Source organism: Pseudomonas sp. 20P_3.2_Bac5 (genome assembly GCF_025466035.1).
In the GTDB taxonomy this organism is placed as follows: Bacteria; Pseudomonadota; Gammaproteobacteria; order Pseudomonadales; family Pseudomonadaceae; genus Aquipseudomonas.
On the sequence record NZ_JANLOA010000066.1, the window covers coordinates 113,584 to 168,350 of the forward strand.

General features: G+C 63.6%; 58 protein-coding genes and 2 pseudogenes (2 of these 60 only partly in view). 5 read left to right on the plus strand and 55 right to left on the minus strand.

The genetic code is table 11. The features are described from left to right. Window positions 1-1,711, plus strand: partial view of a mechanosensitive ion channel family protein gene (locus tag NTD88_RS11640; protein WP_256587798.1) — the 3' portion only. 305 nt of this gene lie to the left of the window's left edge; the window shows 1,711 of its 2,016 coding nt (coding positions 306-2,016); its start codon lies beyond the left edge, outside the window; its stop codon occupies window positions 1,709-1,711. Window positions 1,712-1,774: 63 nt separating this feature from the next. On the opposite strand, the gene NTD88_RS11645 is transcribed toward NTD88_RS11640, so the two are convergent. Both NTD88_RS11645 and NTD88_RS11650 read right to left on the minus strand, forming a co-directional pair. After that, window positions 1,775-2,695, minus strand: coding sequence for a class I SAM-dependent methyltransferase (locus NTD88_RS11645; protein WP_262156123.1), 921 nt, complete (start codon window positions 2,693-2,695; stop codon window positions 1,775-1,777). A gap of 39 nt (window positions 2,696-2,734) precedes the next feature. Next, a pseudogene (locus NTD88_RS11650) lies at window positions 2,735-3,630 on the minus strand (DMT family transporter); the annotation flags it as partial. A gap of 135 nt (window positions 3,631-3,765) precedes the next feature. On the opposite strand from NTD88_RS11650, the gene NTD88_RS11655 reads away from it, so the two are divergent. Continuing rightward, a complete protein-coding gene (locus tag NTD88_RS11655; RefSeq protein WP_262129490.1) occupies window positions 3,766-4,203 on the plus strand; it encodes an Lrp/AsnC family transcriptional regulator in 438 nt (145 codons plus the stop codon). A gap of 21 nt (window positions 4,204-4,224) precedes the next feature. Here the strand turns inward: NTD88_RS11655 and NTD88_RS11660 are convergent. The 3 genes and pseudogenes from NTD88_RS11660 to NTD88_RS11675 all read right to left on the minus strand — a co-directional run bounded on the left by NTD88_RS11660 (window position 4,225) and on the right by NTD88_RS11675 (window position 6,814). After that, a pseudogene (locus NTD88_RS11660) lies at window positions 4,225-5,369 on the minus strand (FAD-dependent oxidoreductase). Window positions 5,370-5,488: 119 nt separating this feature from the next. Beyond that, on the minus strand, window positions 5,489-6,184 hold the full coding sequence (locus NTD88_RS11670) for a histidine phosphatase family protein (RefSeq protein WP_262156126.1): 696 nt from the start codon (window positions 6,182-6,184) through the stop codon (window positions 5,489-5,491). Window positions 6,185-6,475: 291 nt separating this feature from the next. After that, complete coding sequence (locus NTD88_RS11675; protein WP_095157004.1) at window positions 6,476-6,814, minus strand: FKBP-type peptidyl-prolyl cis-trans isomerase; 339 nt, start codon at window positions 6,812-6,814, stop codon at window positions 6,476-6,478. Between the two features lie 145 nt (window positions 6,815-6,959). Here NTD88_RS11675 and NTD88_RS11680 point away from each other — a divergent pair, with 145 nt between their 5' ends. After that, the gene (locus NTD88_RS11680; RefSeq protein ID WP_262156127.1) at window positions 6,960-7,469 is read left to right on the plus strand and encodes a D-alanyl-D-alanine carboxypeptidase family protein; all 510 of its coding nucleotides are present in this window, start codon (window positions 6,960-6,962) and stop codon (window positions 7,467-7,469) included. On the opposite strand, the gene NTD88_RS11685 is transcribed toward NTD88_RS11680, so the two are convergent. The 12 genes from NTD88_RS11685 to ccmA form a co-directional block, all read right to left on the minus strand. Beyond that, a complete protein-coding gene (locus NTD88_RS11685; RefSeq protein WP_095157002.1) occupies window positions 7,462-7,866 on the minus strand; it encodes a GFA family protein in 405 nt (134 codons plus the stop codon). The genes NTD88_RS11680 and NTD88_RS11685 overlap by 8 nt on opposite strands. A 78-nt stretch (window positions 7,867-7,944) precedes the next feature. Beyond that, entirely contained in the window at window positions 7,945-8,883 is a 939-nt protein-coding gene (locus NTD88_RS11690; protein ID WP_095157001.1) for a 2-hydroxyacid dehydrogenase, read from the minus strand. Window positions 8,884-8,926: 43 nt separating this feature from the next. Further along, a complete protein-coding gene (locus tag NTD88_RS11695; protein ID WP_095157000.1) occupies window positions 8,927-9,337 on the minus strand; it encodes a hypothetical protein in 411 nt (136 codons plus the stop codon). Window positions 9,338-9,349: 12 nt separating this feature from the next. Next, a complete protein-coding gene (ccmI, locus tag NTD88_RS11700; RefSeq protein ID WP_262156130.1) occupies window positions 9,350-10,552 on the minus strand; it encodes a c-type cytochrome biogenesis protein CcmI in 1,203 nt (400 codons plus the stop codon). After that, window positions 10,545-11,021 (minus strand): cytochrome c-type biogenesis protein, encoded by a 477-nt coding sequence (locus tag NTD88_RS11705; protein WP_262156131.1) that lies wholly within the window; start codon window positions 11,019-11,021, stop codon window positions 10,545-10,547. Before NTD88_RS11705 ends, ccmI begins: the two co-directional genes overlap by 8 nt. Beyond that, window positions 11,018-11,554 (minus strand): DsbE family thiol:disulfide interchange protein, encoded by a 537-nt coding sequence (locus NTD88_RS11710; protein ID WP_095156997.1) that lies wholly within the window; start codon window positions 11,552-11,554, stop codon window positions 11,018-11,020. The genes NTD88_RS11705 and NTD88_RS11710 overlap by 4 nt, the downstream gene beginning before the upstream one ends. After that, window positions 11,551-13,524, minus strand: a complete 1,974-nt coding sequence (locus tag NTD88_RS11715) for a heme lyase CcmF/NrfE family subunit (RefSeq protein ID WP_177454445.1) — start codon at window positions 13,522-13,524, stop codon at window positions 11,551-11,553. The genes NTD88_RS11710 and NTD88_RS11715 overlap by 4 nt, the downstream gene beginning before the upstream one ends. Before the next feature lie 11 nt (window positions 13,525-13,535). Beyond that, window positions 13,536-13,988 (minus strand): cytochrome c maturation protein CcmE, encoded by a 453-nt coding sequence (gene ccmE, locus NTD88_RS11720; RefSeq protein ID WP_095156995.1) that lies wholly within the window; start codon window positions 13,986-13,988, stop codon window positions 13,536-13,538. Beyond that, entirely contained in the window at window positions 13,985-14,161 is a 177-nt protein-coding gene (ccmD, locus tag NTD88_RS11725; protein ID WP_095156994.1) for a heme exporter protein CcmD, read from the minus strand. Before ccmD ends, ccmE begins: the two co-directional genes overlap by 4 nt. Next, window positions 14,158-14,928 carry a heme ABC transporter permease gene (locus NTD88_RS11730; protein WP_262156132.1) on the minus strand — a complete coding sequence of 257 codons (771 nt, stop codon included), beginning with the start codon at window positions 14,926-14,928 and terminating at the stop codon, window positions 14,158-14,160. The genes ccmD and NTD88_RS11730 overlap by 4 nt, the downstream gene beginning before the upstream one ends. A gap of 43 nt (window positions 14,929-14,971) precedes the next feature. Further along, a complete protein-coding gene (gene ccmB / locus NTD88_RS11735) occupies window positions 14,972-15,640 on the minus strand; it encodes a heme exporter protein CcmB (protein ID WP_095156992.1) in 669 nt (222 codons plus the stop codon). After that, complete coding sequence (ccmA, locus tag NTD88_RS11740; protein ID WP_262156133.1) at window positions 15,637-16,269, minus strand: cytochrome c biogenesis heme-transporting ATPase CcmA; 633 nt, start codon at window positions 16,267-16,269, stop codon at window positions 15,637-15,639. Before ccmA ends, ccmB begins: the two co-directional genes overlap by 4 nt. A gap of 190 nt (window positions 16,270-16,459) precedes the next feature. Here ccmA and NTD88_RS11745 point away from each other — a divergent pair, with 190 nt between their 5' ends. Both NTD88_RS11745 and NTD88_RS11750 read left to right on the plus strand, forming a co-directional pair. Further along, a complete protein-coding gene (locus tag NTD88_RS11745) occupies window positions 16,460-18,028 on the plus strand; it encodes a flagellar hook-length control protein FliK (protein WP_095156990.1) in 1,569 nt (522 codons plus the stop codon). Further along, complete coding sequence (locus tag NTD88_RS11750; protein WP_095156989.1) at window positions 18,025-18,360, plus strand: EscU/YscU/HrcU family type III secretion system export apparatus switch protein; 336 nt, start codon at window positions 18,025-18,027, stop codon at window positions 18,358-18,360. Before NTD88_RS11745 ends, NTD88_RS11750 begins: the two co-directional genes overlap by 4 nt. Window positions 18,361-18,601: 241 nt before the next feature. On the opposite strand, the gene NTD88_RS11755 is transcribed toward NTD88_RS11750, so the two are convergent. The 38 genes from NTD88_RS11755 to fliD form a co-directional block, all read right to left on the minus strand. After that, entirely contained in the window at window positions 18,602-18,994 is a 393-nt protein-coding gene (locus NTD88_RS11755) for a DUF2802 domain-containing protein (RefSeq protein WP_095156988.1), read from the minus strand. A 1-nt stretch (window position 18,995) separates the two neighbouring features. Next, window positions 18,996-19,475 (minus strand): chemotaxis protein CheW, encoded by a 480-nt coding sequence (locus NTD88_RS11760; RefSeq protein WP_095156987.1) that lies wholly within the window; start codon window positions 19,473-19,475, stop codon window positions 18,996-18,998. 65 nt (window positions 19,476-19,540) lie between these two features. After that, complete coding sequence (locus tag NTD88_RS11765) at window positions 19,541-20,467, minus strand: CheW domain-containing protein (protein WP_262156134.1); 927 nt, start codon at window positions 20,465-20,467, stop codon at window positions 19,541-19,543. Continuing rightward, the gene (locus tag NTD88_RS11770) at window positions 20,467-21,255 is read right to left on the minus strand and encodes a ParA family protein (protein WP_095156985.1); all 789 of its coding nucleotides are present in this window, start codon (window positions 21,253-21,255) and stop codon (window positions 20,467-20,469) included. Before NTD88_RS11770 ends, NTD88_RS11765 begins: the two co-directional genes overlap by 1 nt. Before the next feature lie 42 nt (window positions 21,256-21,297). Beyond that, the gene (gene motD, locus NTD88_RS11775) at window positions 21,298-22,185 is read right to left on the minus strand and encodes a flagellar motor protein MotD (RefSeq protein ID WP_262156135.1); all 888 of its coding nucleotides are present in this window, start codon (window positions 22,183-22,185) and stop codon (window positions 21,298-21,300) included. Between the two features lie 2 nt (window positions 22,186-22,187). Beyond that, window positions 22,188-22,928: a flagellar motor protein gene (locus tag NTD88_RS11780; RefSeq protein ID WP_095156983.1), complete on the minus strand. Its 741-nt coding sequence runs from the start codon at window positions 22,926-22,928 to the stop codon at window positions 22,188-22,190. Beyond that, complete coding sequence (locus tag NTD88_RS11785; protein ID WP_175651541.1) at window positions 22,928-24,046, minus strand: chemotaxis response regulator protein-glutamate methylesterase; 1,119 nt, start codon at window positions 24,044-24,046, stop codon at window positions 22,928-22,930. The genes NTD88_RS11780 and NTD88_RS11785 overlap by 1 nt, the downstream gene beginning before the upstream one ends. Before the next feature lie 45 nt (window positions 24,047-24,091). Next, window positions 24,092-26,308 carry a chemotaxis protein CheA gene (locus tag NTD88_RS11790; RefSeq protein ID WP_262191728.1) on the minus strand — a complete coding sequence of 739 codons (2,217 nt, stop codon included), beginning with the start codon at window positions 26,306-26,308 and terminating at the stop codon, window positions 24,092-24,094. A 12-nt stretch (window positions 26,309-26,320) separates the two neighbouring features. Then, the gene (locus tag NTD88_RS11795) at window positions 26,321-27,109 is read right to left on the minus strand and encodes a protein phosphatase CheZ (RefSeq protein ID WP_095156980.1); all 789 of its coding nucleotides are present in this window, start codon (window positions 27,107-27,109) and stop codon (window positions 26,321-26,323) included. A gap of 18 nt (window positions 27,110-27,127) precedes the next feature. Beyond that, a complete protein-coding gene (locus tag NTD88_RS11800) occupies window positions 27,128-27,502 on the minus strand; it encodes a chemotaxis response regulator CheY (protein WP_177431531.1) in 375 nt (124 codons plus the stop codon). Between the two features lie 105 nt (window positions 27,503-27,607). After that, on the minus strand, window positions 27,608-28,348 hold the full coding sequence (gene fliA / locus NTD88_RS11805) for an RNA polymerase sigma factor FliA (protein WP_095156978.1): 741 nt from the start codon (window positions 28,346-28,348) through the stop codon (window positions 27,608-27,610). Then, complete coding sequence (fleN, locus tag NTD88_RS11810) at window positions 28,345-29,178, minus strand: flagellar synthesis regulator FleN (protein ID WP_095156977.1); 834 nt, start codon at window positions 29,176-29,178, stop codon at window positions 28,345-28,347. The genes fliA and fleN overlap by 4 nt, the downstream gene beginning before the upstream one ends. A gap of 120 nt (window positions 29,179-29,298) precedes the next feature. Continuing rightward, on the minus strand, window positions 29,299-30,612 hold the full coding sequence (flhF, locus tag NTD88_RS11815) for a flagellar biosynthesis protein FlhF (RefSeq protein WP_095156976.1): 1,314 nt from the start codon (window positions 30,610-30,612) through the stop codon (window positions 29,299-29,301). An 11-nt stretch (window positions 30,613-30,623) separates the two neighbouring features. Next, a complete protein-coding gene (gene flhA / locus NTD88_RS11820) occupies window positions 30,624-32,753 on the minus strand; it encodes a flagellar biosynthesis protein FlhA (RefSeq protein WP_095156975.1) in 2,130 nt (709 codons plus the stop codon). A gap of 139 nt (window positions 32,754-32,892) precedes the next feature. After that, entirely contained in the window at window positions 32,893-34,029 is a 1,137-nt protein-coding gene (gene flhB, locus NTD88_RS11825; RefSeq protein WP_175651536.1) for a flagellar biosynthesis protein FlhB, read from the minus strand. Between the two features lie 2 nt (window positions 34,030-34,031). Further along, window positions 34,032-34,760: a flagellar biosynthetic protein FliR gene (gene fliR / locus NTD88_RS11830; protein ID WP_256587797.1), complete on the minus strand. Its 729-nt coding sequence runs from the start codon at window positions 34,758-34,760 to the stop codon at window positions 34,032-34,034. Window positions 34,761-34,815: 55 nt separating this feature from the next. After that, the gene (gene fliQ, locus NTD88_RS11835; RefSeq protein WP_262129477.1) at window positions 34,816-35,085 is read right to left on the minus strand and encodes a flagellar biosynthesis protein FliQ; all 270 of its coding nucleotides are present in this window, start codon (window positions 35,083-35,085) and stop codon (window positions 34,816-34,818) included. 24 nt (window positions 35,086-35,109) lie between these two features. After that, window positions 35,110-35,862 carry a flagellar type III secretion system pore protein FliP gene (fliP, locus tag NTD88_RS11840; RefSeq protein ID WP_175651535.1) on the minus strand — a complete coding sequence of 251 codons (753 nt, stop codon included), beginning with the start codon at window positions 35,860-35,862 and terminating at the stop codon, window positions 35,110-35,112. Continuing rightward, window positions 35,862-36,323: a flagellar biosynthetic protein FliO gene (gene fliO / locus NTD88_RS11845; protein ID WP_095156970.1), complete on the minus strand. Its 462-nt coding sequence runs from the start codon at window positions 36,321-36,323 to the stop codon at window positions 35,862-35,864. Before fliO ends, fliP begins: the two co-directional genes overlap by 1 nt. Then, window positions 36,324-36,785 (minus strand): flagellar motor switch protein FliN, encoded by a 462-nt coding sequence (gene fliN, locus NTD88_RS11850; RefSeq protein ID WP_095156969.1) that lies wholly within the window; start codon window positions 36,783-36,785, stop codon window positions 36,324-36,326. A 45-nt stretch (window positions 36,786-36,830) separates the two neighbouring features. Continuing rightward, the gene (gene fliM / locus NTD88_RS11855) at window positions 36,831-37,799 is read right to left on the minus strand and encodes a flagellar motor switch protein FliM (protein ID WP_095156968.1); all 969 of its coding nucleotides are present in this window, start codon (window positions 37,797-37,799) and stop codon (window positions 36,831-36,833) included. A 9-nt stretch (window positions 37,800-37,808) separates the two neighbouring features. Then, window positions 37,809-38,315, minus strand: a complete 507-nt coding sequence (gene fliL / locus NTD88_RS11860) for a flagellar basal body-associated protein FliL (protein WP_110969432.1) — start codon at window positions 38,313-38,315, stop codon at window positions 37,809-37,811. Window positions 38,316-38,465: 150 nt separating this feature from the next. Continuing rightward, window positions 38,466-39,770 (minus strand): flagellar hook-length control protein FliK, encoded by a 1,305-nt coding sequence (locus tag NTD88_RS11865; RefSeq protein ID WP_262156308.1) that lies wholly within the window; start codon window positions 39,768-39,770, stop codon window positions 38,466-38,468. 95 nt (window positions 39,771-39,865) lie between these two features. Next, entirely contained in the window at window positions 39,866-40,213 is a 348-nt protein-coding gene (locus tag NTD88_RS11870) for an Hpt domain-containing protein (protein ID WP_095156965.1), read from the minus strand. Between the two features lie 25 nt (window positions 40,214-40,238). Beyond that, a complete protein-coding gene (locus NTD88_RS11875; RefSeq protein ID WP_262156307.1) occupies window positions 40,239-41,942 on the minus strand; it encodes a fused response regulator/phosphatase in 1,704 nt (567 codons plus the stop codon). An 8-nt stretch (window positions 41,943-41,950) separates the two neighbouring features. Then, complete coding sequence (locus NTD88_RS11880) at window positions 41,951-42,256, minus strand: STAS domain-containing protein (protein ID WP_095156963.1); 306 nt, start codon at window positions 42,254-42,256, stop codon at window positions 41,951-41,953. 95 nt (window positions 42,257-42,351) lie between these two features. Continuing rightward, window positions 42,352-42,804, minus strand: coding sequence for a flagellar export protein FliJ (gene fliJ / locus NTD88_RS11885; protein WP_095156962.1), 453 nt, complete (start codon window positions 42,802-42,804; stop codon window positions 42,352-42,354). Window positions 42,805-42,810: 6 nt separating this feature from the next. After that, entirely contained in the window at window positions 42,811-44,169 is a 1,359-nt protein-coding gene (gene fliI, locus NTD88_RS11890; protein ID WP_110969438.1) for a flagellar protein export ATPase FliI, read from the minus strand. Beyond that, complete coding sequence (gene fliH / locus NTD88_RS11895) at window positions 44,159-44,956, minus strand: flagellar assembly protein FliH (protein ID WP_262156306.1); 798 nt, start codon at window positions 44,954-44,956, stop codon at window positions 44,159-44,161. Before fliH ends, fliI begins: the two co-directional genes overlap by 11 nt. A gap of 124 nt (window positions 44,957-45,080) precedes the next feature. Next, window positions 45,081-46,100 carry a flagellar motor switch protein FliG gene (gene fliG, locus NTD88_RS11900; RefSeq protein ID WP_095156959.1) on the minus strand — a complete coding sequence of 340 codons (1,020 nt, stop codon included), beginning with the start codon at window positions 46,098-46,100 and terminating at the stop codon, window positions 45,081-45,083. Beyond that, complete coding sequence (gene fliF / locus NTD88_RS11905; protein WP_095156958.1) at window positions 46,093-47,874, minus strand: flagellar basal-body MS-ring/collar protein FliF; 1,782 nt, start codon at window positions 47,872-47,874, stop codon at window positions 46,093-46,095. The genes fliG and fliF overlap by 8 nt, the downstream gene beginning before the upstream one ends. A gap of 16 nt (window positions 47,875-47,890) precedes the next feature. Then, window positions 47,891-48,217 (minus strand): flagellar hook-basal body complex protein FliE, encoded by a 327-nt coding sequence (gene fliE / locus NTD88_RS11910; RefSeq protein WP_095156957.1) that lies wholly within the window; start codon window positions 48,215-48,217, stop codon window positions 47,891-47,893. Window positions 48,218-48,333: 116 nt separating this feature from the next. Then, a complete protein-coding gene (locus tag NTD88_RS11915) occupies window positions 48,334-49,725 on the minus strand; it encodes a sigma-54-dependent transcriptional regulator (RefSeq protein WP_262156305.1) in 1,392 nt (463 codons plus the stop codon). Further along, complete coding sequence (locus NTD88_RS11920; protein ID WP_095156955.1) at window positions 49,722-50,927, minus strand: sensor histidine kinase; 1,206 nt, start codon at window positions 50,925-50,927, stop codon at window positions 49,722-49,724. The genes NTD88_RS11915 and NTD88_RS11920 overlap by 4 nt, the downstream gene beginning before the upstream one ends. Before the next feature lie 202 nt (window positions 50,928-51,129). Then, entirely contained in the window at window positions 51,130-52,605 is a 1,476-nt protein-coding gene (fleQ, locus tag NTD88_RS11925; protein ID WP_095156954.1) for a transcriptional regulator FleQ, read from the minus strand. 168 nt (window positions 52,606-52,773) lie between these two features. After that, on the minus strand, window positions 52,774-53,070 hold the full coding sequence (gene fliT, locus NTD88_RS11930; protein ID WP_095156953.1) for a flagellar protein FliT: 297 nt from the start codon (window positions 53,068-53,070) through the stop codon (window positions 52,774-52,776). Between the two features lie 23 nt (window positions 53,071-53,093). Continuing rightward, window positions 53,094-53,477, minus strand: a complete 384-nt coding sequence (gene fliS / locus NTD88_RS11935) for a flagellar export chaperone FliS (RefSeq protein ID WP_095156952.1) — start codon at window positions 53,475-53,477, stop codon at window positions 53,094-53,096. A 126-nt stretch (window positions 53,478-53,603) separates the two neighbouring features. Next, window positions 53,604-54,767, minus strand: the 3' portion of a protein-coding gene (gene fliD, locus NTD88_RS11940) for a flagellar filament capping protein FliD (RefSeq protein WP_262156304.1). The gene runs 231 nt beyond the window's last position; only the last 1,164 of its 1,395 coding nucleotides appear in the window; its start codon lies off the right edge, out of view; the stop codon is at window positions 53,604-53,606.

Sequence of the window (54,767 nt, forward strand, 5' to 3'; positions counted from 1 at the left end):
ATTTGCCCTGCTCGGCTACCTCGGGCGGCTCGCCGCGCGGGCCAGCCAGGGCTCCCGACTGCTGCGCAATCGCCCCCGACCACAAAAGCTGCTGGGCTACCTGTTGCCCTACACGCTGCCCGCCATCATCAGCCTGCCCGCCGCGCTGTTCGTCGCCCGCCAGTTGGACCCCTCGGTGGGCCGCGCCCTGGGCATGAGCCTGGCCTACGCCACCAGCAGCGGTATTTTCTCGACCACCATCATCCTGTGCCTGATCACCCTCTTCGATGTCGGCCACAAACGCACGGCGGTGCGGATCATTCGTGAGGCGGCGCCGCGTCCGCTGTTTCTGATCGGTTTCCTCGCCGCCTGGAGCGACGCCCTGACGAGCCCGCAAATCGCCCGCCAACTGGGCGGCAACCTGACCAGCAGTATCGCCGTGGTAACGGGCCTGCTGGCCACCCTGGCCTTTGCGGTAGTGGTACTGCGCTCACGCCGCCCGGTGGCGCACCTGATCCGCAACCGCAGCCTCAAGGACCGCCTGCAACACCGCGCCGTGCAGGAAACCCTGCGGATTTTCTCGGCCATCTGGTACTTGCCGATCCTGATGATGATCATGGTCTCGGCCATCAACCTGATCGGCGCGGGCGAAGAAAGCCAGCGCGCCTTGCAGAAAGCCCTGCTGACCACCGTGCTGTTGATCGGCAGTGTGTTCCTGAGCATCACCCTGCAGCACTTCCTCAACCCGCCGCGCAACCCGGAACAACGCCTGCGGCCCTACAAGGAATTGCTCTTCAGCCTCGCCCACGCCTTGTTGCGCATCGCCATGGCGGTGATCTTCATCGAACTGCTGGGACGGATCTGGGGCTTCTCGGTGCTGGACTTCGCCCTGCGCAACAGCTTCGGCCGGGCCATCAGCGACTCGCTGAGCAGCATCGGCCTGATCCTGCTGGTGACCTGGCTGCTCTGGGTGGTGATCGACACCGCGATCCAGGAAGCGCTGAAACCTGCACCCGGCCGCCGCGCCACACGCCAGCCCAGCACCCGCACGCGGACCATCCTGCCGATGCTGCGCAACGCCATCAAAGTGGTGCTGGTGGTGATCTGCACCATCACCACCATGGCTAACCTGGGGATCAACGTCGCGCCGTTTCTCGCCGGTGCCGGGGTGGTCGGCCTGGCCATCGGTTTCGGTTCGCAGCAACTGGTGCAGGACGTGATCACCGGGCTGTTCATCCTGATTGAAGACACCATCGCCATCGGCGACTGGGTGGTGCTCGACTCGGGCCACGCCGGCACGGTGGAAAGCCTGACCATCCGCACCCTGCGCCTGCGCGACGGCAAAGGGTTCGTGCATTCGGTGCCGTTCGGCCAGATCAAGGCGGTCACCAACCAGTCACGGCAGTTCGCCTACGCGTTCTTCTCGGTGCAGTTCAGCTATGAGACGGATGTGGACACGGCGCTGAAGCTGATCCGCGAAGTGGGCCAGTCGATCAGCGAAGACCCGATCCTGCGGCACAGCCTGCAAGGGCCATTGCAGGTGTTCGGGGTCGACAGCATGAACCTCAACGGCATGACCCTGACCGCGCAATTCCGCACCACCTCGGGCGGGCAGTACGCGGTGAACCGGGCGTTCAATGAGCGGCTGAAGAAATTGGTGGACCAGACGGACGATGTGAGTTTCGCCCAGTACAACCCGGTGCCGGCCAGGGTTGGGGATCCGGCTCAGTAGGTTTTTGGAAGCCTCATCGCTGCGGTTCGGCACTCCGACAAGCCAGCGATGAGGCCCCGACAGTCACCGAAAAACCAAAGCCTTCAACCCACCCGCCACATCCGCATCCGGAAACTCCGGCGGATTCTCCAACCGCTCGACAAACGTCAACTGCGGCGCCTGCTCGGCCATCCCCTGGATCAAGAACTCCGGCCCGATTGCCGGATCATTGACACACGCCAGCACCGTGCCGCCCTCGGTCAACAGCTCCGGCAGGCGCCGCAGGATCTTCGCGTAGTCCTGGGTCAGGGCGAAGCTGCCCTTCTGGAAGGTCGGCGGGTCGATGATGATCAGGTCGTACGGGCCGCCTTTGCGCACCTTGCCCCAGGACTTGAACAGCTCGTGGCCGAGAAAACCGACCCGCGCCAGGTCATGGCCATTGAGCCGGTGATTGTCCCGCCCCCGCGACAACGCCGCCCGGGACATGTCCAGGTTGACCACCTGCTCAGCGCCGCCAGCGATCGCCGCCACCGAGAAACCGCAGGTGTAGGCGAACAGGTTCAGCACCCGCTTGCCCGCCGCCTGCTCGCGCACCCAGCGCCGGCCGTAACGCATATCGAGGAACAGGCCGCTGTTCTGCTTCAGGCCCAGGTCCAGTTGATAACGCAGGCCGTCTTCGTCGATCACCCGGGTTTCGCAGGCTTCGCCCAACAGCCACTGACCAGGGCTTTCCGGCAGATAGCGGTGCTGGATCAACACCGCCCCGCCCGGCCAATCCGTGCTGGCGGCGAGTGTTCGCAACAGGTTTTCCAGTTCGGCCAACTGACCTTCAGGCGGCTCGCGGAACAGCGATACCAGCAGCACGCCCTGCAGCCAGTCCACCGTGATCTGCTCCAACCCCGGCCAGCAGCGCCCGCGCCCGTGGAACAGCCGCCGGGTTTCGGTCGGCGGCGGGTTCAGGGCGGTGAGCAGGTGTTGATGCAGGGTGTCGATGGCAGCGGTCATGGCGGGCAGTCGTTGAGCTAAAGCGGCGTATTCTACGCCCTCGCGCCGCGCCCGCGGGTGGCGGATTTGAACCACCAGCCCCGCTGCATCCCCGCGGCCGCCAGCAGGATCGCCGCCACGCCCAGCCATTGCAGCGGTTGCAGGCGATGACCGAAGGCGACCCAGTCCACCAGGATCGCGGCGATCGGGTAGATGAACGACAAGGCGCCGGTCAGCGCGGTGGGCAATTTCTGGATCGCGCCGTACAGCAACACATACATCAGGCCGGTGTGGACGATCCCCAGGGTCACCAGGCTACCCAGCTCCGCGCGCCCATCGGGCAGCCCGCCCAGGTTGGCGAACGGCGCCAGCAACAGGATGCCGGTGGTTACTTGAATCAACGCGATCAGGTGCGGCGGCGTGCCGCTCAGGCGCTTGATGACCAGCGCCGCCACCGCATAGAGAAAGGCCGCGCCCAGAGCCAGGGCGATGCCCAGCAGGTACTCGCCGCCGCTCTCACCCTGGCTGCCGTGGGCGCTGACGATCGCCAGCATCCCGGCAAACGACACCCCTAGCCAGAACAGCTTGGGCACGGTGATTTTCTCGCCGAGGAACACCGCCGCCAGCCCCACCAGCATGAACGGCTGGACGTTGTACACCGCCGTGCCGATGGCGATGGACGCCCGCGAATAGGAGGCGAACAACAGCACCCAGTTACCGACGATGGCCACCCCGCTCAGCACCGCCAGGGCGAACGTGGCGCGGGTGAGAATGCCCGGGCGGAGAAAGCCCATGGCCGCGCAGATCAGCAACAAGGTGCCGGCGCCGAACACGCAGCGCCAGAACACCACATCCAGCACCGGTTGCCCGGACACCAGCACAAACCAGCCAATGGTCCCGGAAATCAACATGGCCCCAATCATTTCCAGCGAACCGCGACGTATCGAACTGTCCATCACTCACCTCCGGGAATATGTGACAAAGTATGCCGAGGGTGCGCGAGGCCATTCCATGGGATTAATCAGGCTGAAACCGGCACCGACCTTTTTTATCAAGGTGATTTCCCGTAATCGCCTAACGAGGGAATTTTCATGACCGATGCCATCGACCAACTGCTGCTCAACGCCCTGATGGAAGATTCGCGGCGCTCGCTCAAGGCGCTGGCGAGCCTGACCGGGCTGTCCGCGCCCAGCGTCAGCGAACGCCTGCGCCGCCTGGAAGAACGCGGCGTGCTCAAGGGCTACACCGTCGAAGTCGACCCACGCAGCTTCGGCTACCAGTTGCAGGCCATCGTGCGCATTCGTCCGCTGCCGGGGCAATTGCATGAAGTGGAACGGCAGATCGTCGCCATCCCGGAGTTCACCGAATGCGACAAGGTCACCGGTGACGACTGCTTTATCGCCCGCCTGCACGTGCGCTCGATGGAGCAGCTCGACACCCTGCTGGACAAGCTCAACAGCCACGCCGAAACCAGCACCGCGATCGTCAAGAAGACCCCGGTAAAACGGCGCCTGCCGCCGATGGATTGAGGGCTCCGCGTACGGCGGCGATCAGACAAGGCCAGGCAGTTCCAGCGCGGGCGGTCCTCCGGCAAGGATCCGCGCCAGCAGTTGTCCACTGCCGCAGGCGAGGGTGAACCCCAGAGCGCCATGGCCAAGGTTCAACCACAGATTGCGGTACGGGCTCGCCCCCAGCAGCGGCACCCCGGTCGGCGTGGCCGGGCGCATGCCGGCCCATTCCTGCCCGTGGGCGTAGTAACCGGCGTCGGGAAAACTCGCGGCGGCCTGGCGCCGCAGGCTGGCGATGCGCAGCGGGTCCGGTGTTTCATCGAAACCGACGATGTCCACCATGGCCGCCACCCGCAGTTGCTGGTCGATGCGGGCGTAGACGATCTTGCGGTCGTAGTCGGTGACACTCACCTGGGGCGCACGCGCGCCGACCGGCACGGTCAGGCTGTAGCCCTTGAGCGGATACACCGGCAGGCGCAGCCCGGGCAGACCCAACTGCGCGGCACGATAGCCGGCGCAGAGCACTAGGTTCTCCACCGCCAGCACTTCGTCACCCAACTCCAGCGCCTGGACCACACCCTTGCTGTGACGGATCTTGCTGACGCGCTGGCCCAAGCGGAAATGGCAACGCCCCGAGGCCCGCAAGCGCGCCGCCAAGGCGAGGCAGAAGCGGTGACAATCTCATCGGCACCGAGTGCTTGCTGGTGGTCCGCATCGAACCGCTGGCGGGCCTGGGCGAAGCTGGCGGGATCGCGGAACACCACCAGCTTGCCATTGCGCCGCCAGGCAAAACCGTCCAGGCCATCTTCTTCGCGCCAGCTCGCCAGGGTGTCCTGACTGTGCAGCGCCAGCCGCAGCAGCCGCGCGGCATTGACGCGGTTGACCGAGCCCCGGCACGCGGCCATGAACGCCAGCAGCCAGCGCCACTGCGCCGGGTCCATGCGCGGGCGCAGGCGCAACGGCGAATCGCCGCGCAACATCCAGCCGAGCGCGTGCCACGGCACACCGGCATCCGCCAGTGGCGCGACATAGCGATAAGAAAGTTGTCCGCCGTTGGCGAAGCTGGCGCCGCTGGCCAGCGCTTCACCGGCCTCGATCAGCTCCACCGCGAAACCTTCGCGCACCAACGCGTAGGCCGTGGCCAGGCCGATCACACCGCCGCCGATGACTGTTACCCGACTCGTCATGCCCGCAATCCATTTGCCGAAACGGGGCTCAGAGTAAGACGAGCAACAAGCAGGAACAAGAAAAGCCAAAACCCGTAGGAGCGAGCTTGCTCGCGAATGACCGCGCGCTCACCAAAAATCTACCGCACCGCCAACCCGGAAGACTCAACCGCCTGCCCCGGACACTGCACATCCCCACCATCCAGCCCCTGCTTCACATTGCGACTGAGCATCGTCGCCTTGCCATCGCGCCAGGTCAGGGTCAGCACGTACAGCGAATCGAAGTCGCTGTTTTCCCAGTCCTCGGTAATCACCCGCTTCTCACCCAGGGCCTTGCCGGCCACGGTGTTGATCAGTTCGGGCAGGTAGCCGTGGGACCAGGCGGTGTACACCGTGGCATTGCGGTACTTGTTGCTCAGCAGTTCGCTGGCCAGGGCGCTGGTGTCATTGGCGCCATACTCGATGTTCACCGGCAGGCCGAGCTTGATGGCGCTGGGGCTGATGGTCATCAGCGGGCGCAGGTAACTGTAGCTGTCGTCATTGGCGCCTTCTTCCACTTCGCGGGTGGGGTTGGCGGCGAAGACGTAATCGGCCTTGCCGAATTTTTCCGGTAACAGCGTGGCGAGGTCGAGGGCGCGATTCAGGCCCTGGCAGTTGAGTTGGCCGAGACCTTCACCGGGCTTTTCGGCGTGGCGCAGGAAGACCAGCGTCTGGGTGCCGTCCACCGGTTTGGCGAAGCTGTCGAAGGTGGTGAAACCGAGAAGGGCCGCGCCAGCGGCGAGCACGGTGCAGAACAGGACCTGGCGGCGGAAAGGAAGCGTCACGGGCAACTTCATGATGAACCCTTGGCGGAAAGAATCGGGATTGACCCGTCAGTGCTGCCCCGCGGCCGAAGCCGCGGGGCATCCCTGTCTGTCGTTCCTTCCGTGGAAACGGGCGTCCTTTGAGAGTGCAATAAGCCCGATTGGTTCTGTCCCTGGGTGCTTATCCGTAAGCAGGATTGAATGTAGGTCCTGGCTGTTACGGAATTAAGACGATGCCTCAACCGCGATAAACCATTTCGGCTTCACGCGTCCGAAATCTACCCGATGGTTGGTTTTGAGGGCTTTTTGAAGTATCTGACTTCTTCAGTCGTCGCGGGTCAGCACTTCCAGCAGTTCGATCTCGAACCGCAGGTCGGAACCCGGCGGGATCGACCCCATGCTGCGTTCGCCATAACCCAGGTGCGCCGGCACGAACAGCGTGCGCTTGCCGCCGACTTTCATCCCCATCAGGCCCTGGTCCCAGCCCTTGATCACACGGCCGGTGCCGATCACGCACTGGAACGGCTTGCCGCGCTGGTGGGACGAATCGAACACGCTGCCGTCGGCCAGCGTGCCGGTGTAATGGGTGGTGATCAGGGCGCCCTTGACCACTTCCTTGCCGTCGCCCAACTGGACGTCGGTGATTTGCAGTTCGCCGCTCATAGTGACCTCGTTCAAGCGCGGTAATCGTAGCCGCAGCCTTTTCGCAGGATTGCCGCGGATTTGCAAGGAGCAGGCGGCCATTGGCTATCGGTCTTACACAGGCTAGCCTGAGTCAGACATCCACCTACAGGCGGCAGGGCACGACATGAGCAAGGAGCTATGCAAGGAGCTGGGGATCAGTGAAGACCTGTTGCTGGCGCGGGGGTTTGTCGCCTATCCCGAAGCGCGGGTGCTGGCGATTGCCGAAATCAACGCCGACGAGCGCCGTTTCGAACTGGAGCCAGACGCGGCCGCGGCCTGGAAGCGGATGAAGGCTGACGCCGCGGCCGCCGGGGTCGAGTTGTGGCTGATGTCGGCCTACCGCAGCGTCACCTACCAGGCCAATCTCATCCGCGCCAAACTCAAGCGCGGCCAATCACTCGAGCAGATCCTCGCTGTCAACGCCCCGCCCGGCTACAGCGAACACCATACCGGCCGGGCGATCGACATCAATTCGCTGGACATCGACTTCGAACACAGCCGCGCCTACCAGTGGCTGACCCACCATGGGCACAGGTTCGACTTCCATTTGTCCTACCCGCGAAACAACCCGCTGGGCTATCAGTTCGAGCCGTGGCACTGGTGCTACGGCACGACCTTGCTGGCGATCAACTGAACTGCGCGATGACCTCGGCGCCGGTCATGTTGTGGGTCGGGTTGGAGAAGCAGTAGAAGGCCGGTTTTTCATCGACGTAGACCTGCAGGTCGAAGGTCCAGGCCGTGTCGCCATCGAGGACGCCGACCGGGACCGCGTCGAAGCCACCGGCCTTGAGGCGGTAGAACAGATGGGTGCCGCAGCTTGGGCAGAAACCGCGCTGGGCCCAGTCGGAAGAATCGTAGACCGCGGGTTGGGCGCCGCTGAACTGCAGGGGCTGCGTGCTGTGCGCCACCAGCAGCGGACCGCCGCTCCACTTGCGGCACATGCTGCAATGGCAGGCGCTGACGCGGGTTTCATCGAGGGTGACGGAGAGCTGGATGGCGCCGCAGAGGCAGGTGCCGTGGTGGGTTGGCATAACGGGGCTCCTTGCGTTTATGAGGTGGCGGGTGAGTCTAGCAGCGGGGATGGCGGCGCTGTGCTTGATCTGAACTCCCTAAGCAGTCACCGGCGTCAACACCGGCTCCCCGGCAAAAAACGCCTGCAGATTCTTCAGCACCAGCGCCACCGTATCCCGCGCCGCCTCAGGCGACTGCCCGGCCACATGGGGCGTCAGCACCACGTTGGGCAGCGCTTTGAGTGCATCCGGCACATTCGGCTCGTCATCGAACACATCCAGCGCCGCGCCGGCAATCCGCCGCTCACGCAACGCCGCAACCATATCCGCCGTGGACACCACACTGGCCCGGGCAATGTTCACCAGGAACCCCTCCGGCCCCAGCGCATCCAGCACCGCGCTGTCCACCAGTTGCCGGGTATTGGCACCACCAGGCGTGGCGACGATCAGAAAGTCCGACTCCCGCGCCAGCGCCAGCGGGCTGTCGCAGTACGAATAGGCCACGTCGTCCCGCCGGGAACGGTTGTGATAGCTCACCTGCATATCGAACCCGAGTGCGCCGCGCCGGGCGATTGCCAGCCCCACCGCGCCCAGCCCGAGAATGCCCAGGCGCTTGCCCGAGATCGACGGGCTGATCACCCGGTTCCAGTGCCCCTGACGGGTGCTGGCATCGGCCTGGGGAATATTGCGCACCGCGGCGAACAGCAAGGCCATGGCGTGATCGGCCACCGCCGCGGCATTGGCGCCGGCGCCATTGGTGACAGTGATGCCCCGCGCGGCAGCAGCGGCCAGGTCGACCTGCTCGTAGCCAGCACCGATCACGCAGATGATTTGCAAGGCCGGCAAGGCGGCGATTTCGTCAGCAGACAAGCCCAGCGGGCCGCGGGTCAGCACCGCGTCGATCTCGCCGCCGTGGCGCGCGATGGCCTCGGCGCGCAAGGCCGGGGTCTGCGCGCGAATCAGGTGATAACCGTGGTGTTCCAGCAGGGGCAGGTAGTCGTCGACCGTCTCGACCAGCACCAATACCGTCTTTGTCATTTCAGGCTCCCAGGCATTTCAGCGAGCCCGCATTATGCTCCGGTCACTGGCCAAAAGCCCGTCCCAGACCGCCAGGCACCCCGCTGCTGTCGGTGTCCTGCCACGGGCCATCAGCGCTGGTCGCCCAGGTCCAGCCGTTGTTCCAGCGGTAGTAGGTGCGCTGGCGGTAGAAGGTGTTGGTCTTGCCCTCCAGCACGTAGACGCCCAGGCGCGGGTCCCAATGGCTGGCGCCTCCCGGTGGCGGGGCGAAGCTGGCGGAGGTGCGCGGCATGGGTTTCTGCGATGGGGTGACCGGCTTGGTCGGGACTGGCTTGGTCGGGCCCGGTTTGATCACCGGGCCTGGCGGGGGTGTGGTCTGGATCGGCGGCAGCGGCTCGCGCTCGGGCTGATGCACCGTACATGCGCTGAGCCCCAGGGCCAGTGAAATCAGGGTCAGGCGTACGGTGCTGTTCATGAGGGCGCTCTCTTACGGGTCCGGGCTGTCGATGGTCAGGTGTTGCGGCGCCTCGGTGCTGGTAGCCAGCGGTGAACCGCTGCCGATCCACTCACCCTTGGTGGGCTGGCCGGAGCGTGAGATGCGCGCCACAAGTTGGACTTCGGCGAAGCTCGACAGTTTCATGTTCGGCATCATCGCGTCGCTGTCGCTCAGCTCCACCTCGATGGGCAACTGCGCGACGGTGACCCGCTTGGCCGCCAGCGGCATCGGCGGGCCGGAGGCGGCGCGGGCGAAGATGAACACGGTGTCGTCCGGCTTGACCTTGTCTTTCAGCGCCGCCGCCAGCTCGACCCGCACGGTCAGTTTGGCGCCGCTGGCCGTAGTGGCCGGTGCGGACGCCTTGCCTTCGCCGGCCGCCAGTTTTTCCTTGGCCTTGTCGATGCCGCCCAGCAGCGCGGTGCGCGAGGCGTCGCCTTCAGGCAGTTGCACCAGCAGGCGGTTCCAGTAATCGACCGCTTCCTGGTAGCGCTCGCCCTCGAAGGCGGCGATGCCCAGCAGGCCGAGGCTGGTGACTTCATTCGGGTCGGCTTTCAGGGCTTCATCGGTGATCGCCTGGAACTGCGGCGTCCACTGCTTGTTGTTGGCGAAATACAGCGCCTGCGCCCATTGGCCGAGCAGTTCCGGCTGACGGCCAGCCACGCCGACGGCGCGTTCGAAGGCCTTGGCCGCGTCCGCTGGACGCTCTTGGGCCATGTAGGCGCGGCCGAGGAAGTACAGGCCCTCGGCATTCTCGGGCTGGGCGGCGACGGCACGTTCCAGGCGCGAGGTCATGTCGTCCAGGGATTGCGGCGCCTGGGCGAATTCCTGGGCCAGTTCCACCTTGTCGCTGGAACCGAAATGCAGGTACAGCCCGACCGCCATCAGCGGCACCAGAAACGCCGCCACCAACGGCAACGCCTTGCCCAGCCGGGCACTGCGGGTCGGCTCGGCGTTGTCGGTGTCGGCCAGCAGTTCGCGGGCCGCTTCGTCACGGCCACGGGCCAGTTGGTCGGCGTTGAGCACGCCCTCCTCGCCCTGGGCCTGCAACTCGGCGACACGCTCCTGGTACAGGGCGACGTTCAGGGCGGTACGGTCTTCTTCCTGCTGCGCACGACGGCCACGCAACACCGGAATCAGCAAAAAGCTCAGGGCTACCAGCAACAGCAGGCCTGACGCGAGCCAGAAATCAGTCATGGGTCTGTTCTTTGTCCAGCAGTTTGGCGAGGCGCTCACGCTCCTCGGGAGAAAGGTCGGCCGAACCAGCGGCCGCCGGTACGCGGCGTTTGCGGACGATCACCACCAGCACGCCGAAGCCACCGGCGAGCAGCAGCGCCGGACCGAACCAGAGCAGCCAGGTGCGGGCGGTCAGGGCCGGCTTGTAGCGAACGAAGTCGCCGTAGCGATCGACCATGAAATCGACGATCTGCTGGTTGCTCTTGCCTTCGCCGAGCATGCGGAAGATTTCCCGGCGCAGGTCGGCGGCGATGGGGGCGTTGGAGTCGGCGATGTCCTGGTTCTGGCACTTGGGGCAGCGCAGTTCCTTGGTCAGCTCGCGGTAACGCTCGCGTTCGGCCTCGTCGGCGAACTGGTAGGTATCGATTGCCGCCTTGGCCACGCCGCACAGGCTCAAGCCGAGAACGGTGGCTGCCAGCCAGCGCTTCATGGCCGGGCCTCGTCGACCAGGCCCTGATACAGCGGCGCCAGTTGCTCGCGCCAGACGGTTTCATCGATCACGCCGACGAACTTATGGCGGATGATGCCTTCGGCGTCGATCAGGAAGGTTTCCGGCGCGCCGTACACACCCAGGTCCAGGCCCAGGGTGCCCTGCTCGTCACGGATATCCAGTTGATAGGGGTTGTGGAACTCGGCCAGCCATTTCAGCGCGGCGGCATTGTCGTCCTTGTAGTTGACGCCGTAGATCACCACGCCCTGCTCGGCCAGTTTGTTCAGCACCGGGTGCTCGACCCGGCAGGACACGCACCAGGTGCCCCAGACGTTGACCAGCGCCGGCTTGCCGTGCAGGTCGTTCTGGGTCAGGGTGCGGTCGCCCTGCACGTTGGGCAGCGAGAACGCCGGGAACGGCTTGTCGATCATCGCCGACGGCAGCTCGGCCGGGTCCAGGTACAGGCCACGGTAGAGGAACACCGCCACCAGCAGAAACACCGCCAGCGGCAGCACCATGATCCAACGCTTCATGCAGTTGCTCCTTCCAGGCCGAGTACGTCACGTACCTTGCTCTTGACCTTGATCCGATAACGCCGGTCCAGCGCCGCCAGCAAACCACCAAGGCCGGTCAGCAGACCACCCAGCCAGATCCAGCGCACGAACGGCTTGACGTGTACCCGCACCGCCCACGCACCGTTTTCCAGCGGTTCGCCGAGGGCGACGTACAGATCGCGGGTGAAACCGGCGTCGATGCCGGCCTCGGTCATCATCGACTGCTGCACGGTGTACAGGCGTTTTTCCGGGTGCAGCACGCTGATTTCGCGGCCGTCCTGGAGCACGCGCACGGTGCCTTTGTCGGAGGTGAAGTTCGGCCCTTCGAAGTGCTTGGCGCCTTCGAAGACGAACTGGTAACCAGCCAGTTCCACCGACTCGCCCGGCGCCAGGCGCAGGTCACGTTCGGCACTGTTGTTGCTCGACAGCACCACGCCCAGGGCGCAAACCGCCAGCCCCAGGTGCGCGACGTGCATGCCCCAATAGCTGCGGTTCAAGCCACGCACGCCTTTGAGCAGCCCTTTGTGACGGGTCTTGTCGAAGATGTCGCGCACGCCGCCGAGGACAATCCACGCCGCCAGGGCGAAGGTGGTCAGCACCGCCCAGTCGAAATCATCCACCAGCAGGCCGCAGATCGGCGCCAGCACGGCACTGCCGATCAGCACCGGAGTCAGCATGCCCGCCAGCCAGCGCACCGGGGTGTCTTTCCAGCGCACCAGCACGCCCACCGTCATGACCACCATCAGCAGCGCCATCAACGGGATGAACAGCGCGTCGAAGTACGGCGGGCCGACCGACAGCTTGGCGCCGGTCAGGGCGTCGAGCACCAGCGGATACAGGGTGCCGAGCAGGATCATCGACGCCGCCACCACCAGCACCAGATTGTTGGCCAGCAGCAATGTCTCGCGGGACCACAGGGCAAAGCCGACCTGGCTCTTGACCACCGGCGCGCGCAGGGCGAACAGGGTCAGCGAGCCGCCGACCACAAAGAGCAGGAAGAACAGGATGAACACACCGCGCTCGGGGTCCGAGGCGAAGGCGTGCACCGACGTCAGCACGCCGGAACGGACCAGGAAGGTGCCAAGCAGGCTCAGGGAGAACGCCGCGATGGCCAGCAACACGGTCCAGCTCTTGAACACGCCGCGCTTTTCCGTCACCGCCAGCGAGTGGATCAGCGCGGTGCCCACCAGCCAGGGCATGAACGAGGCGTTTTCCACCGGGTCCCAGAACCACCAGCCGCCCCAGCCGAGTTCGTAGTAGGCCCACCACGAACCGAGGGTGATGCCGATGCCGAGGAAGGCCCAGGCGACGATGGTCCACGGCCGCGACCAGCGCGCCCAGGCGGCGTCGAGACGACCGCCGAGCAACGCGGCGATGGCGAAGGCGAAGGCCACCGAGAAACCGACGTAGCCCATGTACAGCATCGGCGGGTGAACGATCAGGCCGATGTCCTGCAGCAGCGGGTTGAGGTCGCGGCCGTCGCCCGGCACCTGCGGCAGCAGGCGCATGAACGGGTTGGAGGTGACGATCAGGAACGACAGGAAGCCGACGCTGATCATGCCCATCACCGCCAGTACGCGGGCGAGCATCACTTGCGGCAATTGCCGGGAGAAGATCGACACGGCGAAGGTCCAGCCGCCGAGGATCAGCGCCCAGAGCAGCAGCGAACCTTCGTGGGCGCCCCACACCGCGCTGAACTTGTAGTACCAGGGCAAGGCGCTGTTGGAGTTGCTGGCGACATAGGCGACCGAGAAGTTGTCGGTCATGAAGGCATGGGTCAGGCAGGCGAAGGCGAAGGCGAGGAAGGCGAACTGGCCCCAGGCCGCCGGCCGCGCCAGGCTCATCCACAGGCTGTCGCCGCGCCAGGCGCCGAGCAGCGGGACGCTGGCCTGCACGCAGGCGAAGCAGATGGCCAGGATCATCGACAACTGGCCGAGTTCGGGAATGATCAGCGAAGCGTTCATTGCGCAGGTGCTCCAGAGGCCGTCTGCCCGCTTTCCTTGAGGGCCTTGGTAACTTCCGGCGGCATGTATTTCTCGTCGTGCTTGGCCAGCACTTCATCGGCCACCACCACGCCGTCGGCGTTCAGTTTGCCCAGGGCGACGATGCCCTGGCCTTCGCGGAACAGGTCGGGAAGGATGCCGCGGTAGGTAATCGGCACGGACTTGGCGAAGTCGGTGACCACGAAACGCACATCCAGCGAGTCGCTGGAACGCTGCACCGAGCCCTTCTCGACCATGCCGCCGGCGCGGATGCGGGTATCCAGCGGCGCTTCGCCGTTGGCGATCTGGGTCGGGGTGTAGAACAGGTTGATGTTTTCCTGCAGCGCGCTGAGGGCCAGGCCCACGGCGACACCGAGGCCGGCGAGCAGGCCGAGGATGATGAACAGGCGCTTCTTGCGTAGCGGATTCACTTGGCGTTCTCCCGGCGCAGACGGCGCGCCTCTGCTTGCAGGTAACGGCGCCGTGCCAGCAGCGGCGAAGCGACGTTGACGGCCAGTACCAGCAGGCAGATGCCATAGGCAGACCAGACATAAAGGCCGTGACGGCCCATGGCGAGAAACTCGCCGAAGGATGCAAAGCTCATCGTGCGTTCCCCAGGCTATTGAGCACTTCTTCCCGGACCCAGCTTGCGCGAGCTTCGCGCTTGAGCACTTCGAGGCGCATGCGCACCAGCAGCACGGCGCCGAAGAAACAGTAGAAACCGAGCACGGTCAGCAGCAGCGGCAGCCACATTTCCACCGGCATCGCCGGTTTCTCGGTGATGGTGAAGGTGGCGCCCTGGTGCAGGGTATTCCACCACTCCACCGAGTACTTGATGATCGGGATGTTGATCACCCCGACGATGGCCAGCACCGCGCAGGCCTTGGCCGAGCTCTCACGATTGCTGATCGCGTGGCCGAGGGCAATGAGACCGAAGTACAGGAAAAGGAGGATGAGCATGGACGTCAGGCGGGCATCCCAGACCCAGTAGCTGCCCCAGGTCGGCTTGCCCCAGATGGCGCCGGTGACCAGCGCCAGCGCGGTCATCCAGGCGCCGATGGGCGCGGCGCTCTGCAGGGCGACGTCGGCGATCTTCATCTTCCAGACCATGCCAACCACCCCGGCCACCGCCAGCATGACGTAGCAGGACTGCGCCAGCATCGCCGCCGGCACATGGATGTAGATGATCCGGAAACTATCGCCTTGCTGGTAATCCTGCGGCGCGAACGCCAGGCCCCAGATCACGCCGGTGCCGATCAGCAGCACCGCGGCGATGGCAAGCCAGGGCAGCATGCGGCCACTGATGCCGTAGAACCATTTGGGAGAACCGAGCTTGTGAAACCATGTCCAGCTTATTGCGCTGCTTTTCATCACGGTACATCCAGGGTCTTTGCTGGGCGTGGCCCAGACCTCATTATTCGCCGACGCTGATTTTCAGGCCGGCGGCTATTGCGAAAGGTGCAAGGGTGATTGCCAGGGCGGCCAGACTACCGAGCCAGAGCAGGTATCCGGTTGCAGGCATAGCTTGCACTGCTGCTTGTAAGGCGCCACTGCCCAGGATCAACACCGGGATATATAACGGCAGAATCAGTAGCGCCAGAAGCAGACCACCTCGTTTCAATCCGACGGTCAGGGCCGCACCCACGGCACCCAACAGGCTCAGCACCGGAGTGCCGAGCAAGAGTGATGCCAGCAGGACCGGGAGACATTCCACGGGCAATCCGAGCATCACCGCCAGAAGCGGCGACAACAATACCAGTGCCAGCCCGGAAAAAACCCAGTGTGCCAGCACCTTGGCCAGTACCAGTAGGGGCAACGGGTGCGGCGAAAGGACCCACTGTTCGAGCGATCCGTCCTCGAAATCACTGCGAAACAGCCCGTCCAGCGAGAGCAGGACGGCCAAAAGTGCAGCCACCCAGACTAACCCTGGAGACAAGTTTTGCAACAATTGTGTCTCAGGACCGACCGCAAGTGGAAACAATGCGATGACGATCGCGAAAAAAACCAGCGGATTGGCCAGCTCCGCCGGACGGCGGCAGAGCAGTCGGGCTTCGCGACGTAACAACAGGACAAATACACTCATGCGGCCCACCGCCCCAGGTTGATATCACGGTAACCGGACGGCGTGCGTTCCAGCGTGTGGTGGGTGGTCAACACGACCATGCCGCCCTCCTCGCAGTGCCGCGCCAGGTGCGCTTCGAGCTGGGCGACGCCTTGTTTGTCGAGGGCGGTGAAGGGTTCGTCGAGGATCCACAGCGGCGGGCTGTCCAGGTAGAGCCGGGCCAGCGCCACGCGGCGCTGCTGACCAGCGGACAGGGTGTGACAGGCAACGTCCTCGAAACCGCGCAGGCCCACCGCTTCCAGCGCCTGCCAGATGGCGTCGCGGCTGGCGGGGCGGTGCAGGGCGCAGAGCCAGGTGAGGTTTTCTTCCGGGGTGAGCAGGTCCTTGATCCCGGCCGCATGGCCGATCCACACCAGGGAGCGGGCCAGTTCCGTGCCCTGCCCGGCCAGCGGCTTGCCGTTGAGCAGCACCTCGCCATGGGTCGGTTGCATCAGGCCGGCCAGCAGGCGCAGCAGGCTGGTCTTGCCGCTGCCGTTGGGACCGCTGATCTGCAGCATGTCGCCGGCCGACACCTGCAATTCGAGGTGTTCGAAGAGCATCCGCCAGTCGCGCTCGCAGGCCAGGCCCACGGCTTGGAGTTGAGGAGTCACAGATTCGCCTTATGGTTTCGCAGACTGTCTCAAGTCGGTACAGGCCTGGCCGTTATAGTGGCAACGAAAACCTGGCCGACCGGTCTGGTCGCGAGCGCCGCCGGATCCTGCGCTCGCGGAAGAAATCGGCCGGCATTATACATGCCATGTCCTACTGTAAAGAGGGCTATTTGAACAGGTCGCAACGCGAATGACAGGCGAAATAAACAGCCTTGGCCCACAGGTTCCCGCCAATGCGCAGGTGCGTGCCGCGGCAATGACCGGCGAGCTGGTAAAGCTGGTGGAAGCCCAGCCCGATCTGGTGCCCGCCGGCGAAACGACCAAGGGCGAAGTGCTGTCGCTGCGTCAGGTAGGCCAGGAGTTTCAGTTGCTCCTGCGCCTGATGCAGGCCAACGGCCAACAAGTGACGGTGCAGACCACCGCCAACCAGCCGCTGGCCCAGGGCAGCCAGTTACTGGTCAGCCAGCCGACCTCGAACCAGTTGAGCCTGACGCTGCAACAGGCCATCGCCAGCAATGTCGCCACCCTCACCCGCCTCGACAGCCGTGAATTCCCGGAAGGCACGCTGGTGCAGGGCAAGGTGCTGACCACCCAGTTGCAGCCGCAGACCGGTAACCTGCCAGCGGTCTACCGCTCATTGGTCAGCCTGCTCAATACCGCCCAGGCGGGCTCGACCCTGGCCATCGACTCCCCTCGCCCGCTGCCGCTGGGCAGCCTGCTCAGCGCGCGGGTGCAGGGCGACCAGGCGCTGAGCTTCGTGCCCCTGAGCGGGCGACAGGATCAGATGGCCATTGCCCAGAACCTCAGCGCCCAGCAAAACCGCCAGGCCTCGCTGCAGGGCATGCTCGCGGCCATGCAGCGCATCGCCAGCGACGACGGCCAGCCGGAGCAGGTGCGCACAGCGGTGGACAAGCTGCTCGCCAGCCTGCCGGATGTCCGCCAGTTCAGCGACACCCGCCAGGTGGCCCAGGCCCTCAGCAACAGCGGCTCGTTCCTTGAAGCGCGGCTGTTCAACGGCGCCACCGGCCAATTGGCGCCCGACCTCAAGGCGCAGATGGTGCGGCTGGTGGCACAACTGCTGCCCAACGTGCCGGGCGGCACCCTGTTCAGCCCGAGCACGGCAGCGATCGTGGCCCAGGCCCTGCCGGGCATGGTGCGCAGCGCCCTCGGCGCCCTTGGCCAGGTAGCCCCGAAACCGCACCCTGGCAGCTTCCCGCTGCCCACCCGGCTGTTGCAGAACCTTGAAGAAGAAGGCGACCTGCAACACCTGTTGCGCCTCGCCGCCGCGGCCATTTCGCGGGTGCAGAGCCATCAACTGGCAAGCCTGGAACAAACCGGCACCACCGCCGACGGCAACCTGCAAACCACCTGGCAACTGGAAATCCCCCTGCGCACCGGCCCGGAATTCATGCCGATGCAGGTCAAGGTGCAGCGCGAAGAAACCAAGGAACAACAGGCCGATCCCGAACGCGAGCGGCGTGATCCGCTGGAAATGCTCTGGCGTGTCGAGCTGGCGTTCGACCTGCACCCGCTGGGGCCCTTGCAGGTCCAGGCGCAGATCACCCAGGGCAACCTGTCCAGCCAGCTCTGGGCAGAACTGCCGGCCACCGCGCAACTGATCGAAAGCCAATTGGGCGACCTGCGTGCGCGATTGGTGGCACGTGGCGTCAACGTCAGCGAATTGCACTGCCACCAGGGCGTACCGCCGCTGGGGCCGCGCACGCATCTGGAACAACGCTGGGTGGATGAAAACGCATGAGCAAGAAAACACCCCGCCAAGCGATTGCCCTGAACTACGACGGCGCCCGCGCCCCGACCCTGACGGCCAAGGGCGACGACGAACTGGCGGAAGCGATCCTGGCGATCGCCCGCGAGCACGAAGTGCCGATCTACGAGAATGCCGAGCTGGTGAGGTTGCTGGCGCGCATGGAACTGGGCGACAGCATTCCGGAAGCGCTGTACCTGACCATTGCCGAGATCATCGCGTTTGCCTGGCAATTGAAGGGCAAGATGCCGGTGGGGTTCAACGACGAGGGGCCGGTGGAACGGGATATCACACCGGATTTGAAGCGATTGCCCGGGCCTCGATGAGCGGGCATGGATTCATCGCAGCATCGGTATCCAAACTCTCGCAGGCAATCGCAAACCGTCAGCCGCTTGCGATCCGCTCCCACAGTTCGCGATGACCTGACGCCTTGGGCTCGCCCTCGAGAGATGTAGATGCCTATGCTCATCGCTGGCAAGCCAGCTCACACAGGATTTTCGGGGCTGACACAACACCTGTGGGAGCCGGCTTGCCGGCGATGAGTCCCCAAAACGCGACAAAAAACCTTCAGCCCTTGTGCAGTTTGCTCATCAACTCCGCCTCAGCCTGGGTCAAACCGCAGGTCTGGGTCAGTTCGTCGACGCTGGCGCCCATGCCCACCAGCCGCGCCGCCTGAGCAAACGACAGGCTGTTGGGATCACGCTGCTCCAGTTGCAACATCTTCTCCGGCAGGGGCGCGACCGCCGCACGCAGTTCGTGCAACGCCTCGCCCATCGCCACCGAGCTGTTCTGGTAGTCGTCCAGGCGCTTGCCCAGGTCCTTGATGCGCTGGTCACGCAACGCATCGCCCTGAGCCTGCTGCGAGGCCATTTCGCGCTGGCGCTTGCTATAGCCGATGAACAGCCACACGCTCAACGCCCAGAGCATCGCCAGGAATACAACCGCAACCTCCAGGATCAACTCAGATGTTCTCCAGCTCGGACCACTCTTCCTCGGTCATCATCTTGTCCAGCTCGACCAGGATCAGCAGTTCGCCGTTTTTGTTGCAAACGCCCTGGATGAACTTGGCCGACTCTTCGTTACCGACGTTCGGCGCGGTTTCCACTTCGGACTGACGCAGGTAGACCACTTCGGCCACGCTGTCGACGAGGATGCCGACCACTTGCTTGTCTGCCTCGATGATGACGATCCGGGTGTTGTCAGTGACGTCGCTTGGCGCCAGGCCGAAACGCTGACGGGTGTCGATCACGGTGACCACGTTGCCGCGCAGGTTGATGATGCCCAGCACGTAGCTCGGTGCACCCGGAACCGGCGCGATCTCGGTGTAGCGCAGCACTTCCTGGACCTGCATCACGTTGATGCCGTAGGACTCGTTGTCCAGGCGGAAGGTTACCCACTGCAGGATCGGATCTTCGGAACCCTGTCCAGACGTCTTTTTCATTCCCCTAACCCTCAAAAACCGCCGTCGGCGGAGTGCTCAGTGCGATCGCGCCGGTGCGCGACCGATCATTTATGGTTCAACTGCATCTTCTTGACCGCACCACTGGCGATCAACTCGGCCAGCTCGGCGACGTCCAGCAATGCACACATGTGTTCGATCACCGTGCCGGCCAGCCACGGCCGCTGGCCGCGCTGGGTACGCCACTTGATCTCGCTCGGGTCCAGGCGCAACGAGCGGCTGACCTGATGCACCGCCAGCCCCCACTCATAGCCCTGCACCGAAATCACGTACTGCAGACCGTCGCGGAAATCGTCGCGATAGCGCTCGGGCATGACCCAGCGCGCGGTGTCCAGCACCTTGAGGTTGCCCGCCTGGCTCGGCAGGATGCCGAGGAACCAGTCCGGCTGGCCGAACAGCGGCGTCAGTTCGTGACCGTGCAGCGAATAGATCGACCCAAGGCACACCAACGGCACCGCCAGGGTCAGCCCGGCAACATCGAACAGCAGGCATTCGAACGGCTCCGCGGCCCAGGACGGACGACCGTCCACCGTCTTCGGCGGCTGCGGCACATCCGGGGCCAGGTGGACCTCCACCAGCGGCTCGATCAGCCCAGGCGCCTCGACAACCGGTTCGATGACCGGCGCAACGACCTTCTCGACCACCGGCTCTACCACCGGTGCAACCTTCAGGACCGGCGGCGCGACCACGACCCTGGCCGGCGCAGGCTCGGCGAAGGTGGTCGGTGCGGCGGTGGTTTCGCGGCGCGCATCGCGGGCCTGCTCTTCCAGCACCGCGGCCTGGAACTCATCCAGCACCTGGGTGGAAACCGGTGGCGCGGGCGGCTCGGCCGCCACCGGGATTACCGGCGGCAGCGTTGGTACAACCACAGGTTCCGCGTAAGGCAGTTCTTCAGTGGCTTCATGCAGCAACCCGTCGAGGTACGACTGCAAGGCCATTTGTGGCCGGGTGGCGAGGTTTTGCGGACGGTTCATCAAGCCACCTGCGCCACGGATTTCTGCGTCAGCAGGTGCTTGAGCAAGGCGCGATAAGCCACCACGCCGCGGCTCTTGGCGTCGTATTGCGACGGTGTCACCCCCGCCCGGCTGGCATCGCGCAGGCGGGTATCGACCGGGATGTAACCTTGCCAGATGTCGTCCGGATAGCCGTCACGCAGCACTTTGAGGGTGCCCATGGACGCTTGGGTGCGACGGTCGAACAGGGTCGGCACGATGTGGAACGGCAGCGCCTGGCGGCGCGAACGGTTGACCATCGCCAGGGTGCTGACCATCCGCTCCAGGCCCTTCACGGCCAGGTATTCGGTCTGCACCGGGATCACCAGTTGCTGGCTGGCCGCCAGCGCATTGACCATCAGCACGCCGAGCAGCGGCGGGCTGTCGATCAGGGCGTAATCGAAATCCTGCCAGAGCTGCGCCAGACTCTTGGCGATTACCAGGCCCAGGCCGTTCTGCCCGGGCGACTGGCGCTCCAGCACCGCCAGCGCGGTACTGGACGGCAACAGCGAAATCTTCTCGTGGCTGGTGGGCAGCAGCAGTTGTCCCGGCAAGCCTTCGGGCACCGTGCCCTTGTGCTGGAACAGGTCGAAGTTGCTGTGCTCCAGGGTGTCGGGGTTGTGCCCGAAATAGCTGGTCATCGACCCATGCGGGTCGAGGTCGACCACAACCACGCGCCGCCCGGCATCGGCCAGCAAACCTGCCAGGGCGATGGACGTGGTGGTCTTGCCGACGCCACCTTTTTGATTGGCTACTGCCCAGACTCTCATGCGCTGCTTCCTCCCGGTCCGACCGTAGCCAGCCGGGATCGATTAAAAGGTCGACGACGGAGAATTGACGGGATTGCTCCCGGCCGTCGGTGATACCACGGGCGGTGCAGTTTGTGTGCCAGCGCGCTTGAGCGCAGCATCCGGGCTCGCATTGGCGGTGCCGGTACCGGTCAGGCTGCGGCGCACTTCCAAGTTGCGCGAAATCACCAGCACGACGCGACGGTTCTTCGCCCGCCCTTGCTGGGTGGTGTTGCTGGCGATCGGCTGGAACTCGCCATAGCCGACGGACGCCATGCGCGCCGGATTGACCCCTTCCATGGCCAGCAGGCGGACGATACTCGCCGCCCGCGCCGACGACAGCTCCCAGTTGGTCGGGTACTGCGCGGTACGGATCGGCTGGTCATCGGTGAAACCTTCGACGTGCACCGGGTTGGCGAACGGTTTGATGATATTCGCCACTTTCTCGATCAGGTTGAACGCGACATCACTGGGCATGGCGTCACCGCTGCCGAACAGCAGCGAGGAGCTCAGCTCGATCTCGATCCACAGTTCGTTGCCGCGCACGGTCATCTGGTCGGATTTGATCAGGTCGCCGAAGGCCTGCATCACTTCATCGGTGATGGTCTTCAGCGGATCGGCGCTGGTCTGGGCGAGGCCGGCATCGACCTGCTCGCTGTCCTTGATCAGGGGTTGCGCCGGCCGCACGCTCAGTGGTCGCTCCTCGCCAATGGGGATCGGCTTGGTGCTGCGCTCGGCATCGGTGAACACGCCGATAAGCGCCTGGGACATGATTTTGTACTTGCCCTCGTTGATCGAGGAAATCGAGTACATGACCACGAAAAACGCGAACAGCAAGGTGATGAAGTCCGCGTAGGACACCAGCCAGCGTTCGTGATTCTCGTGTTCCTCGACTTTGCGGCGACGGGCCATGGTTACTCCATGAAGCCCTGAAGCTTCAGTTCGATCGAGCGCGGGTTCTCGCCTTCGGCGATCGATAGCAGGCCCTCAAGGAGCATCTCCCGATAGCGCGATTGCCGCATGACTTGCGCCTTGAGCTTGTTGGCCACGGGCAGGAGGATCAGGTTGGCACTGGCCACGCCATAGATGGTGGCGACGAACGCCACAGCGATGCCGTTACCCAGTTGCGACGGGTCGGCCAGGTTGCCCATGACGTGAATCAGGCCCATGACCGCACCGATGATGCCGATGGTCGGCGCGTAGCCGCCCATGCTTTCGAACACCTTGGCGGCCTGGATGTCGCGGCTTTCCTGGGTGAGGAAATCCACTTCGAGAATGCTGCGGATGGCTTCCGGCTCGGCGCCATCCACCAGCAGTTGCAGACCCTTGCGCGCATACGGATCGGGTTCGGCATCGGCCACGCCTTCCAGGCCGAGCAAGCCTTCCTTGCGTGCGGTGAGGCTCCAGTTGACGACCCGGTCGATACCGCCGGCCAGATCGACCCGTGGCGGGAACAGGATCCAGCCGAAAATCTGCAGCGCACGCTTGAACGAACTCAGCGGCGACTGCAGCAGCGCCGCCGCCAGGGTGCCACCGAGCACGATCAGTGCTGCCGGGCCGTTGAGCAGCGCGCCGACATGACCGCCTTCGAGCAGGTTGCCGCCAACGATTGCGACGAAGGCGAGGATGATACCGAGAAGGCTGAGAACATCCATCAGACGCACGCCTCAACCAGATGACGACCGATGTCGTCGAGACCGTAGACCGCGTCAGCCAGGTTGGCTTTGACGATCGCCATCGGCATGCCGTAGATCACGCAGCTCGCTTCATCCTGAGCCCAGACCTGGCTGCCGCCCTGCTTGAGCAGACGCGCGCCTTCGCGGCCGTCGGCGCCCATGCCGGTCAACACCACCGCCAGCACCTTGTCACCGTAGGACTTGGCCGCCGAACCGAAGGTGATATCCACGCACGGCTTGTAGTTCAGACGCTCGTCGCCCGGAAGGATTTTCACCATGCCGCGACCGTCGACCATCATCTGCTTGCCGCCGGGCGCCAACAGGGCCAGACCCGGACGCAGCATGTCGCCGTCCTCGGCTTCCTTGACGTTGATCTTGCACAGCTTGTCCAGGCGCTCGGCGAACGCCTTGGTAAAGGCCGCCGGCATGTGCTGGATCAGCACGATCGGCGCCGGGAAATTGGCTGGCAGTTGGGTCAGCACCCGCTGCAGCGCGACCGGACCACCGGTGGAGGTACCGATAGCCAGCAGTTTGTAGGCCTTGCGCTTGGGCGCGGGCGAATTGCTTGCCGCCGGCGCCTGGGTCGGCTGACGGGTCGGCAGCGGCGCACTGGCGCGGGCGGCGCCGAGGGACGACACCGGGCTGGAAGAAGTGGTGGTCACCGCCGGCAGCGTGCTGGCGTAGCTGCTGAAACGACGGTTGCTGCGGGAGATGGTGTGAACCTTCTCGCACAGCATCTGCTTGACCTTGTCCGGGTTGCGCGAGATGTCTTCGAAGTTCTTCGGCAGGTAATCGACGGCGCCGGCATCCAGCGCATCGAGGGTTACCCGGGCACCTTCGTGGGTCAGCGAGGAGAACATCAGCACCGGGGTCGGGCAGCGCTGCATGATGTGGCGAACTGCGGTGATGCCATCCATGGTGGGCATCTCGTAGTCCATGGTGATGACATCGGGTTTGAGCGACAGTGCCTGGTCGATCGCTTCCTTGCCATTGGTGGCGGTGCCGACGACCTGGATGGTCGGGTCCGCCGAGAGAATTTCCGAGACACGGCGGCGGAAGAAACCGGAATCATCCACCACCAGGACCTTGACTGCCATAAACACTCCATTAGGTAGCGCGACCGCGAGGCCGCGCCACCGGGATCAAATTCGCCGTGCGGCGTAACGCTTGAGCATGCTCGGGACGTCGAGGATCAGCGCAATGCGCCCGTCACCGGTAATGGTCGCGCCCGACATGCCCGGGGTGCCCTGGAGCATCTTGCCCAGCGGCTTGATGACCACTTCTTCCTGGCCAACCAGTTGATCGACGACGAAGCCGATCCGCTGAGTGCCCACCGAAAGGATCACCACATGGCCTTCATGCTGCTCTTCATGAGCGGCAGAACTGACCAGCCAGCGTTTGAGGTAGAACAATGGCAACGCTTTGTCGCGGACGATCACCACTTCCTGGCCGTCGACCACGTTGGTGCGCGACAGGTCGAGGTGGAAGATCTCGTTGACGTTGACCAGCGGGAAGGCGAAGGCCTGGTTGCCCAGCATCACCATCAGGGTCGGCATGATCGCCAGGGTCAGCGGCACCTTGATGACGATCTTCGAACCCTGGCCCTTGGCCGAGTAGATGCTGATCGAGCCGTTGAGCTGGGCAATCTTGGTCTTCACCACGTCCATGCCGACGCCGCGGCCGGACACGTCGGAAATCTCGGTCTTGGTCGAGAAGCCCGGGGCGAAGATCAGGTTGTAGCAGTCCGACTCGCTCAGGCGGTCGGCCGCGTCCTTGTCCATCAGGCCCTTTTCCACGGCCTTGGCGCGCAGCACGCCAGGGTCCATGCCCTTGCCGTCGTCGGAGATCGAGAGAAGGATGTGGTCACCTTCCTGCTCGGCCGACAGCACCACCTTGCCACCGCGGGACTTGCCCGAGGCTTCGCGCTCTTCCGGCGTTTCGACACCATGGTCGACGGCGTTGCGCACCAAGTGGACCAGCGGGTCGGCCAGGGCCTCGACAAGGTTCTTGTCGAGGTCGGTTTCTTCGCCGACCAGCTCCAGGGTGATGTCTTTCTTCAACTGCCGCGCAAGGTCGCGAACCAGGCGCGGGAAGCGCCCGAAGACCTTCTTGATCGGCTGCATGCGGGTCTTCATGACCGCGGTCTGCAGGTCGGCGGTGACCACGTCGAGGTTCGACACGGCCTTGGACATGGCCTCGTCGCCGCTGTTCAGGCCCAGGCGGACCAGGCGGTTACGCACCAGCACCAGTTCGCCCACCATGTTCATGATTTCGTCCAGCCGCGCGGTATCGACCCGCACGGTGGTTTCCGTCTCGTTGGCCGGATGCTTGTCAGCGGCAGCAGGGGCAGCAGCCGGAGCGGCCTGACGTGCCGGCGCAGGCGCGGCAGGTTTGGCGGCAGCGGCAGGCGCGGCGGCGGCAGGTTTGGCTGCCGGCTTGGCGGCGACTGCAACGGCCGGCGCGGCGGCGCTCACGCTGTCAGGCACGAACTTGCCTTTGCCGTGCAACTCATCGAGCAGTGCTTCGAATTCGTGCTCGGTGATGTGATCGCCCGAGCCACCGGCAGCCACGGCGGGCTCGCTGGCTTCTGGCGCGGCGGCCACGGTACCTGGCAATGCGTCTACGGCGAAGGAGCCCTTGCCATGGAGTTGGTCGAGCAGCGCTTCGAATTCGGCATCGGTGATTTCGTCGCTGGCGGCACCCGCCACTTCGGCGACCGGCGCTGACGCGGCGGCGCTTGGCAGGCTGTCGGCAGCGAACTGGCCTTTGCCGTGCAACTGGTCGAGCAGGGATTCGAACTCGGCGTCGGTGATTTCGTCGCTGGCAGCAGTCGCTTCGGCCTCTTCCTTGACCGCACCCAGCGAATCGAGCAGTTGCTCGAACTCACTGTCGGTGATGTCACCGGAAACGGCGGCCACTTCAGGCGCCGCTTCGGCCACAGGCTCAGCCTCTGCCGGAGCAGCGGCACCGCCCGGCTCGGCCAGACGCGCCAGGGCGCCCAGCAGCTCAGGCGTGGCCGGGGTGACGTCGGTACGCTCGCGAACCTGACCGAACATGCTGTTGACGGTATCCAGTGCCTCCAGGACCACGTCCATCAGTTCGGAATCGACCCGACGCTCTCCCTTGCGCAGGATGTCGAATACGTTTTCGGCGATGTGGCAGCACTCCACCAGCTCATGGAGCTGGAGGAAGCCGGCGCCCCCTTTTACAGTGTGAAAACCGCGAAAGATCGCATTGAGCAGGTCGGAATCATCCGGGCGGCTTTCCAGCTCGACCAGTTGCTCGGACAGTTGCTCAAGAATTTCGCCGGCCTCTACCAGGAAATCCTGAAGGATTTCTTCATCGGCGCCGAAGCTCATCAAACGTGCTCCCTAAAAACCCAGGCTGGACAGCAGATCATCGACATCGTCCTGGCCGGACACGACATCTTCACGTTTATCGGCATGAATTTGCGGTCCTTCACCCCGGGTCGGATGTTTATCTTGGTCTTGCTCGGCACGAAGCTGCTGGTGGTCATGTTCGATACCGGCGAAGCGGTCGACCTGACTGGCCATCAGTACGAGCTTGAGCAGATTGCTTTCGACTTCGGTGACCAACGAGGTCACCCGCTTGATCACCTGGCCGGTCAGATCCTGATAGTCCTGTGCCAGGAGAATATCGTTGAGGTACCCGGTTACGGTGTGGGTACCCTCGGCGCTGCGCGCCAGAAACCTGTCGACACGCTGGACCAGCTCACGAAACTCCGGCGCCGCAACTTCGCGGCGCATGAAGCGCTGCCAGTCGTCGTGCAGTTCACGGGCTTCGTTGGTGAGATCGTGGAGCACGGGCGTACCCTGCTCGACCAGGTCCATCGTGCGGTTCGCCGCCGCCTCGGTCAGCTTGACCACATAGGACAAGCGCTCGGTGGCGTCGGTGATTTGCGAAACTTCCTCGGCCTGCGGCATGTGCGGATCGATCTGGAAACTGACGATCGCACTGTGCAGCTCTCGCGTGAGCTTGCCGACTTCCTGATACAGGCCGCGGTCACGGGTCTGGTTCAGCTGATGGATCAGTTGCACCGCGTCGCCGAAATTGCCTCGTTCGAGGCTTTTCACCAGCTCCTGGGCGTGTTTCTTCAGCGTCGACTCAAAGTCGTCCAAAGATGAATGTTTATGCTCCATAGCGCCCCCGTGCGTACATCAGCTATTGACGCGCTCGAAGATCTTCTCGATTTTTTCTTTCAGCACCTGGGCAGTGAAAGGCTTGACCACATAGCCGTTAACGCCGGCCTGGGCAGCTTCGATGATCTGTTCGCGCTTGGCTTCGGCGGTCACCATCAGCACAGGCAAGTGTTTCAGACGCTCGTCCGCGCGGACTTTGCGCAGCAGGTCAATACCGGACATGCCAGGCATGTTCCAGTCGGTCACCAGGAAGTCGAAGTTGTTGCTTTCGAGCATGGGCAGCGCGGTGTTGCCGTCGTCGGCCTCATGCGTGTTGGTGAAGCCCAGGTCACGCAACAGGTTCTTGATGATCCGCCGCATCGTCGAAAAATCGTCAACGATGAGGATTTTCATTTCTTTGTTCAATTAGACCTCCAAGCAGTCTTTAACGCGCTCAGCGCTGAACGCGCGTTCAATCAATTCCGGCACCACGGTATTACGACTGCATCGAAGCTGTGCTCAACGCGCCCGCCATTCCCCCAGCCGGCTGCGCAGACGCGCCGCACACTGGCTATGCAACTGGCTGACGCGCGACTCGCTGACCCCCAGGACCTCACCGATTTCCTTGAGGTTCAGCTCTTCGTCGTAGTACAGCGCCAACACCAGGCGTTCACGTTCAGGCAGGTTGGCGATGGCATCGGCCAAGGCTGCCTGAAAGCGCTCGTCTTCCAGATCGCGCGAAGGCTCGAGCTGGGCACTGGCACCGTCCTCGTGCAGGCCTTCATGTTCGCCGTCCTGCAACAGGTCGTCGAAACTGAACAGGCGGCTGCCCAAGGTATCGTTCAAAATCCCGTAGTAATCATCGAGACTCAATTGAAGTTCGGCAGCAACCTCGTGATCTTTAGCGTCACGACCGGTTTTTGCCTCAATTGCACGAATCGCGTCGCTTACCATGCGGGTATTGCGGTGTACCGAACGCGGCGCCCAGTCACCCTTGCGTACTTCATCGAGCATGGCGCCGCGGATGCGGATGCCAGCGTAGGTCTCGAAACTGGCGCCCTTGCTCGAATCGTATTTGTTGGAGACTTCGAGCAGGCCGATCATCCCGGCCTGGATCAGGTCTTCCACCTGCACGCTGGCCGGCAACCGCGCCAGCAGGTGATAGGCGATACGCTTGACCAACGGCGCATAACGCTCGATCAGTTCGTACTGGGCGTCACGCGAGGCCTTGCTGTACATCCGATAACCGCTCGCGCTCATAGCACAGGACCCGCGCTGGTAGGCTGCACCAGACGCTCGACAAAGAACTCCAGGTGCCCGCGCGGGTTGGCTGGCAGCGGCCAGCTATCGACCTTCTGGGCGATCGCCTTGAACGCCAGCGCGCACTTGGAACGCGGAAAGGCTTCATAGACCGCTCGCTGCTTCTGCACAGCCTTGCGCACACACTCGTCGTAGGGCACAGCCCCGACGTATTGTAGGGCCACATCCAGGAAGCGATCCGTGACCTTGGTCAACTTGGCGAACAGATTGCGACCTTCCTGCGGGCTCTGCGCCATGTTCGCCAGAACGCGGAAACGGTTCATGCCGTAATCACGGTTGAGCAGCTTGATCAGGGCGTAGGCGTCGGTGATCGAAGTCGGCTCGTCGCAGACCACCAGGAGTACTTCCTGGGCGGCGCGGACAAAGCTGACCACCGACTCGCCAATCCCCGCAGCGGTGTCGATCACCAGCACGTCGAGGTTGTCGCCGATCTCGCTGAATGCCTGGATCAGGCCGGCGTGCTGGGCAGGCCCCAGGTGCACCATGCTCTGGGTACCGGAAGCGGCCGGCACGATGCGCACGCCGCCAGGCCCCTGCAGGAGCACATCGCGCAGCTCGCAGCGGCCTTCGATGACATCAGCCAGGGTGCGTTTGGGGGTGAGCCCGAGCAGTACGTCGACATTGGCCAGGCCAAGGTCGGCGTCCAACAGCATGACGCGACGGCCGAGTTCGGCCAGCGCCAGCGACAGATTCACTGACACGTTGGTCTTGCCGACGCCACCTTTGCCGCCGGTCACGGCGATCACCTGTACGGGATGCATGCTACCCATATTTGTTCTTTACCTTGTCTTGCTTAGACCGAGGCCACATGACTGGCTGCCCCTGGAACAACTGAAAAATGCCCGGCAGACCCTGTGATGTAGGTACTTTGCAACTGAAACATATCCACCTCAGCCGACGCGTTTGCCGTCACTGTGGTACAGGTCGGCGAACATATCGGCCATGGCCTCCTCGCTCGGCTCGTCCTGCATCTGCACACTGACCGCGCGGCTCACCAACTGGTGACGGCGCGGCAGGTGCAGGTCGTCAGGAATGCGCGGGCCATCGGTGAGATAGGCCACTGGCAATTCGTGACTGATGGCCAGGCTCAGGACTTCGCCCAAGCTGGCGGTTTCATCGAGTTTGGTCAGGATGCAACCGGCCAGGCCGCAGCGTTTGTAGCTGTGGTAGGCGGCGGTCAGCACCTGCTTCTGGCTGGTCGTTGCCAGCACCAGATAGTTCCGGGCGTGGATACCGCGCCCGGCCAGTGTTTCAAGCTGCATGCGCAGGGCCGGATCGCTGGCCTGCAGGCCGGCGGTATCGATCAGCACCACGCGCTTGCGCAGCAACGGTTCCAGCGCCTGGGCCAGGGACTGGCCAGGATCGACGTGGGTTACCGAAACGTTGAGGATGCGCCCGAGCGTCTTGAGCTGCTCCTGGGCACCAATACGGAAACTGTCCATGCTGACCAGCGCCAGGTTCTGCGCGCCGTACTTGAGCACGTAACGCGCAGCCAGCTTGGCCAGGGTGGTGGTCTTGCCCATGCCGGCCGGGCCGACCATGGCAATCACCCCGCCCTCTTCGATCGGCTCGACTTCCGGCACATGGATCATGCGCGCCAGGTGAGCGAGCAGCATCCGCCAGCCGTGGCGCGGGTCTTCGATATCGACGGTCAGGTTGAGCAGGTCGCGCGACAGCGGGCCGGACAGGCCGATCCGCTGCAGACGGCGCCAGAGGTTGGCCTGGTGCGGCTTGCTGCCTTGCAGTTGGGTCCAGGCCAGCGAGCCGAGCTGAACTTCCAGCAGTTCGCGCAGGCCGGACAACTCGGAGCGCATCGTGTCGAACAGGCGCTGATCGATCGGCGCGGCGACCGGTGCGACAGGCGCCGGTGGCAGCTCTGCGGCGCGGGACTCGACCAGCGGCTCGGAGGCGGTCAGCGGCAGGCCGGCGAACAACTGGCGGTTGCCCGTGTCGCTTTCGTTGCGGGTGGTCAGCTCGGCCTGGGCGGTAGCGATGCGCGATTGGGTCTTGCGCAGTTCGTCTTCCAGCTCGACGTTCGGCACCCGCGGCGACAGGGCAGACAGCTTGTAGTCCAGCGCAGCCGTCAGCTCGACACCGCCAGCAATCCGTCGGTTGCCGATGATGGCGGCATCAGCCCCCAGCTCATCACGAACCAGCTTCATGGCTTGACGCATATCGGCGGCGAAAAAACGCTTAACTTGCATAACCCACTACCTCAGCCGTTGGGGCCTACTGTGGCAACGATGGTGACTTGCTTGTTGTCAGGTATTTCCTGATACGCCAAAACATGCAAATTCGGTACAGCCAGGCGACCGAAGCGCGACAGCATGGCCCGGATCGGTCCCGCAACCAGCAGGATGGCCGGCTGCCCCTGCATCTCCTGACGCTGGGCTGCCTCGATCAACGAACGCTGAAGCTTTTCAGCCATGCTTGGCTCAAGAAGAACACCGTCTTCCTGACCTTGCCCGGCCCTTTGCAGACTATTGAGCAAAATCTGTTCCAACCTTGGTTCAAGGGTGATCACAGGGAGCTCGGACTCAGTCCCGACAATGCTTTGCACGATAGCGCGACACAATCCGACGCGGACTGCGGCGACCAGCGCGGCGGTATCTTGACTCTTGCTGGCGTTGTTCGCGATTGCCTCGGCGATCGTACGGATATCCCTGACAGGAACCTGTTCCGAGAGCAGCGCCTGCAGCACCTTGAGCAGCCCCGACAACGGCAGCACGCCGGGCACGATTTCCTCGGCCAGTTTCGGCGACCCCTTGGCCAGCACCTGCAGCAGTTGCTGGACTTCTTCGTGGCCGATCAGCTCATGGCAGTGCTTGTAGAGAATCTGGTTGAGGTGGGTGGCGACCACGGTACTGGCGTCCACCACGGTGTAGCCCAGCGACTGCGCCTGGCCGCGCTGGCTGACGTCGATCCACACCGCCTCCAGGCCGAAGGCCGGGTCGCGCGCGGCGATACCGTTGAGGGTGCCGAACACCTGCCCCGGGTTGATCGCCATTTCCCGCTCCGGGTAAATCTCCGCCTCGGCCAGGATCACCCCCATCAGGGTAAGGCGGTAGGTGCTCGGCGCCAGATCGAGGTTGTCGCGGATGTGCACGGTGGGCATTAGGAAGCCCAGGTCCTGGGACAGCTTCTTGCGCACGCCCTTGATCCGCGCCAGCAATTGCCCGCCCTGGTTGCGGTCCACCAGCGGAATCAGCCGGTAACCCACTTCCAGGCCGATCATGTCGATCGGGGTCACATCGTCCCAGCCCAGCTCCTTGGTGTCGGCGGCGCGCTGTGGCGACGGCAGCAGGTCTTGCTGACGCTGGACTTCCTGGGCGGCCTTGACCTTGACCTGGTTCTGCTTCTTCCACACCAGGTAGGCGCCACCACCGGCCATGACGCCGAGGCTGAGGAAGGCCACGTGCGGCATGCCCGGCACCAGGCCCATGACGATCATGATCGCGGCGGACACCGCCAGCGCCTTCGGCGAATCGAACATCTGCCGGTTGATCTGCTTGCCCATGTCTTCCGAACCGGAAGCACGGGTCACCATGATTGCCGCGGCGGTGGACAGCAGCAGCGATGGCAATTGCGCCACCAAACCGTCACCGATGGTCAGCAGGGCGTAGACCCTGCCGGCGTCGCCGAAGGTCATGCCGTGCTGGACCATACCGATGGCCATGCCGCCGATCAGGTTGATGAACAGGATCAGCAGGCCGGCGATGGCGTCACCGCGGACGAACTTGCTCGCACCGTCCATGGAGCCGTAGAACTCGGCTTCCTGGGCCACTTCGGCACGGCGGGACTTGGCCTGGTTCTGGTCGATCAGGCCGGCGTTGAGGTCGGCGTCGATGGCCATCTGCTTGCCGGGCATCGCATCGAGGGTGAAACGCGCGCTCACCTCGGAGATACGGCCGGCACCCTTGGTCACCACGACGAAGTTGATGATCATCAGGATCGCGAAGACCACGATACCGACCACGTAGTTGCCGCCGATGACCACATCACCGAAGGCCTGGATCACCTTACCGGCGGCGGCGTGGCCGTCATGACCGTGGAGCAGCACGACCCGGGTGGACGCCACGTTCAGCGCCAGGCGCAGCAACGTCGCCACCAGCAGAATGGTCGGAAACGCGGCGAAATCCAGCGGGCGCAGGGCGTACACACAAACCAGCAGGACGACGATGGACAACGCGATGTTGAAGGTGAAGAACACGTCGAGCAGGAACGGCGGGATCGGCAACATCATCATTGCCAGCATGATCAGCAGCAGCACCGGCACCCCGAGGTTGCCCTTGCCCAGGCCGCTGAGATTGCTCCGCGCGCTGTTGATTAACTGAGTGCGATCCACCGGTTGTCCTCATCAAGCAAACTTTTGACGCCACGGGGGCGCTTGGCGCTGCTCATTGCAAGAACCTTTCCAACTTTGCAGGGGGTGGTGTCCTGTTGGGCCTCATCGCTGCGGTTCGGCCGGGAAGGACAACAGAAAATCAGGAATCGCGCCGCAAATCCGGCGGAATAGGCAGATCCTTGAGCGGCTCCGGCGGCTTGCCCTTGCCCGCCTGGTGCTGGCGGATCTGATAGACGTAGGCCAGCACCTGGGCCACCGCCAGATAAAGCCCGGCGGGAATCTCTTCTTCCAGCTCCGTGGAGTAGTAGATCGACCGCGCCAGCGCCGGCGATTCCAATAGCTGGATGTTGTGCTGCACCGCGATCTCGCGGATTTTCAAGGCAATGAAGTCGGTGCCCTTGGCCAGCAACAGCGGCGCCGAACCCTTGTCCGGGTCGTATTTGAGCGCCACGGCGTAGTGGGTCGGGTTGGTGATGATCACGTCGGCCTCGGGCACGGCGGCCATCATCCGGCGCTGCGACATCTCGCGCTGGACCTGACGAATACGCTGCTTGACCTCAGGCTTGCCCTCGGTGTCCTTGTATTCGTCGCGCACTTCCTGCTTGGTCATCATCAGCTTCTGCTTCGCCTGCCAAAGCTGGATCGGCACGTCCACCGCCGCGATCAGCAGCAGCCCGCAGGCCATCCACAAGGCGCTCCAACCCACCACCTGAACGCTGTGGATAATCGCCTGGTCCAGCGGCTCATTGGCGATCGCCAGCAGGTCATCGCGGTCCGAGGACAACACCGCCAGCGCCACCAACAGGATCACGAAGAACTTGGCCAGGGCCTTGAGCAACTCGGCCAGCGAGTGCATGGAGAACATCCGCTTGATCCCCGCCAGCGGGTTCATCCGGCTGAACTTGGGCGCCATGGTGCCGGCAGCGAACAGCCAGCCGCCGAGGGCGATCGGCCCGAGCAAGGCGGCCAGCAGCAGCACCAGCAGCACCGGCTGGGTCGCGAGGATCGCCAGCTTGCCCGACGCCAGCAGGAAGATGCCCATGTAGCGCTCATCCATCAGCACTTCGCGGGACAGGCTGAAATTGCTGCGCATGATTTCCATCAGCGCCTCGGCCAGGTAACCGCCGAACGACAGCAGCCCGCCCGCCCCGGCGAGCATCACCGCCACGGTGTTCAGCTCTTTGGAGCGGGCAATCTCGCCCTTCTCCCGCGAGTCGTTCTTGCGCTTCTCGGTGGGGTCTTCTGTTTTGTCCTGACCGCTTTCGCTCTCTGCCATGCTCAGCGCGCCCGTGCCAGTTCACGCAGCCATTGCAGCGCCTCGGACGCCATTGACTGGTAGTGGGAAAGGATATCGGCCAGGCCGATCCAGAAAATCGCCATGCCCAGCACCAGGGTCATGGGAAAACCGATAGAGAAGATGTTCAGTTGCGGCGCGGCGCGGGTCATTACACCGAAGGCGATGTTGATCACCAGCAGCGCGGTGATCGCCGGCAGCACCAGCAACAGCGCCGCCCCCAGCACCCAGCCGAGGCGACCGGCCATGTCCCAGAAGTGATTGACCACCAGGCCGCCGCCCACGGGCAGCGTGGTGAAACTTTCGGTGAGGATTTCCAGCACCACCAGGTGCCCGTTCATCGCCAGGAACAGCAAGGTCACCAGCATGGTCAGGAACTGGCTGATCACCGTGGTGTTGACGCCGTTGGCCGGGTCGACCATTGAGGCGAAGGCCAGGCCCATCTGGATCGCGACGACTTGACCGGCGATCACGAAGGCCTGGAAAAGCAGTTGCAGGGCCAGGCCGAACAGCGCGCCGATGATGATCTGCTCGGCGATCAGCAGCAGCGCGCTGAGGTCGAGCGCCTGCACCGGCGGCATCGGCGGCAGGGCCGGGGCGATGACCACGGTAATGGCCACGGCGAAATACAGGCGCACCCGCGTCGGCACCAGCGTGGTGCCGAACACCGGCATGGTCATCAGCACCGCCGCCACACGGAACAGCGGCAGCATGAAGCTGGCCACCCATGTGGCGATCTGCGTGTCCGTCAGTTCGAGCACGGGCCGCTCAGCCGATCAACTGCGGGATGCTGCCGTACAACGACAGGATGTATTCCATGAACTTCTGCACCAGCCACGGCCCGGCGACGATCAGGGTGGTCAGCATCACCAGCAGGCGCGGCAGGAAGCTCAGGGTCTGTTCGTTGATCTGGGTGGCGGCCTGGAACATCGCCACCAGCAGGCCCACCACCAGACTCGGAATGACCAGCACGGCGACCATCAGGGTGGTCAGCCACAGCGCATCGCGGAACAGGTCGACAGCGACTTCAGGGGTCATGTTCTTCTCCAGTGCCTGCGGGGGCTATACGCCGCCGAAGCTGCCCGCCAGGGTGCCGATGATCAGCGCCCAGCCGTCCACCAGCACGAACAGCATGAGCTTGAACGGCAGGGAAATGATCAGCGGCGACAGCATCATCATACCCATGGCCATCAGCACACTGGCCACCACCAGGTCGATGATCAGGAACGGGATGAAGATCATGAAGCCGATCTGAAACGCGGTTTTCAGCTCCGAGGTCACGAACGCCGGGACCATGATGGTCAGCGGCACCTGCTCGGGACTGGCGATATCGGTGCGCTTGGACAGGCGCATGAACAGGTCGAGGTCGCTCTGCCGGGTCTGCGCGAGCATGAAGTCCTTGAGCGGCACCTGGGCCTTTTCGATGGCTTGCGGCGCGGTCATGGTTTCGGCCAGGTACGGCTGCAGGGCATCCTTGTTCACCCGGTCGAACACCGGGGCCATGATGAACATGGTCAGGAACAGCGTCAGGCCGATGAGGATCTGGTTCGATGGCGTCTGTTGCAGACCCAGGGCCTGACGCAGAATCGAGAAGACGATGATGATCCGGGTGAAGCTGGTCATCAGGATGACGAACGCCGGGATGAAGCTCAGCGCCGTCATGATCAGCAGGATCTGCAGGCTGACCGAGTACTCCTGCTGGCCGTTGGCCCCGTTGGACAGGGTGATCGCCGAGATCGACAGCGGATCGGCCGCCATCGCCAGCGGCGCTGCCAGCAGCAACAGCAGCGTCAACATCATTCGCAATGGGGCCATTACGGCTTGTCCTTCTGATCCTTGCCCAACAACTCCATCAGGCGCTGGGCGAATTCTGGCGTGGTCGGGCGGGCGTTGGCCGGCGCCGCGACGGGCTCGTTCATCACATGCAGGGTGGTCAGACTGCCGGGGCTGTGGCCGATGAGCACCTGCTCATTGCCCACCTGCACCAGCAGCAGGCGGTCACGCGGACCGACCTGACGACTGCCAATCACCTGGATCACCTGATTGGCGGCCGGCGCGGCGTTCTGCATGCGGCGCAACAGCCAGGCGAGGAAGAAAATCAGCCCCAGCACCAACAGCAGGCCGAGCACCAGTTGCGTCAGTTGCCCCGCCACGCTACCAGTGGCGGCTGGAACCGCCACGGTCGCAGCCGGCGTGGCGCCAACCTGCGCAGCGCTGACCAGCGGCAGCCAGAGCAGGCCGGCCGCGGCCACTCCCAAGGAGAAGAGCCGTTTCACTCAGCGCAGCTTCTTGATGCGTTCGCTCGGGCTGATCACGTCAGTCAGGCGGATGCCGAACTTCTCGTTGACCACCACCACCTCGCCATGGGCGATCAGCGTGCCGTTGACCAGCACGTCCAGCGGCTCACCGGCCAGGCGGTCGAGTTCGATCACCGAGCCCTGGTTGAGCTGCAGCAGGTTGCGGATGTTGATCTCGGTGCTGCCGACTTCCATGGAGATGTTCACCGGAATATCCAGGATCACGTCCAGGTTCGGCCCTTCCAGGCTGACCGCCTCGTTGGAACGCGGCGAACTGCCGAACTCTTCCATCGGCAGGCGGCTCGCGCCGCCGGATGCGCCGCCACCCGCCATCAGGGCGTCGATGTCGGACTGGCCATCACCGGTTTCACTCAGGGCTGCCGCCCACTCATCGGCCAGAGCCTGCTCTTCCAGGGAAGTAATATCGTTTTCGTCAGCCATCTTGTCCTCGACGGGCAATCAAATCGGTTAATGAAGGGTCGGCGCTCAGCGTCGACCGATCGGCTCGCGGATCTGCAGAGCCAGGGTACCTTTGTGCGAACCCAGCCGAGCCTTGAACGATGGCACGCCGTTGGCGCGCACGATCAGGTCTTCCGGCAGTTCCACGGGAATCACGTCGCCCGGTTGCATGTGCAGGATGTCGCGCAGTTTCAGTTGGCGGCGGGCCACGGTGGCGCTGAGCGGCACGCTGACGTCCAGCACGTCTTCGCGCAGAGCCTTGACCCAACGCTCGTCCTGGTCGTCCAGGTCGGACTGGAAGCCGGCATCGAGCATTTCCCGCACCGGCTCGATCATCGAATACGGCATGGTCACGTGCAGGTCGCCGCCGCCGCCGTCGAGTTCGATATGGAAGGTCGACACCACCACCGCCTCGCTCGGGCCGACGATGTTGGCCATGGCCGGGTTGACCTCGGAGTTTATGTACTCGAAGTTGACCGGCATGATTGCCTGCCAGGCTTCCTTCAGATCGACGAAGGCCTGTTCCAGCACCATGCGCACCACCCGCAGCTCGGTCGGGGTGAATTCGCGGCCTTCGATCTTGGCGTGACGGCCGTCACCGCCGAAGAAGTTGTCCACCAGCTTGAACACCAGCTTGGCGTCGAGGATGAACAGCGAGGTGCCGCGCAGCGGCTTGATCTTGACCAGGTTGAGGCTGGTGGGGACGTACAGCGAATGCACGTACTCGCCGAACTTCATCACCTGCACCCCGCCCACCGCCACGTCGGCGGAGCGGCGCAGCAAGTTGAACATGCTGACGCGGGTGTAACGGGCGAACCGTTCGTTGATCATTTCCAGGGTCGGCATGCGACCACGGACGATCCGGTCCTGGCTCGTCAGGTCGTAACTCTTGACGCTACCGGGTTCGGCACTGGCTTCGGTTTGCACCAGTCCATCGTCGACCCCGTGCAACAGGGCATCGATTTCATCCTGGGACAGCAGGTCCTGCACGGCCATCTTCGGCTCCTACTGCAATACGAAATTGGTGAACAGCAACTGGTCCACGACCAGCTTGCCGACTTCCTTCTGGGCCACTTCCTGAACGCTGGCGGTCGCCTTCTGGCGCAGCATCTCCTGGCCGACCGGAGTCGCCAGCGATTCGAACGCCTGACCGGAGAACAGCATGACCAGGTTGTTGCGGATCACCGGCATGTGCACTTTCAGGGCATCCAGCGCAGCCTGATCGCGCGCCTGCATGGTGATGCTCACCTGCATGTAGCGCTGACGGCCGTTCTGGTTGAAGTTGACGACGAAGGCCGGCGCCATGCTTTCGTAGATGGCCGCCTGCTTGACGTTGGCGGCCGCTGCGGCGGCGGCCGGATCGACTTCCGGCTTGCTGTCGGACTTGTGCAGGAAGAACCAGGTCGCGCCCACCGAGAGACCGATCGCCAGCACCAGGGCCAGCACCAACAACAGGATCAGCTTGAGTTTGCCTTTTGCGGCGGGGTCTTTTACTGCTTCGCTCTTCGCCATGCCAATAATCCGTCACTCACAGGAGGTTTGTTCCACTATGGCGAGTGGGCGAGCAAGTGTTATGCCAGATTCGGGACCACGCTTCGCGGCAAGATCACCCGACGATCCCGACCGCGCCAACACGGCACTGACGGGACCGTCGCGAGGCGGTCAGGCGAAGTAATCCACCGTGCTGGAACCGACCACCACCTGCGACTCCACGGCCGCGGTGGCAGCGGCAACATCGGTGTCCGCGCCGTCGGCATTGCGGCGGGCTGCCACGCCACTCATCTTCGGCGTGTCATCCTGGCGGCCGTTCTGCTGCTCGCGGGATTGATCGGCAACGTTGACGTCCGGCTGGGCCAGGCCCTGCTGGTTGAACAGCTCGCGCAGACGGTGCACTTGGCCTTCGAGGGCATCGCGCACCCCGGCGTGCCCACTGGTGAAGGTGATCTGCGCCGCCTGGTCCGACGCCAGGTTGACGCGGATATCGAGGCGACCGAGTTCGGCAGGTTCAAGCTGGATATCCGCCGACTTGAGGCTCTGGCTGGAGAGGTACATGACCCGGTTGACCAGGCCCTCGGTCCAGCCGCCCTGGTTCATGGCCAGCGGCTGGTGCAGCGGCGCGGGCGCCACGGCATTGGCGGTCTTCGGTGTCGCGGCCTGGGTCAGGGAGGCCAGGCGGTTGGCGAAGTCGTCGACACGGGTGTCGCTGCTCGCGCCCTTGAGGTCTTTAAGGCCATCGTCGATCAGCCCGGCAAAGGCTTTCTCGCCGCCTTCGGACTTCCCGCCCTCGGCCTCGCTCGGGTCAAGCATCTGCGCCAGTGTATTGACGGCTGGCTGACCAGACGCGGTCTCCGGCTGAGCGTTGGGCTTGGCGGCATGGGTAGAGGTCGTGCCTTGGGCCTGGGCATTCTGCTCCAGGGCCAGACGCAGCACCGGCAGGTCGGCCAGGGGATCGCTGTCGGGATCGAATGCGTCTTCCGCCGGCGTGGCCGGCAGTGCCGCGGCAGGCTGCTGAGCGGCAGCCTGGATCACCGGGGCCATGGTCTGAGCCTGCGCCTGCAACAACTGCGCGCCCTGCGGTGCGTCGGTGAGTTGCCCGGCCACCAGATTGGCGTCCAGCGACTGGCCATCCGCGCTCGCGGTGTCGGCGGCGTCGTCGACCTTGTCCGCGCTCTGCGCCTGGGCGTCCTTGTCGTCAGGCAAATCGTTGCCGCTATCGGCAACCTTGCCGTTGTCCTTGTCGTCAGCCTTGCCGGTGTTTACCGCCGGCTTGTCGACGCCATCGCGGTCGCGAACGGGCGCGTCAGCCTTGACGTCGACCTTGTCCCGCGAGTGCTGCGCATAGACCTTGGAGAAGTCCGGGCCCTTGTCGTTGAGGGCTTGCGAGGCCTTGTCCAGGTTGCTGGCCTGGGCGCGTGCGGTTTTGGCCGCGACACCGGTTTGCAGCAATGGGTTTGAAGCGACGGGCATGAAAAAGGTCTCCGCTACAGAAGCTCGTCATCACGAATAGCGAAGCCTACGCAAAAGTCGCGCCTGGTTAGCCAACGTGGCGCGACTTCATCGGGTCAGCCGACCAGGACACGTTCCCGTTCGGCGCGGTAGAGCTGACGGACCGCGATGAATTCGCGGTCGATGCGGTTGATCAGGTCCTCGATGCCAAACAGCGCTTGCTGCCTGACCCGCTCTTCGAGTTGCCGGCACAGTTCGGCCAGTTCGATCGCGCCCATGTTGCTGCTGCTGCCCTTGAGGCTGTGCGCGGCCTGACCCAGTTGTTCGGCGTTACGGGCCTTGTAGAGCTGGCGCAAACGCTCCTCGGAATCGGCGAGAAAGGTTTCGAGCAGGTTGAGGTAGCCACCTTCCATGACCTCCTGAAGGTCGCTCAACACCTTGCGGTCAATATGAATATCGGACACTTGTTCACTCCTTGATCAAGTTGGATTATGCCAGAGCGCCCCACGCGAACTCCACGCGTGCGCGGCGTCCGCCATCGGCCCACTCGGCCTGCCGGCCAAGGCGGCGTACCAGATTCAGCCCCCGGCCACACAGACGCTGCTCCACTTCGGGCGGCCCGCGTACTTTACTCACATCGAAGCCGTTGCCGCTGTCCTCGACTTCAAGAATGAGACGCCCGCCTCCTTCCCACGGCTCCACCTTCAAATGAAGGCGGATATGACCGCTGTCGAGGGCCTGCAAACGCCGGTTGCGCTCCTGGTAATACGCGGCGAAGCCATCGGCGTCGCGCTTGAGCGCCGAGTCCAGCCCCAGCACGCCATGCTCGAGCGCGTTGGAATACAGCTCGGTGAGCACACTGTGCAACGCACCGCTTTGCCCGCGCAGACCATGAATCTCCTGCAGCACCTGCATCAGGTAAGGCAAGGGATTGAAACGCTTGAGGGTCTGGGCACGAAATTCGAATGACAGCGACCAATCCAGCGGGCTGGACTGGCCGCTGTCGGAGTACACCACCGGCGGCGGCGCCAACTCGCCCGGGGCGACCACGGTGATTTCCAGCATGCTGACGTCATCCCGCGAGCGTCCGCGAAAGCGCTCCAGCGCTTGCAGCACGTCCCCAAACAGGTGCTCGGGCTCACGGTTGTCGGCGAACACCTGCTGCAAACGCTCGACGCCAAACAACTGGTCGCTCTCATCGCAGGTGTCCACCACACCATCGGACAGCAGGAACAAGCGGTCACCGAGCGTCAACGGCAAGACATCGGTGTGTTCGTCAAACTGCTCGGACGGCAGGATGCCCAGCGGCAAATGCCGGGACACCAGCGGCATCGCCTGGCCGCCGGCGGCAGGCAGCAAGTAGGCGTCGGGCATGCCACCGTTCCACACCTCCACCATGCGCCGCTCGAAACTCAGGTTGAGCAACAACGCGCAGCAGAACATGTCCACCGGCAGGATGCGCTTGAGCTTGGCGTTCATCTCCCGCAGGGTCTCGGCCAGGCCGTAGCCCTTGGCGGTCATGCCGTAGAACACCTCGGCCAGCGGCATGGCGCCGACCGCCGCCGGCAAACCGTGGCCGGTGAAGTCACCGAGCAGCACGTGCATTTCGCCGGTCGGGGTGAAGGCCGCCAGCAGCAGGTCGCCGTTGAACAACGCATACGGTGATTGCAGGTAGCGGATATTCGGCGCGCTCAGGCAGCCGGCGTGGGCCACCTGGTCGAATACTGCCTTGGCCACCCGCTGCTCGTTGAGCAGGTGATTGTGGTGCCGGGAAATCTGGTCGCGCTGCTCCAGCACCGTGGCCTGCAGACGGCGCAGGCGATCCATGGCCTTGATCTTGGCGGCCAGCACTACCGGACTGTAAGGCTTGGCCAGAAAATCATCGCCGCCAGCCTCCAGACAGCGCACCAGCGCTTCATCCTCGGTCAGCGACGTGAGGAAGATGATCGGCACCAACTCCTCGCCGGCCAGCGCCTTGATGCGCCGGGCCGCCTCGAAACCGTCCATCACCGGCATCACCGCATCGAGCAAGACCAGTTGCGGGCGCTGCTCAACGAACAGCGCCACCGCCCGCTCGCCGTTCTCGGCGGTCAGCACCCGGTGCCCCTGCTTGCGGACGATGGTCGCCAGCAGGAGACGGTCGGTCGCACCGTCCTCGGCAATCAGGACGGTAAGCGCGGGGGAACTGCTCATGGTCGCGTTCAACTGATATCGAAGAGTTTTTCGAAATTGGAAATGGCGAGGATCTTGCGCACGTCGGAGCTGGTGTTGACCACGCTGACCCTCGGCTCATCGCCGCCAACGTGATCGCGCAGCAGCAGCAACATACCCAGCGCCGAACTGTCCAGGTAGGTGGCGTCTTTAAGGTCCACGACCACGCTTTCAGGCTTCACCGCCTGGCGCTCGTAGGCGTCACGGAAGACTTGGTGATTGCCGAAATCGAAACGACCCTTGACCCGGATCGTCAGTTTGTTCTCGTCCTTTGAGTACACGGATTCAACGGCCATGTGGGCGTTCCTTCGATGATGGCGAGTACCGACACCCTGTAGGTTTAGCAGTCCACCGGCAGCCCGGCAACCTGGGCCGACCAACGCTTTCAGTGTCAGAAACGATCGTGTCGCGGGAGGCGTTGGGACAACTCGTCGAGCAGTTTCTGCTCGCGCTTGTCTTCGATCAGGCGGGCTTCTTCGATGTAGCGCTGGACCAGCTTGCGCAGGCCTTCGACACGCGCGTAGGCCTCCTGCCAGGTCGCGCGGGCGCTGTTGAGGTTGTTCTGGTGCCAGATCAGGCTTTGGTTCTGCTGGGCCACCGCGGTGTCAAGCTGGCCGAGGAAGCGCTGGAAACCCACCAGCCAGTTGCTGCTCACACCCTGCCCGCCCCGCTGCATCCACTGCTGCTGGTAATCGGAACGGAACTGGTCGAGTTCGGCGAGCTTGGCCTTGGCCATATTGACCTGCTGCTGGAATTGCCCGAGGCGCTGGGCGGCCTTGCGCTCGGCGTCCTCGGCCATTTCCACCACCGGGACCAAGCGGGCGGCGCGACTAGGCTGGGCCATACGCTATCAGCCCGCAGCCAGCGGCGTGAAGACGCTCGCCAGATGCTCGCGACTCTGGGCCAGGCCAACGTTGTCGTTGAGCCCCTGACGCAAGAAGTGCACGAGCCGAGGCTGCAGGGAAATCGCCAGGTCGGTTTCCTTGTCGCCACCGGCGACATAGGCGCCGACGCTGATCAGGTCGCGACTTTGCGACAACCGCGACCAGAGCTGCTTGAACTGCTGGGCCTGGGTCATCTGTTCCGGCGTCACCACCTGCGGCATGACCCGGCTGATGGACGCTTCGATATCGATGGCCGGGTAGTGCCCTTCCTCAGCCAGGCGGCGTGACAGCACGATGTGGCCGTCGAGCACGCCCCGCGCCGAGTCGGCGATCGGGTCCTGCTGGTCGTCACCCTCGGACAACACGGTATAGAACGCGGTGATCGAACCACCGCCCGCCTCGCCATTACCCGCGCGTTCCACCAGCTTGGGCAGCTTGGCGAACACCGATGGCGGATAACCCTTGGTCGCTGGCGGCTCGCCGATGGCCAGGGCGATTTCCCGCTGGGCCTGGGCGAAACGGGTCAGCGAGTCCATCAGCAGCAGGACGTTCTTGCCCTTGTCGCGGAAATACTCGGCGATCCGCGTGCAGTACATCGCGGCGCGCAAACGCATCAGCGGCGCGTCGTCCGCAGGCGAAGCCACCACCACCGAGCGCTTGAGGCCCTCGGTGCCAAGAATATGCTCGATGAACTCCTTCACCTCGCGGCCCCGCTCGCCGATCAGGCCAACGACGATGATGTCGGCCTCGGTGAAGCGGGTCATCATGCCCAGCAGCACACTCTTACCAACGCCAGTACCGGCGAACAGGCCGAGACGCTGGCCTCGGCCGACCGTGAGCAGGCCATTGATGCTGCGGATACCCACGTCCAGCGGCTGGCTGATGGGGTCGCGGTTGAGCGGGTTGATGGTCGGACCGTCCATCGGCACCCAGTCTTCGGCCTTCATCCCGCCTTTGCCGTCGAGTGCCCGGCCAGCGCCGTCCAGCACCCGCCCGAGCATGCTCATGCCCATCGGCAGGCGACCGCTGTCGTCCAGCGGCACCACCCGCGCGCCAGGCGCGATACCGGCAACACTGCCCACCGGCATCAGGAAGATCTTGCCGCCGGCAAAGCCCATGACCTCGGCCTCGACCTCGACCGGGTGATAGCTATCGTCGTTGATCACCAGGCAGCGGCTGCCGACTGCGGCGCGCAGGCCCTCGGCTTCGAGGGTCAGGCCGACCATGCGCAGCAGGCGGCCTTCGACCACCGGCTGGCTCGGCAGGCGGATGGCATCGACATAGGTTTCAAGGCGCTTGCCGAAACTGGTTCGCTCAAGGCGCATCGCTGGTTTCCGTCTCTTCGACCGGCGCCTCGCTCGGCGCCTCCAGCTCGATGTGCAAGTCCGGCGCGGCCGGGTGCAGGCCCTGGTCGTGCAATTGGTCGAACAACTGCTTCATGGCTTTTTCGATGCGGGTTTCCACCGTGGCATCGATGCGGCTATGGGCCGTTTCGATCCAGCAGCCGCCGGCTTGCAGACTGTCGTCTTCGAGCAGGCGCCAGTTTTCCTCATGACGCTCGCGCAGGGCCTTGGCCAGGGCGAAATCTTGCGGATTGACGTGGATGCGGATGTTTTCGGCGCCCATGGGCAGCAGCTTGAGGGCTTCACGCAGGACATGGGTGATCTGGCTGGAATCGGTTTGCAGCTCGCGGCCGATCACCTCGCGGGCGATATGGCTGACCAGTTGCACCAACTGCTTTTCGATCTGCGCATCCTGCTCGGCAATCGGCTCCAGCAGGTTGCCCATCAGTTGTTCGAGGCTGGCCAGCTTGGCGGTCAGCGCCACTTCGGCTTCCTGACGGACCTTGAGCTGGGTGCTGTGGAAACCTTCACGCTCGCCGGTGGCGAAGCCTTCGTTGTAGGCCTCCTGGCGGATACTCTCGAGTTCTTCGAGGGTCAGCGGCTGGACTTCTTCCAGCGGCACTTCCTCGACTTCTTCGACCAGTTCCGGCTCAGGCTCGGGTTCGACCTGGGGCTCCGGTTCAGGATCGAAACTGGGTAGCGCCCAGCGGTCGAAATCCTCTACGTCGCGGGCGCGGATCAGTTCACTCAAATGCTCGTTGGTCGACATGATTCCATGCGCTCAAAAGTCGGGTTACAGATGATCAGGCAGCGTCGGCGGCGGGTGCCGCCCGACGAAGCCCCATCGGGGCCGGTGCGGTTTCGCGGGCGCGAAAACCGACCGGGCCGGCGGGTCAGATCATCTCTTCGGCACCTTTGCCGCCCAGCACGATTTCGCCGGCTTCGGCCATGCGGCGGGCGATGGTGAGGATTTCCTTCTGCGCGGTCTCGACGTCGCTGACACGGACCGGGCCCTTGGCCTCGAGGTCGTCGCGCAGCAGTTCCGAGGCACGCTTGGACATGTTCTTGAAGACCTTGTCCTTGACCTTCTCGTCCGCGCCCTTGAGCGAGACGACCAGGACGTCGGAGGAGACTTCCCGCAACAGCGCCTGGATACCGCGGTCATCGACATCGGCCAGGTTGTTGAAGACGAACATGAGGTCTTCGATCTGCTCGGAGAGATCGCCGTCGATCTCGCGGATCGAATCCATGAGCTGGCCTTCGACCGAACTGTCGAGGAAGTTCATGATGTCCGCAGCACGCTTGATACCACCCAGGGTGGTGCGCGCGGCGTTGGAGTTGCCGGAGAACTGCTTCTCGAGGATCTGGTTGAGTTCCTTGAGCGCGGCCGGTTGCACGGTGTTCAGCGACGAGACGCGCAGGATGATGTCCAGGCGCACCTTGTGGTCGAAATTACCGAGGACTTCGCCTGCCTGGTCCGGGTCGAGATACGCCACGACGATCGCCTGAATCTGCGGGTGCTCGTAGCGGATAACGTCGGCAACCGCACGCGGCTCCATCCATTTGAGGCTGTCCAGACCGCTGGTGTTGCCACCCAGCAGGATCCGGTCGATCAGGCCGTTGGCCTTGTCCTCGCCCAGGGCCTGGGTGAGCATCTTGCGAATGTAGCCGTCGGAGCCGACGCCAAGGCTGGTCTGGTCGCCGACGATCTCGACGAACTCGCTCATGACCTGCTCGACCTGCTCGCGGTGGATGTTGCCCACCTGCGCCATGGCCACGCCTACACGCTGGACCTCTTTCGGCCCCATGTGCCGCAGCACTTGCGCGGCATCGGTCTCGCCCAGCGACAGCAGCAGGATCGCGGCCTTGTCGACACGGGTCAGTTTCGCAGTCAGGGCTCGATTGTCACTCATCGGCGTTGATCCACTCTTTCACGACCTGGGCCACACGACCCGGATCTTCTGCTACCAGACTCTTGATAGCGTTGAGCTGGGCGTCATAGCCCTCGCTCGGACTAGGCAAGAGGATGCTTTGCGGACCACCCAGGCTCACGCGGTCGTTGGCCAGTTCACCGTCCAACCCCAACATGCCGCCCAGTTCCATGTCGCCGTCGCTTGTCGACTGTTTGCCATTGCCGGTGATGTTGTTGAGCACCGGGCGCAGCACACCGAACACCAGCACCAGGATGAACAGGACGCCGAGCACTTGCTTGACGATGTCCCAGAACCAGGGCTGCGAATAGAACGGAATCTCGGCGATGGTCTCGCCACGGTCGGCGGCGAACGGCACGTTGATCACGCTGACGCTGTCACCACGGCTGGCATCGAAGCCCACCGCGTCCTGGACCAGCCGCGTGAAGCGGGCCAGGTCCTCGGCACTCCACGGCACGCTGGTGGCGTTGCCATTGGCCGGGTCGAGCTTGACCTGGTCGTCGACCACCACAGCCACCGACAGACGGGTCACACGGCCCTGCTGCTGACGGGTATGGCTGATGGAGCGGTCCAGTTCGAAGTTCTTGGTGGACTGCAGACGCTTGTCCGCAGGGTAAGGCGCGAGCATCGGCTGGCCGGTGGCCGGGTCCATTATCTGCTGACCGTTGGCGTCGAGCAGCGGCTGGCCGGGCTGGATCGCGGCAGCCGCACCTTGCGCGGCACCACCGGTGGTCTGCGGCGCCGAAGCCGGGCTTGGTGGCTGGTTGCTCAGCGCACCGGGAACGCCCTGCGGGCCCATGCTGCTGGAGCGTTGTTCGTTGACCGACTGCTCGCTGCGCAGCGCCGGCTGATCAGGGTTGAACTGTTCGGAAGTGGACTCGACCGCGCTGAAATCGACGTCGGCGGACACTTCGGCCTTGTAGCGGTCGTTACCCAGCACCGGTTGCAGGATGTTGTGCACACGCTGGGTGAGCAGGCCTTCCATGCGGCGGCTGTAGTCGAACTGCTTGCCGGCGACAGTCAGCTCACTGTTCTGCAGTTGATCGGAGAGCAGGTTGCCCTTCTGGTCGACCACGGTGACCTGGGACTTGTCCAGTTCAGGAACGCTGGTCGCCACCAGATTGACGATGGCCATGACCTGGCCGGGCTCGAGGTTGCGACCGGGGTACAGCTCGACCAGCACCGAGGCGCTTGGCTTGCGCTCATCGCGCACGAAAACCGAGCTTTTCGGGATCGCCAGGTGCACACGGGCACCCTTGACGTTGTTCAGGCTGGAGACGGTGCGCGCCAGTTCGCCTTCGAGGCCGCGACGATACCGGGTGGCCTCCATGAACTGACTGGTGCCCAGGCCCTGCTCCTTGTCGAGGATTTCGAAACCGACGTTGCCATCACTCGGTGCAACCCCGGCGGCGGCGAGCTTCAGACGGGCGCGGGAAATATCCTCGGCCTTGACCAGCAAGGCGCCGGAATTGGGCTCGACGTTGTAGGGAATGTCAGCAGCGGCCAGGGTTTCCATGACCTGCTTGGTGTCCATGCCACTGAGGCTGCCGTAGAGAGGACGGTAGTCAGGCTGTTGCGACCAGAGCACCACGGCGAAGCCGATGGCCACGCTGGCAGCCAGGCCGACCAGCAGGCCGACCTGACGCAACATGGGCATCTGTGAAATGTTTTCCAGGAACGAAAGGCCGAACAGCGGCGGTTTTGGCGCTGGCGGACCGCCCTTGGCGGGCACGTTATCGACGACTGCATCGGCCATGAATCAAATCCCGCCCTTAAACCGGCATCTGCATGATGTCTTGATACGATTGAACCAGCTTGTTGCGCACCTGGGTCAGCGCCTGGAACGAGACGCTGGCTTTCTGCGACGCGATCATCACGTCGGTCAGGTCGACGCCGCTCTTGCCGATTTCGAATGCTGTGGCCAGTTGGTTGGAGGCCTGCTGGGTGTCGTTGACCTTGTTGATGGCCTGCCCGAGCATGTCGGCAAAATTGCTCGACCCCAGCTCAGGAGCCTGGACAGCCTTCGGCGCCGACATCGCGTCCATTTGCATGGCCCGCATGTCCAACATCAAACGATTGAATTCAACACCTTGGCTCATGGTCTTCTCTCTCCGACGGCCCGCATTTTTTTGACACTCATGCAGCGGGTGAACAGGACTTAGCAACAAGAGTGCCAGCTACGCCCGACAATTTGACAAAACGCTGATCCTGCACCTCAAAGCCCCGTGGCATAAAGGCTGGCCTCGACATCCATCCCGGCATCGCGCATCTGCGCCAATTTGTAGCGCAGGGTCCGCGGACTGATGCCAAGTCGCTCGGCGGCTTCCTTGCGGCGGCCGCGCTCGGCGCGAAGGGTGTCGATGATCATCTGGAACTCGTGCCGACGCAAGTCATCTCCAAGGCCACCCACATCCTGCGTCTCGCTCACCACCGCTGGCGCTGCAGCCCGCACAGGCTGTGGCGTCAGGGCTGGCAGCACGCCGGCGAGGCAAAAGTCAGCAGCAGCAATGACCCCACCCTGTTGCAAAATCAGCGCCCGCTGGATGGCGTTGTCCAATTCCCGCACATTGCCCGGCCACGGATAGCTTTGCAGGCAGGCCCGAGCCTCCTCCGACAGTCTGACGGGTGCGTGCTTCATTTTATTGACGTGGCGCAATAGCAAACGCTCGGCCAGTGGCAGAATATCGGCGCTCCGTTCTCTCAACGGGCGCCACGCCAACGGAAACACAGACAGACGATAGAACAAATCCTCGCGGAAACGCCCCGCCGCCACTTCGCCCGCCAGATCACGGTTGGTGGTGGCCACCACGCGGATATCCAGGGCAATCGGCTTGCGCCCACCAACCCGCTCCACTTCCCGCTCCTGCAACACGCGCAACAGCTTGGCCTGCAGGCCCAGCGGCATTTCGGAAATCTCATCAAGCAGCAGCGTGCCGCCATCGGCCTGCTCGAATTTGCCCGCCTGCGCGGCAATCGCGCCGGTGAACGAGCCCTTTTCGTGGCCGAACAGCGTGGCCTCGAGCATGTTGTCCGGAATCGCCGCACAGTTGATCGCCACGAATGGCTGGCTGGCCCGCAGCGACTGCTGATGGATATAGCGCGCCAGCACTTCTTTACCGGTCCCGGACTCGCCGGAAATCAGCACGGTGGATTCGCTGCGAGCGACCCGCGCCGCCAACTCCAGCAACTGCGCACTGGCCGGCTCGCATGCCACGGGCCCCTCGGCATCCGCGCCACTGACAGTACCGAGCGCGTGACGGGCAACCAGTTCCAGCAACGCACGCGGCTCGAACGGCTTGACCAGATAGTCCGCCGCGCCCTGGCGCATGGCATCCACCGCCCGCTCCACCGCCGCGTGAGCGGTCATCAGCAATACCGGCAACTGTGGCTGAGTGGCACGCAGGCGGGCGAGCAACTGGTGACCGTCCATGCCCGGCATGTTGACGTCACTGACCACCAGGCTGAAGGCTTCCTTCGAGACCGCTTCAAGGGCCTCTTCCGCAGAACCCACCGCGCAGTAAGTGAAACCGCCCAACTCCAGGGTGTCACCCAGGGCCTGACGCAGTGAACGGTCATCCTCGACCAGTAGCACCTTGATCCCGCTCATGCCGACACCTCCGGCGACGCACCCATCAACGGCAAGGTAATCGTGGCGCAGGTGCCGCGCCCCTGACGCGAACTCAGGTGCAACTCGCCGCGATGGGCCCGCGCAACCGCCTTGACCACCGCCAGGCCGAGGCCGGTGCCGGTGGATTTGGTGGTCAGGAAGGGTTCGCCCAGACGCTGGAGCAACACGCTGTCGATCCCCGGGCCCGCATCACTGACACACAAACGCAGGCTGTCATCACGACGATAGAGATGCACCTTGATCCGCGCCGGACCTTCGCTGGCCTGCAGGGCGTTTTCCACCAGATTGAGAACGGCGCCCACCAGGGTGTCGCGATTGCACAGCAGTTCGCCCAGATGGCTGTCGCACTGCCAGCGCACATTGTGCCCCTGCACTTGAACCTGCGCGGCCTGCTGCAGCGCCTGGAACAGTGCCTTGGGCGTCAGGCGATCGGTCAGCGGCAGTTCACCGCGCGCGAACACCAGCATGTCGCGCACCTGGCGCTCCAGCTCGTGCAGGCGCTCCTTGAGATTGCCGGCAAAACGCTGCTGGGTTTCCAGCGGCAACGCCTGTTCAGCAAGGTGGCTGGCATACAGCAGCGCCGCCGACAGCGGCGTGCGGATCTGATGGGCCAGTGAAGCGACCATACGACCCAGGGTCGACAACCGCTCATGGCGGGCCAGTTGATCCTGCAGGCGGCGGGTTTCAGTGAGGTCGTTGAGCAACACCAACTGGCCCGGTTCGGCATCGAGGGAGCGAGTGGCGATGGACAGGCGCCGGCCGTCGCGCAGCGACACTTCGTGACCGTCGTCCTCGCGCGGCGCGAAGCTGCGGGCGATCACCTGCCGCCACAACTCGCCCACCAGCGGTTCGCCCAGCAGTTCGCCAGCGGCCGGATTGGCCTCGCGCACCTTGCCGTGGCCATCGATAACGATGACGCCACCGGGCAACAGATCGAGCAAGTTCTGCAAACGATTGGCCAGCCGCTCCTTCTCCGCCAGCTCGGCCATGCGCTGCGCACTGACCACTGCCAGCTCGCCTTTCAGCTCGGTAACCCTCGCTTCAAGCAGGCTGTAGGACTGAGTGAGCTGACTGGACATCTGATCGAACAGGGCAAACGCCTGCTCCAGACCTTCGCGACCCTGCTGTTCGGCGACATCGGGGCGTGGCGGCTCAAGGGAGGTAGTGGCTGCGTGGGGCATCGTGCTCTCTCGCGTGGCTCACCGTCATAAAACGGTATGTTGAAAGCGGTATAGCAATAGCCATGCCGGAAACATTTTCGTCATGAAGGGAGTAAGCGAGGGGTGCCGACAAAGCCCGCAATGACGGGCATTTACCTCACAAAAAGAAAGGTTGCTTGAAGCAGAGCGCCCAGACGGAAGCCAGGCGGTGGGTGAGCAGGCGTCAATCCTCCGCCTGCTCGTCCCCTTCGCGACGGCTCATGCCGTACTTGCGCATTTTTTCCACCAGGGTGGTCCGACGAATCCGCAAACGCTCGGCGGCACGCGCCACGATACCGTTTGCATCGTCCAGCGCCTGTTGAATCAGGCCCTGCTCGAGACTGCCCAGGTAATCCTTCAGGTCCAGGCCTTCCGGCGGCAGCATGGCATTGGTCGGGAAGCTCGGCGTATGGCCGTTGATCGCCACGCGCTCTTCGAGGTCGGAGCGCAGGCTGTCCACCAGTTGCTCGTCTTCGTCGTCCACGTAACGGAACTTCTTTGGCAGCTCGGCCACACCGATCACGCCGTACGGATGCATGATCGCCATGCGCTCCACCAGGTTGGCCAGCTCGCGAACGTTGCCCGGCCAGCCATGCCGACACAGCGACATGATCGCCGCCGAATTGAAACGGATCGAACCACGCTTTTCGTGCTCCATCCGCGAGATCAATTCGTTCATCAGCAGCGGAATGTCTTCGACCCGCTCACGCAGCGGCGCCATCTCGATCGGGAAGACGTTGAGACGGTAGTACAGGTCTTCGCGGAACGAACCGACCTCGATCATGCTTTCGAGGTTCTTGTGGGTCGCAGCGATGATCCGCACGTCGATGCTCTGGGTCTTGTTGCTGCCCACGCGCTCGAAGGTGCGTTCCTGCAATACGCGCAGCAGCTTGACCTGCATCGGCAGCGGCATGTCGCCGATCTCGTCGAGGAACAGGGTGCCGCCATTGGCCAGCTCGAAGCGCCCGGCACGGCTGGTGATGGCGCCGGTGAAGGCACCCTTCTCATGGCCGAACAGTTCGCTTTCCAGCAACTCGGCCGGGATCGCACCGCAATTGACCGGTACGAACGGCGCTTCGCGGCGCTTGGAATGGTAATGCAGGTTACGCGCAACTACTTCCTTGCCCGTGCCGGACTCACCGAGGATCAGCACGCTGGCGTCGGTATCGGCCACCTGCTGCATCATCTGGCGAACATGCTGGATCGCCCGGCTGGTGCCGACCAGACTGCGGAACAGGTTGGGCTCGCGCTGCCGGCCACGCTCGCGCGCCTGGTCGTACATCTCGCGATAGACCTGGGCACGATGGAGCGAATCCAGCAATTTGCTGTAGCTCGGCGGCATTTCAAGGTTGGAGAGCACCCGGCGACGTAAGTCTTCGGGAAGCTCGGGCAAAGAATTTTCGCCCAAAAGCAGAACCGGAAGGAACTCATCCCAGGCAGCCACTGTCTTAAGCAAGCCCAACAAGCCTGCCGGAGCATTTACTGTCCCGAGAAGAACGCACAATACTTCACGGCTCGACGACAACGATTCGACAGCCTGCTGCCAGTCTTCACTGGAGCACGCCAGATTTTCTTCCCCAAGAAAATTCAGCACCACCGCCAGGTCACGGCGGCGAGCACTATCGTCATCGATCAAGAGAATTTTGGTTTCACGCCACATGCAATAGCAACTTCCCTAGTCAACTCGAGGCCCAGCGAGGGCATGCTCGACATCATTCCGACTGAACGGTCAGTGTTCCGACGTCTGAAATTAGAAAACAGCCACTAGTTAAGTCAAAAAACACTTCACAGTCAAATTTATGGCGCGCAACTGATTTTCGATCAACCGTCAGCGGTACAGATGGTATACCTTCGACGCCTGCTGCGCTTGCTTGATCTTCGACATCTCGTCAGCGATAGCCTGGCGCTCTTCGGTCGCCACATCGATCAATTGCCGATAGACCCCGAGCAGATCCTGCAGGTTATCCCGCAGCGCTTCTTCGTCGGACGGCTGCGCACTCAATACTTCATCCATGCAGGCACGGCAAGCCTGATCCAGCTCACCTACCGCCTCCCAATCCCGATTGGCCAATGCACCGACCAATGCGTCACGGGTTTCCTCGATTCGCTTGAGCACAGCACTCATCACGACATCCTCATTGCAACTGGTTATTGTGCGACAACCGCGTCCCACCCTTCCTTGACCGTGATCAACAGATCGGTCACCTCATCGAGCGCAGCGATGTCGTTCTTGAGGTTGGCATCGATCAGGCGGCGGTTCATATACAGGTAGAGCCCATCGAGACGCTCCAGTTCCGGCGTCATGTTGTCGCGATCCAGACCTTCGCGAAGACCGCCGATGATGCCGATGGCCTTGCCGATGGCAATGCCCTTGCCTGCGATATCATTGCGCTCGAGCGAGCCTTTTGCCTGGGCAACACGATCCAGGCCACCCTCCATCAGCATCTGCACCAGGCGGTGCGGGCTGGCTTCAGAGGTCTGGGCCTGTGCACTGATTTTCTGATACTGCCGAAGGGCCAACATCGGATTCATGCGTGTACCTCACCACAATTGCTGTATGACCGGGCTATCGACCCCGCGTCAAAAAACTTTAAGGAAGATGCAAAAAGCCCGACATGCTGGTATGGCACTGCCGGGCTTTTGGCGTCAGTCAGTAGATCAGGACGACTTGGACTGAGCGGCCATCGCCTCGAAGATCGAAGTGATGTTGTCGCGCTGGGCGTTGAGTTTGCCCACCAGAGTGTCCATGGTGTTGTACTTCTTGGTCAACGACGCGGTCATCGCAGTAACCCGTGCATCCAGCGACGACTGCTGCAAGGTCAGGCTCTTTTTCGCCTGCTCGAGAATCTTGGAGCGGTCGTCCAGCAAGCCGCCGGATTTCGAATAGGGGTCCAACGCCGAGGTCATGCGGGCCAAAAGACCGTCATCTCCGCCGAACAGCGCCTGAATACCACCACCCAGCTTCTGCACTTCCACAGCCTTGGTGAACTTGGTGGCGTCCAGTTCAAGCAGGCCGGTTTCCTGAACAGTGTTGATGCCCAACTGCGACAGCACCTGCAAGTTATCGCTACCCCCAGCCGGCACTACCAACTGGTCACGCAGGGTCTTGAGCATGTTGCGAGCCGCCGAGTCACCCGACAGCGCAGGCGCGGTACCCATCGTGCCGTCGGCGTTCTTGGTCGCCTGACTGAGGCTGGTGACCGTCTTGACCAGCGTATTGTAGGCATCCACGAACGACTGCACCGACTTCTTCAGGCCTTCGGTGTTGGTGCCCACGGTGACGGTGGTTTCGCCTTTGGCAACCAGGTCAATCGTCAGGCCACTTACCGCATTTTCGACCTTGTTCGACTTGCTGGTGAGTACCATACCGTCGATTTCGAATTTCGCATCCTTGGCCAGCTCAGTAATGAAGCCCGCGCCAGTGCCAGACATTTTCTGGGTGCCGTCGATTTGCAGCTCGGGAATGCCGTCAACGGAAATATCGGAATCCAGGCCGGTATTAGTCGAGGTCAAAACCAGGCGAGAGCCAGTGCCATCATTGATGATGTTGGCCATGATGCCTTTGTTGTTGACCTGGCCATTGATGGTGTCGCGCACCGATTGCAGCGTGGCATTCGGGCCGATCTCGACCGTGTAGTCCTGGTCGCCCTGCGAAATGGTCAATACACCTTCGCTGATCGCGTCGGCACTGGAACCAAAACGCTGGCTGGCAACTTTCGACGCCGTTGCCAGCTCGGTCACCTTGACGCTGTACATGCCGCCGACAGCGCCGTTACCGGCGGTTGCCTTGACGGTCTTTTCATCCGCGCTGGTCGCGTTGTA

What these genes read in the sequence shown, in the direction of transcription:
- NTD88_RS11675 (WP_095157004.1), bottom strand. Translation starts at nt 6,814, where the DNA reads ATGAGCGGCGAACTGCAAATCACCGACGTCCAGTTGGGCGACGGCAAG.
- fliH (WP_262156306.1), bottom strand. Translation starts at nt 44,956, where the DNA reads ATGTCGACCAACGAGCATTTGAGTGAACTGATCCGCGCCCGCGACGTA.
- fliJ (WP_095156962.1), bottom strand. Translation starts at nt 42,804, where the DNA reads ATGGCCCAGCCTAGTCGCGCCGCCCGCTTGGTCCCGGTGGTGGAAATG.
- NTD88_RS11750 (WP_095156989.1), top strand. Translation starts at nt 18,025, where the DNA reads ATGAGCAAGAAAACACCCCGCCAAGCGATTGCCCTGAACTACGACGGC.
- ccmD (WP_095156994.1), bottom strand. Translation starts at nt 14,161, where the DNA reads ATGAGCTTTGCATCCTTCGGCGAGTTTCTCGCCATGGGCCGTCACGGC.
- fleN (WP_095156977.1), bottom strand. Translation starts at nt 29,178, where the DNA reads ATGGGTAGCATGCATCCCGTACAGGTGATCGCCGTGACCGGCGGCAAA.
- fliG (WP_095156959.1), bottom strand. Translation starts at nt 46,100, where the DNA reads ATGAGTGACAATCGAGCCCTGACTGCGAAACTGACCCGTGTCGACAAG.
- fliT (WP_095156953.1), bottom strand. Translation starts at nt 53,070, where the DNA reads ATGAGTGCTGTGCTCAAGCGAATCGAGGAAACCCGTGACGCATTGGTC.
- fliL (WP_110969432.1), bottom strand. Translation starts at nt 38,315, where the DNA reads ATGGCGAAGAGCGAAGCAGTAAAAGACCCCGCCGCAAAAGGCAAACTC.
- fliN (WP_095156969.1), bottom strand. Translation starts at nt 36,785, where the DNA reads ATGGCTGACGAAAACGATATTACTTCCCTGGAAGAGCAGGCTCTGGCC.
- fliE (WP_095156957.1), bottom strand. Translation starts at nt 48,217, where the DNA reads ATGAGCCAAGGTGTTGAATTCAATCGTTTGATGTTGGACATGCGGGCC.
- flhB (WP_175651536.1), bottom strand. Translation starts at nt 34,029, where the DNA reads ATGGCAGAGAGCGAAAGCGGTCAGGACAAAACAGAAGACCCCACCGAG.
- fliA (WP_095156978.1), bottom strand. Translation starts at nt 28,348, where the DNA reads ATGAGCGCGAGCGGTTATCGGATGTACAGCAAGGCCTCGCGTGACGCC.
- NTD88_RS11745 (WP_095156990.1), top strand. Translation starts at nt 16,460, where the DNA reads ATGACAGGCGAAATAAACAGCCTTGGCCCACAGGTTCCCGCCAATGCG.
- NTD88_RS11800 (WP_177431531.1), bottom strand. Translation starts at nt 27,502, where the DNA reads ATGAAAATCCTCATCGTTGACGATTTTTCGACGATGCGGCGGATCATC.
- fliI (WP_110969438.1), bottom strand. Translation starts at nt 44,169, where the DNA reads ATGCGCCTTGAGCGAACCAGTTTCGGCAAGCGCCTTGAAACCTATGTC.
- NTD88_RS11770 (WP_095156985.1), bottom strand. Translation starts at nt 21,255, where the DNA reads ATGAGAGTCTGGGCAGTAGCCAATCAAAAAGGTGGCGTCGGCAAGACC.
- motD (WP_262156135.1), bottom strand. Translation starts at nt 22,185, where the DNA reads ATGGCCCGTCGCCGCAAAGTCGAGGAACACGAGAATCACGAACGCTGG.
- NTD88_RS11685 (WP_095157002.1), bottom strand. Translation starts at nt 7,866, where the DNA reads ATGCCAACCCACCACGGCACCTGCCTCTGCGGCGCCATCCAGCTCTCC.
- NTD88_RS11710 (WP_095156997.1), bottom strand. Translation starts at nt 11,554, where the DNA reads ATGAAGCGTTGGATCATGGTGCTGCCGCTGGCGGTGTTTCTGCTGGTG.
- NTD88_RS11780 (WP_095156983.1), bottom strand. Translation starts at nt 22,928, where the DNA reads ATGGATGTTCTCAGCCTTCTCGGTATCATCCTCGCCTTCGTCGCAATC.
- NTD88_RS11915 (WP_262156305.1), bottom strand. Translation starts at nt 49,725, where the DNA reads ATGAGCGGGATCAAGGTGCTACTGGTCGAGGATGACCGTTCACTGCGT.
- NTD88_RS11765 (WP_262156134.1), bottom strand. Translation starts at nt 20,467, where the DNA reads ATGAACCGTCCGCAAAACCTCGCCACCCGGCCACAAATGGCCTTGCAG.
- NTD88_RS11790 (WP_262191728.1), bottom strand. Translation starts at nt 26,308, where the DNA reads ATGAGCTTCGGCGCCGATGAAGAAATCCTTCAGGATTTCCTGGTAGAG.
- NTD88_RS11880 (WP_095156963.1), bottom strand. Translation starts at nt 42,256, where the DNA reads ATGGCCGTTGAATCCGTGTACTCAAAGGACGAGAACAAACTGACGATC.
- NTD88_RS11695 (WP_095157000.1), bottom strand. Translation starts at nt 9,337, where the DNA reads ATGAACAGCACCGTACGCCTGACCCTGATTTCACTGGCCCTGGGGCTC.
- NTD88_RS11920 (WP_095156955.1), bottom strand. Translation starts at nt 50,927, where the DNA reads ATGCCCCACGCAGCCACTACCTCCCTTGAGCCGCCACGCCCCGATGTC.
- fliM (WP_095156968.1), bottom strand. Translation starts at nt 37,799, where the DNA reads ATGGCCGTGCAGGACCTGCTGTCCCAGGATGAAATCGATGCCCTGTTG.
- fliR (WP_256587797.1), bottom strand. Translation starts at nt 34,760, where the DNA reads ATGCTGCCGCTGTTCCGTGTGGCGGCGGTGCTGATGACCATGCCGGTG.
- NTD88_RS11705 (WP_262156131.1), bottom strand. Translation starts at nt 11,021, where the DNA reads ATGAAGCGCTGGCTGGCAGCCACCGTTCTCGGCTTGAGCCTGTGCGGC.
- ccmI (WP_262156130.1), bottom strand. Translation starts at nt 10,552, where the DNA reads ATGACTGATTTCTGGCTCGCGTCAGGCCTGCTGTTGCTGGTAGCCCTG.
- flhF (WP_095156976.1), bottom strand. Translation starts at nt 30,612, where the DNA reads ATGCAAGTTAAGCGTTTTTTCGCCGCCGATATGCGTCAAGCCATGAAG.
- NTD88_RS11795 (WP_095156980.1), bottom strand. Translation starts at nt 27,109, where the DNA reads ATGGAGCATAAACATTCATCTTTGGACGACTTTGAGTCGACGCTGAAG.
- fliF (WP_095156958.1), bottom strand. Translation starts at nt 47,874, where the DNA reads ATGGCCGATGCAGTCGTCGATAACGTGCCCGCCAAGGGCGGTCCGCCA.
- NTD88_RS11730 (WP_262156132.1), bottom strand. Translation starts at nt 14,928, where the DNA reads ATGAAAAGCAGCGCAATAAGCTGGACATGGTTTCACAAGCTCGGTTCT.
- ccmB (WP_095156992.1), bottom strand. Translation starts at nt 15,640, where the DNA reads ATGAGTGTATTTGTCCTGTTGTTACGTCGCGAAGCCCGACTGCTCTGC.
- fleQ (WP_095156954.1), bottom strand. Translation starts at nt 52,605, where the DNA reads ATGTGGCGTGAAACCAAAATTCTCTTGATCGATGACGATAGTGCTCGC.
- NTD88_RS11670 (WP_262156126.1), bottom strand. Translation starts at nt 6,184, where the DNA reads ATGAAGTTGCCCGTGACGCTTCCTTTCCGCCGCCAGGTCCTGTTCTGC.
- NTD88_RS11680 (WP_262156127.1), top strand. Translation starts at nt 6,960, where the DNA reads ATGAGCAAGGAGCTATGCAAGGAGCTGGGGATCAGTGAAGACCTGTTG.
- NTD88_RS11875 (WP_262156307.1), bottom strand. Translation starts at nt 41,942, where the DNA reads ATGAGCAGTTCCCCCGCGCTTACCGTCCTGATTGCCGAGGACGGTGCG.
- fliS (WP_095156952.1), bottom strand. Translation starts at nt 53,477, where the DNA reads ATGAATCCGATGTTGGCCCTTCGGCAGTATCAGAAAATCAGTGCACAG.
- NTD88_RS11655 (WP_262129490.1), top strand. Translation starts at nt 3,766, where the DNA reads ATGACCGATGCCATCGACCAACTGCTGCTCAACGCCCTGATGGAAGAT.
- NTD88_RS11760 (WP_095156987.1), bottom strand. Translation starts at nt 19,475, where the DNA reads ATGAAAAAGACGTCTGGACAGGGTTCCGAAGATCCGATCCTGCAGTGG.
- NTD88_RS11865 (WP_262156308.1), bottom strand. Translation starts at nt 39,770, where the DNA reads ATGCCCGTCGCTTCAAACCCATTGCTGCAAACCGGTGTCGCGGCCAAA.
- NTD88_RS11785 (WP_175651541.1), bottom strand. Translation starts at nt 24,046, where the DNA reads ATGGCAGTCAAGGTCCTGGTGGTGGATGATTCCGGTTTCTTCCGCCGC.
- fliP (WP_175651535.1), bottom strand. Translation starts at nt 35,862, where the DNA reads ATGGCCCCATTGCGAATGATGTTGACGCTGCTGTTGCTGCTGGCAGCG.
- fliQ (WP_262129477.1), bottom strand. Translation starts at nt 35,085, where the DNA reads ATGACCCCTGAAGTCGCTGTCGACCTGTTCCGCGATGCGCTGTGGCTG.
- NTD88_RS11645 (WP_262156123.1), bottom strand. Translation starts at nt 2,695, where the DNA reads ATGACCGCTGCCATCGACACCCTGCATCAACACCTGCTCACCGCCCTG.
- NTD88_RS11690 (WP_095157001.1), bottom strand. Translation starts at nt 8,883, where the DNA reads ATGACAAAGACGGTATTGGTGCTGGTCGAGACGGTCGACGACTACCTG.